We start from the raw sequence: 57,671 nt of genomic DNA, 5'->3' as shown, positions 1-57,671 counted from the left end.
TACGTATACGATCAAGGCAGTTGATGCAGCAGGAAATATTTCCGAAGAGAGCGCACCTCTTGCTGCAAGCACAAAGGAGAAAAAGCCTGAAGTACCGGGTGAAATCGCTGAATGGGATTCCTCTGCTGTGTATGTACAGGGCGACCGCGTCTTGTATGATGGACTGGAATTCGTAGCAAAATGGTGGGTAACTGGTGAACAGCCAGACCGTTCCGATGCGTGGAAGCTGGTAAGCGATGTCGCACTGTCGTGGGATTCCGGCAAAGCGTATGATGGCGGAGCGCAAGTGAACTACGAAGACAAGGTTTATGAGGCAAAATGGTGGACCAAGGGCGAAGAGCCAGGGAAAGCCGATGTATGGAAGCTTGTTGAATAATGGAGCAAAGCCCGGGTGATCTGCCTGGGCTTTTGTTCGTCAAAGTGCAGCCAGTATTTTGCTGATTCCTGCTTGTTTTGCTATACTTATAATTTGAAAGATAAGCCCATCTTATAAGTTAGAAGGAAATGAAAAATGAATGAAACCTATTCGCTAAAAGAAAAATGGCGACAGTTTTTGGCTGTTTTGCTTCCGATCTTGATCTCACAACTTGCGCTGTTTTCGATGACGTTCGCCGATACCATCATGTCTGGACATGCAAGTCCGACAGATTTGGCAGGGGTAGCGATTGGGGCTAGTTTATGGACACCTGTTCAAGCAGGCTTGACGGGGATTCTGATGGCTGTCATGCCGATGGTTGCACAGATGGTTGGGGCAGGGAAACAAGATCAGGTGTCTTACACGGTTATGCAAGCTTTGTATTTGAGTGTAGGGATTGCGGTCGGTGTCATCATCGTCGGTGGTTTGGTGCTTGATCCGATCCTGAACTGGATGCAATTGGAGCCTGAGGTGCGTACGATTGCTCGCGGCTTCCTGCATGCAATCGCTATTGGAATTATTCCGATGTTTCTTTATACGGTGCTCCGTTGCTTTATCGACGCATTAGGACAGACACGGGTAACAATGTTCATTACCCTGCTTTCGTTGCCGATTAATGTCTTGTTGAACTACGCTCTTATCTTTGGTAACTTTGGTTTGCCTCGACTGGGTGGAATCGGTGCCGGGCTTGCATCTGGCATCACATACTGGTGTATTTTGCTGATTACTCTGTTTGTCGTGAATCGCGTGCACCCATTCATTGAGTTCGGTTTGTTCTCCAAATTTCATCGGATCTCGATGAAGGCATGGAAAGAGCTGCTGAAACTGGGGCTTCCTATCGGATTTTCGATCTTTTGCGAGGTTAGCATTTTTGCGGCCGTCACTTTGTTCATGAGTGAATACAGCACGATTACGATTGCTGCGCATCAGGCAGCGATGAACTTCGCATCATTCCTGTACATGGTTCCATTGAGCATATCCATGGCGTTGACGATTGTCGTCGGCTTTGAGGTGGGAGCCAAAAGGTTCCGGGACGCGAAGCAGTACAGTTATTTGGGTATAGGTATCGCTCTTGGTATTGCCCTTTTGTTCGGAATCAGCTTGCTGATGTTTAGCAAGCAGGTGGCTGGTTTTTACACGACCGACATCGAGGTGTTGGAGCTTGCCCAGCATTTCTTGATGTACTCGATCCTCTTCCTGATCTCTGATGCCGTCGCAGCACCTATACAAGGGGTACTGCGCGGGTACAAGGATGTGACCGTTACCTTTATCGTTGCGCTGATATCTTATTGGGTGATTGGCTTGCCTTTGGGATACATTCTGGCGAAATTCACTTCGCTTGCCGCATTCGGATATTGGATTGGTCTGATTACGGGATTGGCTGCCGGTGCCATCTTCCTTTTTGGACGTCTGCTGTCGTTACAGAAACGCATGATTCGCAGCCATTCATAAGGAAACAGATAAGCGGAAAATCCCTGATGTGGGGGTTTTCCGCTTTTTGCATGAAGAATGAAAGCCTCGTTTACACTAGGTGAAAGACCAGATATACTTCTTATCATAGATGATGGAAGATAACCTGACATCAAAGCAGAGGGGGGGAGAGACTCATGTCACTCTCGGTATTCACAACGTATGATTTTTTGCTAAAACTAGGAGTTGCACTATTTCTAGGCTTGATGATTGGTATGGATCGGCAGCTCAAGCACAAGCCGCTGGGTGTAAAAACCAGCATGGTTATTTCGGTTGCGAGTTGTCTCATTACGATTGTCTCGATTGAATCCGTGCATCGGTTCTCCTTGCCCGGACACACGAATATGGACCCGCTGCGCTTGGCTGCTCAAATTGTGAGCGGTGTAGGTTTCCTTGGGGCTGGTGTTATTCTACGCCGGAGTAATGATGTCATATCAGGTTTGACCACAGCATCGATGGTCTGGGCGGCTTCTGGACTTGGGATTGCAGTAGGTGCAGGATTTTATTTTGAGGCAGTGACCGCGACGATCCTCATTATTTTGGCGATTAATTTGTTCCCAGTCATTCTTCGCTTGGTTGGTCCAGAATCACTCAGACAAAGAGATTTGTCGATCAAGATTGTGGTCGAAGGTGGGGGCGATTTGGATTTGGTGTTCAAGCAGATTAAGCACCTCGAACTGCAAGTGAAGCGGGTGAAGGTCAAAGACTTGGACAATAATCTGCAAAAGCTGGAAATGATGATTACAGCGTCGGAAAATACGTATACGACGGATATTTACAGCTTGTTGAAGGCTGTCGATCATGTCATGTCGGTAGAAGTAGAAAGCAGATAAAAAGGAATACTAGAAGACGGAGGCTATCGAGATTTGGCTTTCGTCTTTTTTAGTTGCTGTCGTGAAGGAAGAAGCGCATTTCCAGTCTACGCTTCGGCCTCCGCCATTTTTTCCAACGCTAGGTCGGGCTCCAGAGGCGCTTGGATTGGAAATGCGCTTCTTCTACGTAGCTTTTGTTTCCACTCTTGAGAGTGAACTCATAAAGTCTTCCTGAAATACTTACCAAACGTTGTAAAAGCTCCTACTACACATAAGCTGTACGAAAGCACTGTCACATGTCTGGAAGGAGACCGCCCGAACGAAGAGAGGATATAGGCGACTGGAAGACATGTGGCAGGGCTTCCCCCGACCCCAACCGTTTGAGGACAGCAATATTTTTAGTTTTCCCCCAAAAAGCACTTCATCCCTTGCTAACAAGAATGAAAATCATTATCATTTTAGTGAAGAAGAACTGCCTTATCCTTTTTTACATAAGGAAACGCTTGATAACGAGGAGGATGCGAGATGGAATTCAGAATTGAAAAGGACACGATTGGAGAAATCAAGGTTCCGGCGGATAAGCTGTGGGGGGCCCAAACACAACGCAGCTTCCAAAACTTTGAAATCGGCGAAGAAAAAATGCCACTTCCACTGATTCGCATGTTTGCCATCCTGAAAAAAAGCGCTGCGCTGGCAAATCAAAAGCTGGGCAAGCTCGACAATGAAAAGGCAGAAGCGATTGTGGCGGCAGCAGATGAAGTGATCCAAGGAAAATGGGATGAGCATTTTCCTCTCGTTGTCTGGCAAACTGGCAGCGGCACGCAATCCAACATGAACGTCAACGAAGTCATTGCTCATCGCGCGAACCAATTGCTCGAAGCGAAAGGCAGCTCGGCTCGCATCCATGCCAACGATGATGTGAATAAATCGCAAAGCTCTAATGATACGTTCCCGACAGCGATGCACATGGCTGGACTGGTCGCTATCGAGGAGCAAGTACTGCCTGCACTCCAGCTGTTAAAGGCAACGTTGAAAGAAAAAAGCGAAGCCTATATGGATATCATCAAAATCGGTCGCACGCATTTGCAGGACGCGACTCCACTGACACTGGGCCAAGAATTCAGCGGTTGGGTACGCATGCTGGAAAAATCCGAAAAAATGATCAAGGAGAGCAACGAGTACCTGCGTGAGCTGGCGATTGGCGGTACGGCGGTAGGAACAGGAATCAATGCTCATCCTCGTTTTGGTGAAATGGTCGCTGCAGAAATCAGCGCGGAAACCAAGCACCAATTCGTGACCGCAGAAAACAAGTTCCACGCGCTGACCAGCCATGACGAGCTCGTTCATGTACATGGTGCCCTCAAAGCACTGGCAGCGGATCTGATGAAAATCGCCAATGACGTAAGATGGCTGGCGAGCGGCCCGCGTTGCGGAATCGGTGAACTTATCATTCCGGCGAACGAACCAGGCAGCTCGATCATGCCAGGCAAGGTGAATCCGACCCAAAGCGAAGCGATGACGATGGTCGTATGCCAAGTGATGGGCAACGATGCTGCGATTGGCTTTGCTGCAAGTCAGGGGAACTTCGAGCTGAACGTGTTTAAGCCAGTCATCATCTACAATTTCCTGCAATCCGCAAGATTGTTGGCAGACGTGATGAAGTCCTTCAACGACAATTGCGCAGTAGGTATCGAGCCTGATCTGACAGTGATCAAAGAAAATCTGAACAACTCGCTGATGCTGGTGACGGCGCTGAACCCGCATATCGGCTATGAAAATGCAGCAGCCGTAGCGAAGCTGGCTCACAAAGAAGGCATTACACTCAAGGAAGCGGCGATCAAGAGCAATCTGCTGACCGAAGAGCAATTCGATCAAGTTGTGCGCCCTGAACAAATGATTCATCCAAAAGAATAAGGGGCTTCATAAACAAAACCGATGGTTCCGTGTAGTGGCCATCGGTTATTTTTTTGAAGACAATTACAGATGCGATCCGCCACTTGCATCAATCAATTGCCCGGTTACCCAACGGCTGTCCGAGGAAGCCAGAAAAGCGGCAATATCCGCTACATCATCAGGCTCTCCCCATCTGTTGAAGGTAGAAAGTCCGGCGGCATACTTCTGCCCATCCGGATTATTTTGCAACGTACCAGCATTCATCTCGGTGTTAATAATGCCAGGAAGGATCGCGTTTACCGTAATCTGACGGCTCCCCAGTTGCTTTGCCAAGGCTAGCGTCAGTGTGTTTACAGCCCCTTTCGATATACTGTAAGTGAACACACTTGGGGAAGCTGCACGAGTCACAAAGGATGAGAGATTGATGATACGGCCTTCCTCTCTTAGACGGGGCAAAGCTTGTTGGATCATAAAAAATGGTGCTTTGACATTGATGTTCATGACCTCGTCAAACGATTCTTCGGTAGCTTCTTCCAACGTTAAGATTTGTCCGATCCCAGCGTTATTGACGAGAATGTCAAAACGATGATCTCCTGTACGCTTCTGCAGTGCTTCGTCCAATGTCGCATAAAAATTACGAATGCCGTCAAGGGTACGCAAGTCTGTGCCGATTGCGAATGCCTGGCCTCCAGCGCGTTCAATCTCACGTACGACTGCTTCTGCTTCTTCTTGTCTTCTTCCATAGTGTACGACGACGAATGCTCCGTCCTGTGCCAGACGTAATGCGATGCCACGACCAATCCCGCGGCTTGCTCCGGTTACCAACGCAATTTTTCCTTTCAAATTACTCATGGTTTCATCTCCCTTGATTCAAATTCAAGTTAGTTATAACACAAGGGGAGGTTTGAAATATTGCTCTCTCATTCGGCGGTTAGTCTTACTTGCTTTACCTTTTCTTTAACAATTCTTGTTATAGTGATGCTATCTATATCTACTACGCATGAGTTCGGAGGTGTTTGTCCGTGAGAATTTTGATTGTAGATGACGACAAAGAGATTGTAGAACTGATGGCGATATATTTGAGCAATGAAGGGTATGAGATCGAAAAGGCTTTTGACGGTTTGGAAGCGATGGAGAAGCTGGAGCAGAAGCCCATCGATCTCGTCATTCTGGATGTCATGATGCCCAATCTGGATGGGCTGGAAGTTACCAAGCGCATACGAAAAAACTCGACTATCCCCATCCTGATGGCGAGTGCCAAAACGAATGATATGGACAAAATCCTGGGCTTGATGACGGGTGCAGACGATTACGTGGCGAAGCCTTTTAATCCGCTGGAAGTAATTGCGCGGGTCAAGTCTCTCCTGCGACGGTCGAACTACACGCAGGCAAGCAAACAGGATCATGTGATTGAGGCGGGGCCATTGATTATCGACAAGCAAAGCCACTTCGTTCAGACAAAAGAAGGCACCCCGATCAAGCTGACGGCATTGGAATTTTCTGTCCTGCATCTTCTGGCAAGTCATCCAAATCGGGTATTCAGCTCGGAAGAAATTTTTGACCGCTGCTGGAAAATGGAGAATTTCGTTTCCTACAAAACGGTAATGGTTCACATCAGCAACTTGCGGGAAAAACTGGAGAAGGCGACCAATGGCGAGAAGGTGATACAGACGGTCTGGGGGGTCGGCTATAAAATTGAAGCTTAGAGCCAAGGATTTTATTCGCATCCTTTTCGATTTGCTGCTCGGCCTCATGATCATCTACGCTGTTTTTCAAATGGCCGATTTTTTTGCCAACAACTATTTATACACCATCCCGGAAATCAGAGAGTTCATCTGGAAGATGCGGGTCAATTTCGATATCAACTCTTTTAAAATCCCCATTATTTTGTTGGCAACCGGTATGTTTGCAGCGTGGTCGGTCGTTCGTATCCGCAAGTACCTAGAACAAAAGCAGATGGAACAAATCATAAGCGAGCTGCATTTCATTGCAAAAGGCAACTATCATCACCAGATTTCTATTCGTCCAAACGGCAGCTTGGGCCAAGTCGTAGATAGCATCCATGCTCTGGTCAAAAGCGCCTTGGATGCGATGGAGGAGGAGCGGCGGCTGGAACAATCGAAGGATGAGCTGATCACCAACGTTTCTCACGATTTGCGAACGCCGTTGACCTCCATCATTGGCTACCTTGGGCTGATTGAACAGAACAAACAAAAGGACGAGGAGAAGCTCAAGCACTACGCTCATATCGCCTACGAAAAGGCCAAACAGATGAACGTGCTCGTCAATGATTTGTTTGAGTACACGAAGGTCCGCAATCGCGGAGCGTATTTGAAGCGAACGCAGTTTGACTTGGTAGAGCTGGTTGAGCAAGTATCAGTCGGCTTTCGGCTCGTGGCGAATGAGGCGGGGCTTCGTTTAATCGTAGATACGCCCGATCAAAAAATTGAAATGGCGGGAGATACTGACAAGCTCGTTCGCGTTTTGGAAAACCTCATTTCAAACGCAGTGAAATACGGACACGATGGTACAGAAATTATCATTCGCGTTTTTCAGCAAGAAGAAGGTGTCGCGATTTCCGTTGCCAATAACGGAGCGCCGATCCCGGCTGAATATGTATCGAGCTTGTTTGAACGCTTTTTTCGAGTGGAGGGCTCACGTTCGAAAGAGACAGGGGGCTCGGGTCTTGGTCTTGCTATCGCCAAAAGCATCATCGATCTGCACCAAGGCACCATTTCCGTTGAAAGCACAAATGAATGGACGACCTTTACCGTTTGGCTACCACGTACAATCTCAAGCATTTGAGAAAGCTTTACTTTTTCTTTACCTTTCGTTTCCGTTAATTTTAAACGAAAAGTCTATCCTGACTGCATGAGGTTATGACAAGCGGCTCATTTCCGTCGTGACGGGCGCAAAAGAAGATGTCAATCGTTTTACAGTGACAAAAAAACTGATGGGGAGAGAGGGTTTGACAATGGATAACGTGCAAAAAGTGGAGAGACCGACAGAACTGCTTGTAATTGCAGGTTATGCAGTGTTTGCCCTTTACTTGTTTCTCGTCGTGAAGGTACTGCTGTTTAAATTCGGCAGTTTGGACAGCAGCTTGCTAGTGGATCAGTGTAAAATCATTTGGAAAGATCCCTCTGTGATTGTGGAGCGCTTACGCTATCAGAGTAATTTGGTGCCCTTTCACGAAATCGAGAACTATATCAAATTGATACGAAATAACCAAAGCTGGCACAGTGCAGTGAACTTCGTAGGCAACGTGATCGCCTTCATGCCATTTGGCTTCCTTCTGCCACTCTTGTTCCCGAAAAAAGCCGGCTCCCTATTCAGAGTCATCCAGCTATCTCTGATGCTAAGCCTCGGTGTGGAACTGACACAACTCGTAATGAACGTCGGAACGTTCGATGTCGATGATTTGCTCCTAAATACAGCGGGCGGGATAATCGGGTATATCGTGTACTTGTTCATTTGGCTTCTACAGAAAAAACGATTCATCTTGTCCGTCTCTTCCTAGGCTACTTATTAGGCACCCCTGTGGTGCTTATTTCTTTATTATTAAAAAAGGTGTGGGTGAGCAAAGAAAGCTGGCGAGAAGAAAAAGCACAGGGCTCGCAGACCTTGACAACGCCTACCCAGTCGGAACTTCAAAAAGGGGACCACGCTTGTCGAACACTTCTTCCCTGAGAAACGTCCGCCCGTAGGGTGGCTTTGGATCGACGGTCCCCTTTTTGAAGTGGAGACGACCAGTCAATCCCCCATGCTGGCGTGTCAGAGTCGAAGAGAACTGTGCTTTTTCTTCCCCTCCACCATGTTGACCCAAACGCAGCAGTCCCCCCTTGTTTTGTCCCAATCCCTATGTTTACACTAGTAGAAACCCATTGAAAATCCGTCGAAAGAGAAGGTGATTCTCTTTGTTAAATAAAGCGCAAGAGATTCTACGAAAGTACTTTGGCTACGAATCATTCCGAGAAGGCCAGAAGAAAATCATCACGAGCCTGTTGGCCGGACATGACACAGTAGGCATCATGCCAACAGGCGGCGGGAAATCCATCTGCTATCAAGTCCCCGCGATGCTCCAAGAAGGAGTAACCATCGTGATCTCCCCACTCATCTCGCTGATGAAGGATCAGGTCGACGTACTGGTCAGCATGGGCATTCCCGCCACCCAAATTAACAGCTCACTGGATTATAGCGAGGTTCGCGATCGACTCCGTATGGCGGCGCGGGGAGAGTACAAGCTGTTGTATATCGCCCCAGAGCGTTTGGAATCCGAAACGTTCCAAAATCTGATTCAGGATGTTCCGATCTCGTTTGTGGCAGTAGACGAAGCGCATTGCGTCTCGCAGTGGGGCCATGATTTCCGTCCGAGCTATTTGGCAATTGCCCGTTTTCTTCAATCCTTGCCACAGCGTCCGCTCGTCGCAGCCTTGACGGCAACAGCGACACCGGAGGTAACCGAGGACATCAAGCGACAGCTAGAATTACAGGACGAGCGCCTTTTTATCACAGGGTTTGGCAGAGACAATCTCATCTTGTCTGTACGCAAAGGGGAGAACCGTCGAGAATTCATCCAGGCGTACTTGCGGGCGAATAAGCAGCAGGCGGGTATTATTTATGCGGCAACGAGAAAAGACGTGGACGCTTTGCATGCAGATTTGGACAAGCGTGGCTTTGCTGTGACCAAATACCATGCAGGACTGACGGAAGAGGAACGTGCGGCCAACCAGGAAGCATTCCTGTTCGATGATGTCCGGACGATGATCGCAACCAACGCTTTTGGCATGGGCATCGACAAGTCCAATGTGCGCTACGTTATTCATTACAACATGCCGAAAAACCTGGAGGCGTATTACCAGGAAGCGGGCCGTGCTGGACGCGATGGGGAACCAAGTGAGTGTATTCTGTTGTTTCAGCCGCAGGATATCCAGACCCAAACGTTTTTCATCGAGCAAAATCAACTGCTGGACGAGCGCAAGGAGCTGGAGTACAAAAAGCTGTACGCGATGATCGACTATTGCCGGACGCCGCGCTGCTTGCAGCAAAACATCGTGCAATACTTCGGTGAAACTGATGCTGCCGCGTGCGGACGTTGCGGGAACTGCACCGATGAGACCGAGCTGTCCGATATCACGCTCGAAGCACAGAAGATTTTCTCCTGCGTCAAACGTATGAGAGAGCGCTTCGGTGCCGCACTCGTCGCGCAGGTACTGAAAGGCTCCAAGAATAAAAAGGTCACCCAGTTTTCCTTCGACCAGTTGCCTACGTACGGATTGATGAAGGAATACAAGGAAAAAGAAATCGCAGATTTGATCCAGCTCCTCATTGCTGAAGGCTATTTACAAGTCACGGAGAGCCAATATCCAATCGTAAAGCTAGGGGAGCGGGCATTGCCTGTTCTGCGGGGTGAAGAGCGCGTTGTGCAAAAAATCTCGATTCGCCCTGTGCAGCTGACAGAGGATGACGAGTTGTTCGAGCACCTGCGAGCATTGCGCAAGGAAATCTCGACGCGACAAAAAGTACCGCCGTACGTGATTTTCCCAGACAGTACCTTGAAAGAAATGAGCAGTGTTTGCCCGACTGACAAACAAGCCATGCTCCAGATCAAAGGAGTTGGCGAGGCGAAATTTGAGAAGTACGGAGAACTCTTTCTGGAGTGTTTGCAGAACTATGCAGCGATCAAGTCGTGACATGTACGTCACGGCTTTTTTGCTATTTTTCCTTTCATATGCCTGCTATAGTTAAATAGCAACCCAGAATTTTCATACAAAATAGAACAGGAGGACAATTAGAGCAACACCATCGAGGGCATTGACAGATTAAGAGAGACAGAGGGGAAAACATGAAAAAACTAGCGAAGGGCTTATTCAGTGTAGCACTTACATCCATGGTGCTGGGCAGTGCGATGATGGGGATCGCCGCACCGGTAAAGGCCGCAGAAACACCTACCAAAATTACGTTGCTGGGTACATCTGACATTCACGGACGATTCATGCCGTGGGATTATGCGCTGGATGGCCCGAATCCAAATGGCAGTATGACGCAATTGTTCACGATGATTAAAGAGATTCGCAAAGAAAATCCAAACACCGTGTTGCTGGATGCAGGCGATTCGATCCAAGACAACTCGGCAGAGCTTTTCAACGACCAACCGCAATCTCCTGTCATGGTCGCGATGAACGAAATGAACTATGACGCATGGGCTTTCGGCAATCATGAATTTAATTTTGGACTCGATGTATTGGACAAGGTAAGCAGCCAATACAAAGGCTCTGTGTTGGCAGGGAACATTTACAAGGAAAATGGCGAGCGTTTCTTGCCTGCGTACACGATCATTGAGCGTGGCGGTGTAAAAATCGGCGTCATTGGGATGAACACCCCGATGATTACTGATTTCGAAAAAGGAACCGATCATCTGGATGGCCTCGTGATCAAAAATCCGGTAGAAGAAACCAAGAAAGCTGTAAAAGAGCTGGAAGGCAAAGTAGACGTCATGATCGGTCTCATGCACATGGGCATCGAGAATGAAAACGGAATTCCGGGTACGGGCGTAGCAGATATCGCGAACGCTGTTCCAGAACTGACTGCGATTTTTGCAGGTCATATGCACAAGCTCGTGAAAAAGGAAGAGATCAACGGCGTCCTGATTACAGAGCCGGACAAATACGGTACGCATCTCTCTCGCATTGACCTGACTTTCGAGAAGAAAGACGGCAAGCTCGTGCTGACTGACAAGGAAGCGACTGCGGTCCCTGTAAAAGGCGCAGATGGCACACCAGCAGTATCCGATGCAGCGCTGGAAACCAAGCTCAAGCCTTTCCATGAGTTCGCGCGTGCAGATGCCAACATCGTCGTAGCAGAGCTCAAAGGCATGAACCTTGTAGCGAAAAACGAGATAGAGGGCATCCCGACGGTCCAAATTCAGGAGACGCCACTATCCGACTTTTTCCACGAAGTGATGCTCTACTATAGCAAAGCAGACGTGGTTGCTCACCAGATCGACAACGACAAAGCCAAGCTGGATATCGGTCCGATCAAGAAAAAGGATATCGCCTACAACTACCAATACGCGGGTGGCGAAATTACTGTATACAAAGTAACCGGAAAAGACTTGAAGGACTATATGGAATGGGCTGTGGGCTACTTCAATTCCACGCGTCCTGGTGACGTGACCGTAAGCTTTGATCCAAAACGCCGCGCTTCCAAATACAGCACCAACGATTTCTTCGGTGGCGTGAAATACGAGATCGACCTGACCAAGCCATACGGCAGCCGCATCACGAACCTGCGCAAGCTCGATGAGACACCGATCAAGGCTACAGATACCTTGAAGCTCGGGATGAACTCATACCGGATGGAAGCTTTGCAGGCAAAAGGTGGCGCGTTGGAAGGACGCAAGTTCGAACAACTGTGGTCTTCCAAAGACAATACTGCGTTCGGTGAAACAGGTGGTACGATCCGCAACCGTGCTATTGCGTACCTAAAAGAAGTGAAAAAAGGCGTTTACGAGCCAAAAGTACAAAACAACTGGAAGATTACAGGCGTGGACACCGCTGCACCTGAACGCAAGGATGTAGTAGAGCTAATCAATGCAGGCATTCTGAGCGTTCCGAAAACGGCAGATGGCAAATACACCAATATCGCTTCCATCAACATCAAGGACGCGATAACCAAAGAAGAAATCACCGAGCTGACTGCAAAAGCAAAAATCAATGCAGCGAAGTTCGCGACAGTCAAAACAAAAGGTGAATTTTATCATCAACTGAACGAAGCGAGAAAGGCTGCGGAGAAATCGGGTACACCGACAACCAATACGCAGCAAAAGAAATAGCATAGATAGACGCAAAAAAGCCGTGACGCTAGTAGTCACGGCTTTTTCTTTTTCGACGATGCCAATCTTTCAACGCAAGATACGTCGGCGGTACTTCACCAGGTACAACAGGAACCCAAGCAACAGCAGCCCTTGACCAACAATCGCACCGGAGATGGAGATACCGATATAGGTGATCAGGTAGTAAATGCCGGAGCCTACGGCCATCAGCAGATTCTCGATGAAATTCTGAATCGCAATCGTTTTCCCGGAACCGACCATCCGTTTGCCTTCATCCTGCAAAACGGTATTCATCGGGATAATGAACACGCCGCCCATAAACCCGACGAGAAGCAATAGACTGATGGCAACAAAGGTGATATTCGTCCAGGGAAATAGCACGATGATGAGAAACATTCCGAATCCGTATGTCAGCGATCGAGTGAAATGAGTCAAAGGAATGAGTTTGGGAGCGAGAAAAGCTCCCGCGATAATTCCGATGGATGTCGTTGCGAGAATCAGTGACACAGAGAAGCTCTCCGGGTTAATCCCAAGCGCGAGGGGAATCCAAGCCAGAACGGCCACGCGCAGGACAGCGGAGGACATCCAGAATGCTCCGGTTCCAATCAGGGCAAAGCTCGTTTCCGGACGATTCATCAGGTGCTGGAAGTCGATGAAAAAGCGTCGTGCTTCTGCCCCATAGCGAATGGATGCATTCCCTCTCATGCGTGGAACGAAGAAAGTCATACCGAGCGACAGCAGATAGATCAGCAGACAAATTCCAGACGAGATAAGCGGTGCCGTCATGTTTGCGATGGCTCCACCACCACCGATTCCTGTCAAAATCGCAAAGATCGTATAGGCTTCGATACGTGCATTCGCATGAAACAGTTCATCTTCATTTCGAGTCAGCTCCGGCAAAATGCCGTACTTGGCTGGAGAATACACGACCGCTCCGACTCCTACTGTGAAGTAACACAACATCAGCATGATGATGCTCGACTGGTCAATGAAAAACAGCAAGACGACACCAAGTGCTTTAATCAGGTTGCCGATCACCAGCACGATAGACTTGGCGTGCTTGTCGGCAAAAGGCCCAACCAGTGGAGCGAGAAAAACGTAAGGGAGAAAGAATGAAATCGATACGAGTGCAAGCATCGCGGGAGAAAAACCGTTCTCCCGCAGCAGATTCGCGATGACAAACAAAATCATGTTGTCGGCAAAGGCCGATAGAAATTGAGTGAAGTACAGGGCTTGTAGTGGTTTTAATCGTATGTTCACATCATTTTCCTCCCGTTTCGGCCAGTTGTTTCAGGCTGACGTAATCCGTTTTTCCACTACCGAGAAGTGGTAGAGCCTTGATGACTTGCATCGTACCTGGAATGAGCAGTGGCGAGAATTGCTTTTCCGTCAAATACGCGCGCAATTGACTCAGTTGAACCGTTTCATCTGTGGTAAATAGCAGGACACGCTCACCTTTTCGCGCATCATTCACTGTGATCGCAGCAAAACCGGAGTGTCCAAAGCATTGCATAGCCAGTTCTTCAACCAGATTGAGCGAAACCATCTCGCCACCGATTTTGGCGAAGCGCTTTAAGCGGGATTGGATGCTGAGAAAGCCGTCCTTGTCAGCAGTAACCAAATCACCTGTGTGATACCATTCCTCAGCGGGAACAAAGCCTTTTCCGTGAATCATATAACCTTTCATGACGTTCGGACCCTTCACCAAAAGCTCTCCGCCAGCACCGATTCCTTCTACTGGTTCCAGCTTGGCGGACATCCCTGGCATCAAGCGCCCGACGGTTCCCGGTTTGTTAGCCAGCGGGGTGTTGAGCGCCAGGATCGGAGCTGTTTCCGTTGCCCCATAGCCTTCAAAAATCCGCACACCGAACTTTTCCATCCACAGCTTGCGCACATCATCCTTTAGCTTTTCCGCTCCTGCAAATACGTAGCGCAAGGTGTAGAAGTTGTAAGGATGGGCCATACGTCCGTAACCAGCCATAAAGGTCGAGGTTCCAAAGAGAATCGTTGCGTTTTGGTCGTAGACTAATTCGGAAATCGCTTTGTAATGCAACGGACTTGGATACAGATAGACCGGGATGCCTTTCACTACCGGTAAGAGTGTTCCCGCAGTAAGGCCGAAGCTGTGGAACATAGGCAGGGCATTGAAAAACTTGTCGCGACTCGTAATGTCAATCACACTGGTCACTTGTTGAATATTCGCGTATAGATTCGTATGCGTCAGGATGACACCTTTTGGCTTGCTCTCGCTGCCGGAGGTAAAGAGGATCAGCTCGTTGCTAGCCGCAGAAGCCTTTTTCTTCCGAAAATAAGAGAAGAGTGCAGACACTTTATCAAAAGCAGTCGCGGATGCTTTCAAATCCTCGAGATAAATAATTTTCATGCTCGGTGAAAGACCTGCGATGATGTGCTCCAGCTTTCCTTTTTCAATGAATACACGCGATGTCAGGATCGTATCGATATGAGCAGTCTCGCAGCAATCCAGCAGGGAACGAATCCCGAGTGAAAAGTTCAGGATGGCTGGAGTGGCGCCGATGCGGAACAACGAGAGTAACGTTACGAGATGACCCACTGAATTGGGAAGGAAAACACCGACAACCGGTTTTCCCAAGAGCATCGGCTGCAATTTGTTGCCGAGTAAGTAGCTGCCGATTAACAAGGTCTTGTAGTTGATCGCGGACGTCAGGTCCTTGGCGATTTCCATTTTTGCACCATTCAGGCGAGCTGCTTCGAGAACTTCATCAAACAGATTCACGTTTTGCTTCATTCTGCTTTCGAACAAGCCTTCTTGGAGAGTACGCAGGATGCGATCATTGGCCGTGGCTTTTTGTTGGCGCATCGACAGGTTTGGATCGCGCTCGATGGTGAACGGAGTGCCTACTGTCATGGTCACATCAGGGAACCAGGAGAGCTTCAGCTTTCCTTTCAAATATGAGAAGATCGAACGTTCCAGGCCATTAATAATGATTGGGTAAACCGTTACACCAGTTCGGAGCGCGAGATAGCCGACACCGCTGTAGATTTTCATGATGCCGCCCGTCGTCGTAATCCGACCTTCTGGAAAAATCACCAGCGTCTGCCCGTTTCGAAGGACGCGGAGCATGTGGCGGATGGAGTACGGGTTGAGCGGATCGATTGCGATATGCTTGCGGAAGCGGAGGAAAAACGCAAACCGCTTGGCAATCTCCGTGTTGACGACAAAGGTCGCTTCTTTTGGTAAGCAAAAGGATAGGAGTACCGCATCTAGCAAGGAGACGTGATTGGGAGTGATAAGAGATGGTTTCGACAAGTCGATTTTGGAGAGTCCAAGCACACGAGGACGAAACCACAGCATCAGGATCGTTTTTAAGAAAGAATAAATAAGGGCCATGTGGACCACACCTTTACAAGGGATAATTGAGAGTTGCTCTATAGCTTTCATTGTAAAGAGTGGAGCATGTAAAAAAAGTACCAACATTCATTGGTACCTGGTAATAAGACCTAGAATAGCTTTTTTTGGCTGGCTTTTGCGGCCGCTTCCTTGCTTGTTTTGACGCCCATTTTTTTAAGGATTCGGTTGATGTGATTTTTGATCGTACGCTTCGTGATGTGGAGAGATTGTTCGATCTGCGTCTGCGTATGACCTTGGTGGATGAGTTGTAGGATGTCTCTTTCTGCGGGAGATAACAGCTTTTGGTTTTCATCGTTTTTCAAACGCAAAAATTCGTTGCGCAGTGCCGCAGCCGCCGTAGGGTGAATGGCAGATTGGCTGTTGTGAGCAGCACGGATGGCGTCGGGAATTTCCTTGAAGCTCGATTTGCTGATGTAGTTGACGGCACCTGCGGAAAATGATTCCACGATCACTGCCTCGTCTGTCAGAGAGGTGAGCATGATGATTTTGCTGTCAGCTTGAAGTGCCATGAATTCGATTGCCGTCTCGATCCCGTCCAAATTGTTCTCGGTCAAGTTAATGTCCATTAAGACGACATCCGCTTTGGCAGGCAAAAAGCGCTCGATTGCTTCTGCTTTGAACCCTGCTTCCCCTACTACAGTGAGATCCGGTTCTTTGTTCAGGAAGTCAATGAGGCCTTTGCGCCAGACGGGATCGTCCTCTACTAAAAATACCCTGATTGGATTCATGTGTGTTTGCGTCCTTTCGCTATTCAGAGTCGGTTGTGATGACGCGCTTTTTCGGGAAGAACAGGAAAACGGTGGTTCCTTTGCCTTGCTCACTGTAGATTTCCAGTTGGCCCTGATGCTTTTGCATGACATTGTAGCAGTAGGAGAGCCCGAGACCAAAGTTTTGCCCTGTCCTTTTTGTCGAGAAAAAAGGATCGAGTACATGAGGCAGGTTCTCTTTTGTGATGCCTGTGCCTGTGTCTGCGACAGTGATGATGAGATGCTTGTGGGACAAAAATAGCTGAAGATGAAGCTTGCCGCCCGACTTCATGGCTTCCAGCGCATTCATGCACAAGTTGGTGATGACTTCGCGCAGTTGTACGCCATCACCATACAAGCGAAGGGCTTCGTCCAATTCACTAACGACTTCTACCTGTTGTTTCAGGATATAGGGCGTCAGATTTTGTGTGACTTGCCCGATGATTTGGCCAGGGTCACATGGTTCTTCTCGCAACTCGACGTCTCGCAGTTGGTTTTGAATCCGATTCATCATGTCCAGCATATGCTGCGAGGATTGCATCAGGACAAGCGCATCTTCTTTTAGCGACGGTTGGTTGGTTTCATCCGCATATGTCTCGATACGGTCGGCATACAGCGAGATTTTGCCTGCTTCATTTTTGATCGTATGGTTAATGATTTGCGCACCGGAAGTCAAGGCACGCAAGGTACTGTCCAGACGTCTTTTCTCCACGCGGAGACGGACGCCCAGAAAGCCGTATTTCAAACTGATGGCAACGATCAGGATAAACTGGATCGTGACCACGCCAATGTTGTAGCGCCAAGCTTCGTAATCGTTCTGAGTGCGCATGATATAGATGAAAATAAAGACGAAAAACAACGGAACGATGATGAGTACGTTCGTGAAAAAGCTGTTCTTTTTCACGAGTGGATCTTTTTCTCGCATGTACTGTACGACAAGCAACGTACAGGAGAACAGAAAAAACGGAATCACCCATGCCACCATAATCCAGTAGTTAAAAAGCAGTTCGGGATAAACGGGTGTAATCCAAAGCATCCCAAGCGGCAGGATGAGAGCAGCATATTGTATCGTCAGCTTTATTCTGCGAGACAAGAATTCAGTTGAGTGCACGGAAAACATGAGAAACGTATAGGGCAAGCCCGCTTGGCAAACAAAAGAAGAGATGCGGCTTACTAATATCAGGGTGTTCGTGGTCCCGGGCTTTGCGGCCAGGTAATCTGCAAAATAGGGCATGATCGTCTCGTCAATCGCGCCTGAGATAAAGCCCCCAGCCCCAACAAAGGCAGTTGCACAAGCCCAGCGGATCGACGTTCGTTTCGGGTCTGTGAACAGCACAAACAGACCTAATGCCCATATGGTAAACACGATGAAAACCATCATGGATTTGCTATCTCCTGTCAATCATTATTTATCTATTATATCGTACACCAGGGAAAGGAGACGGAAAAATAAATCATCGGGACAAAAACGGGGGAAGGGGGAAAAGCAGCAAGCAGGTTTTTCCAAATATTCGTGGAAATGAAAAGGATTGGTTGTGCATTTCGTGACTTTCTATCTATTCAACGGCGGGTGATAGAGTGAAACGAGTAGATGTAATATTCCAGACGTTAGTAGACGCTGGTCCCGATAAAAAAGTAAGCGCTTCAGATTTGGCTGAGAGGCTTGGTTTGAGTCGAGCGAATGTGAGCAGCGATTTGAACCGTTTGTGGAAGGAAGGTCGAATCGGGAAGGAAGAAGGGCGTCCGACGCTGTTTTTTGCCAAGCAAGGAAACGATTCGCTCTATTTGGCGGAGACGTCGCTGGACAGGCTGGCGAAGACCAACAAGAGCCTGATCACGCGTATTGAGCAGGCAAAGGCGGCCGTTTTGTATCCGCCGCGAGGGATGCATTGCTTGATTTTGGGGGAAACAGGTGTAGGAAAATCGTGGTTTGCTGGGATGATTCACGAGTTTGCCGTGGATATTGGACGCCTGGATAAGCATGCTCCTTTCGTGATTTTTAACTGTGCCGATTATGCCAACAACCCGCAGCTCTTAATCAGTCAATTGTTCGGAGTCAAAAAAGGGGCGTACACCGGAGCGGAGATGGACCGCAAAGGACTCGTGGAAAAGGCAGACGGCGGCATTCTCTTTCTCGATGAGGTGCATCGGCTGCCGGCGGAAGGACAGGAAATCTTTTTTACCTTTATGGATAAGGGTATATACCGCCGCGTAGGGGAAACAGAGATGGAGCGGACGGCTCACGTCCAGATTGTCATGGCCACGACAGAAAATCCGGAGTCGAGTCTCTTAAAAACGTTCATGAGGCGCATTCCCATGGTCATCAAGCTGCCATCTTTGGTTGAGCGTGGCTTGGAAGAGCGCTTCAGTATTACGATGGAAATTTTTCAAGAAGAGGCCTTTCGGTTGGGGAGAGAGATTCAGATATCGGCCAATGCTGTGCAGGCATTCTTGTGCTATCACTGCCCGAATAACATTGGACAGTTAAAAACGGATATTCAACTCACCTGCGCCAGCGCCTATGCCGAATTCATTTCGTTAAAAAAGAATCAGCTACACGTGTCGGTTCAGGACCTGCCGCATCATGTCAAGCAAGGGCTGCTTTTGGTGAAGGATTACAAGCAGGAGCTCGATGAAATCATTGGGACGGAGCACAATTGCTTTGTCGTGCAGCCATCAAAAGAGGGCATCTGGATCGGACGAGAAACAGAGGATACAACGGACAGTGTCTATGAAAAAATCGAGCAAAAAATATATGAGCTGCAAAACCTCGGTGTGAGTGAAGAAGAATTGGAGTTTGACATCGAGAATTATTTTACGACCTTTATCAAAGGCGTCCATCAACGCGTAAATAAGGGCGACATGGCCCGAATTATCGACCCGTTCATCATTCACCTCGTGGAAGAGATCGTTCGCTTCGCAGAGGCCAAGCTGGAGAAGATTTTGAGCCAGAAGGTAATCTTTGGTCTCGCGCTGCATATTCAGACATCGAAGGAGCGGCTCGCGCAAGGCAAGCAAATCGTGAATCCGCAAATCAACCATGTGCGAATCAAATACAAGAAAGAGTTTGCAGTGGCGCTAGAGTGCGTTCGCATGATAGAAGAAGCGATACTCATGGATCTGCCGATTGGTGAGGCTGGATATTTGACCATGTTTTTCGTGCTCGACGATGTCAGCATGGAGGAAGAACGGGAAACAATCGGAGTGCTTGTGATTACGCACGGAAGCGGCGGTGCGACAGCGATGGTCGATGTGACGAACCGATTGCTAGTCACACAATATGCGAGAGCCATTGACCTGCCGCTTGAAGAAGATTCCATGAGTGTTTTGGAAAAAGCAATGAAAGTAGCCAGAGAGATCGGGAGCAAGGCTGGACTGCTGTTGCTCGTGGATATGGGATCGCTGCTCGGCTTTGGCGAAATTATCGAGCGGGAGATCGGCATTCCGGTCAAGGTCATTCCGATGGTCAGTACGCCGCATGTGATTGAAGCCACTCGAAAGGCCATGCTCGGTCATTCGCTGGAGGATGTTTACCGAGATGTCGTGGGCATGTCGCTCTACCAACGGGAGGAGCAGCCGAAAGAACAGGTGCAAAAGCATGTTCCAGCGCTAACGATTGTCGCTGCCTGCCTGTCTGGGGAAGGCAGTGCCTTGTTTTTGAAAAAGCTGCTGGAATCGAGGCTCAGGTACGATGATAGCCTTCTGGAATTTGTGCCGCTGCAACTGATCGATAAGGCACAGGCACGCAGTCAGCTTCGAAAAATCAAGGAAGAGAGAAAAATTCTGTTCGTGGTGAGCAATTACATTCTCGACCGCGAATTGCGCCACCATAGCATGGACGATGTTTTGAACGGAGAAGCGATGTCTGATATCCAGCAAGTGATCGATCTGGAAGAGGCCTACCTGAAGATGCAAGAGTCGCTGGGGGAGCATCTGCAAATGGTAGACGGTCAAGATATTCTCGCAGACGTGAGGATGTGTGTCGGCCGTATGGAGGAGCGATTGAACAATTATTTGGTTTTTGACACGCGAATTGGGGCCTACTTGCATATCTGCTGCTTGGTAGATCGTCTGAAAGCAGGTGCGCAATCCGTGGCGTATATTCAAAAAGAAAGTTTTTTGCAGGAGAATCGCAAGCTGTACAGCTTAATCCGCCATGAATTATTGCCGCTGGAAGACAAATATGAGGTAGTGATCAGCGAAGACGACGTTTGTTTTATCATGAATTTCTTCATACACAATAAAACACTGGCCTAACCAGTGTTTTATTTTTTGACTATTCCTTATTCAAAATCAAACACTACAGCGCTTACATAAAAACACTAATGGGGATGGCAGGCGATGAGGTCGCGAAATATGACTAACCATGCGGTTTTCTCAGTAAGCGCATACATTTTTTGGTGTTTTGGCACGCAACTTGCTGTTACAGTAAGGCATCACTCGTTGAGAGGAGGGGGTACAATGAATATTTTATTGTGTTGCGCAGCGGGTATGTCGACAAGCTTGCTGGTTCAAAAAATGGAGGAGGCTGCCAGAGAAAAAGGGTTGGACGCTAAAATATGGGCAGTTTCTGCAGATGAAGTGAAGAATCATATCGATCAAGCAGCAGTACTCTTGTTGGGGCCACAAGTTCGTTACAAGCTGACAGAGATGAAAAAAGAAGGGGCATCCAGAGGAATTCCTGTAGACGTAATCAGCACGGTCGATTACGGAACGTTGAACGGGAAAAACGTGCTTGAGTTTGCACTTCGTCTAAAACAGTAGGAGGGGGATGCGTGTGGGCGGATTTGTTTCATTTATGGAAAACCGCATGATGCCGATCGCAGGAAAAATGGCGGAACAAAAGCATCTGCAGGCCATTCGTGACGGAATTATCCTTACTTTGCCTTTGTTGATCATTGGTTCACTGTTCCTCATCATTGGCTTCATACCGATACCTGGTTATGACGAATTCATGGGCGGTATTTTCGGCGAAAAATGGCGGACGAAGCTACTGTATCCAGTAGGCGCTACTTTTGACATCATGGGGTTAATTGTGAGTTTTGGCGTCGCCTACCGACTAGCAGAGAAATACAAGGTCGATCCGCTGTCGGCTGGAGCGATCTCTGTTGCTTCCTTCTTGCTCGCTACTCCGTATAAAGTAATGTTCACCCCTGAGGGAGTGAGTGCAGCCCAAGAGGTAGGCGGAGTCATTCCCGTTACGCTGATGGGTAGTCAGGGATTGTTTGTAGCCATGATATTGGCGATTTTAGGAACCGAGATTTATCGCAAAATCATCCAAATGAAAATCGTCATCTCCATGCCACCCGGCGTTCCCCCTGCTGTTTCCCGCTCTTTTGTGGCATTGATCCCTGCGGGTGCTGTGCTTATCGTTGTCTGGCTGATTCGGATTCTGCTAGAAAACACCTCTTTTGAGAGTATTCATAATATTGTAAAAGATCTTCTTGTCGGACCATTGAGTGTGGTCGGCAGCAGCTTGATTGGCGCCATCATCTGTGTGTTGCTCATTCATATTCTCTGGGCTGTTGGTTTGCATGGTGCGGCGATAGTCGGTGGCATTATGAGTCCCATCTGGCTAACACTGATGGACCAGAACAGAGCGGCGTTTCAGGCAAATCCGAACGGTGAATTGCCGAACGTGGTCACCACGCAATTTTTTGACATGTGGATCTATGCAGGGGGATCAGGTGCTACTTTGGCTCTCGTTGTCCTGATGGTATTTATGGCGCGAAGCAAGCAGATGAAAAACATCGGCAGACTCTCGATTGGGCCTGGTTTGTTTAACATCAATGAACCGGTCATCTTCGGGATGCCGATTGTCATGAACCCGCTCTTGATTATTCCATTTGTGATTACCCCTGTCATATTGGTCATTATCAGCTATTTTGCGATGTCGCTGGGATGGGTAGCAAAGCCAAGCGGGGTATCTGTTCCGTGGACGACACCATTATTTGTCAGCGGATATTTGGCTACAGGCGGAAAAGTATCGGGGATGGTTCTTCAAGCGGTGAACTTCCTCATCTCGCTCGCGATCTACTATCCGTTCTTCCGTTTGTGGGATAAACAAAAGGTAGTTGAAGAAAAAGCTGGTACTGCTTCCGATACAGCTGTGACTATGTAATCGCTAGAGGAGAGGCTATCTATGAAATTGATTGTGAATGCAGACGATTTTGGGTATTCCAAAGGCGTCAATCTGGGCATCGTCGAAGCGCATCGGGATGGAGTCGTTACTTCTGCGACCTTGATGGTCAATATGGAGGGGTTCGAGCACGCTGTAGGGCTGGCCAAAGAACATCCAACGCTCGGAGTAGGCATTCATCTGGTGCTCACATGCGGATCGCCAGTCAGTCAGGATGTACCATCGCTAACGGATGGAGAGGGGCGTTTTCGACGCGGGCAAGATCATTTGATTTCTGCTGCACCGGATGAGATCGAGCGGGAGCTGCGGACTCAATTGGAGAGGTTCATGGCGTCGGGGCTCAAGCTGACCCATATCGACAGCCACCACCATGTACATGCACATCCAGCCGTTTTGCCGATTGTTCTGAAGCTGGCAGAGGAATATCGAGTGCCAGTTCGCTATCCGTGGATGTCCGGGTCACAGGAGCAGCGAGACCAGTCGGGTGTTTTGACGACAGAAGGCTTTTCTCATCATTTTTATGGAGACGACCTAACCGTACAAACCTTTGTCAAGATCATAGAGGATATGTCAGATTATCCTGTAGTGGAGATCATGACGCACCCTGCTTATTTGGACGAAGCGGTACTGACAGGCAGTTCATACGCAAAGCAACGAACCACAGAATTAAAAATCTTAACAGCAGCAGAGTTAAAGCAATACATTCGTGATCAAAAAATACAGCTCGTGACTTTTAGCGAACTTGGATAGGTGGAGATAGGATGGACCATACAGACGTTATTTTTCAACTAATACTTCACGGAGGAAATGCGCGGAGTCTGGCAATGGAAGCGATCGCTCTGGCTAAAAATAGAGACTTGTCAGGTGCGGAGGACGCATTGAAGCGTGCAGGAGAAGAGCTCGGGCGTGCACACCAAAATCAAACGGCACTTATCCAGAAGGAGATAGCGGGCGAAAAGACTGAGATTAGCATGCTCTTGATTCACGCCCAGGATCATTTGATGAACGCAATTACAGTCAAAGATTTGGCGACGGAGTTTGTCGAGCTGTACAGCCAAATCCATGCAGGCAAGGAGGCAGGAGTATGAGCGGAATCAAAATTGTGACGATCGGTGGAGGGTCTAGCTATACACCTGAGCTGGTGGAAGGCTTCATCAAGCGCTACGATGAGTTGCCTGTCCGAGAGCTGTGGCTGGTGGATATTCCAGAGGGCGAGAAAAAGCTGCAAACAGTAGGCGCCCTGGCAAAAAGGATGGTAGAGAAGGCAGGGGTGCCTATCGAGATCCATTTGACGATGGATCGGCGAAAAGCACTCGCGGGTGCAGATTTTGTTACGACGCAAATGCGCGTGGGTCTCTTGGATGCGCGAATCAAGGATGAGCGGATTCCTTTGAAATACGGGGTGATCGGTCAGGAAACGAATGGACCTGGCGGCTTGTTCAAAGGCCTGCGTACCATTCCGGTCATTATGGACATTTGTCGTGACATGGAAGAGCTATGTCCAGATGCTTGGCTGATTAACTTCACGAATCCGGCTGGTATGGTCACAGAGGCAGTGCTGCGGTATACCAACCGCAAAAAGGTCATTGGACTGTGTAATGTTCCCATCGGGATGAAAATGGGTGTTGCCACTGTTTTAGGCGTCGAGCAATCACGGGTTCATATTGATTTTGCCGGTTTGAACCATATGATCTTCGGACTGGGTGTGTACTTGGATGGGGAAAACGTCATTTCCCAGGTAATCGATAAAATCACGGGCGACCAATCGGGTATTACAATGCAAAATATTTTGGACCTTGGTTGGGATAAGGATTTCATCAAAGCACTGGGGATTCTCCCGTGCCCGTATCATCGTTACTACTACCAGACGCGCACGATGCTTGAGCATGAGTTGGAAGAAGCGGAGCAGAAGGGGACGCGGGCTGAAGTGGTCAAGCAGGTGGAAGCGGAGCTGTTTGCGCTCTACGAAGATCCAGACTTGGATATCAAGCCTCCGCAGTTGGAGAAACGCGGCGGGGCCTATTACAGCGAGGCAGCTTGCAATCTGATTTACTCCATTTACAACGACAAGCGCGATATCCAGACGGTAAATGTTCGCAACAATGGAGCGATTGCCAGCATTCCGGATGATTCGGCAGTCGAGGTGAACTGCGTCATTACAAGAGAAGGACCGATTCCTTTGGCGGTAGGTGATTTGCCTGTTCCCGTGCGTGGACTCGTACAGCAAATCAAATCGTTTGAGCGAGTGGCAGCTGAGGCAGCTGTAACGGGTGATTACCATAAGGCGCTATTGGCGATGAATATTAACCCGCTGGTGCCGTCTGATGTGATCGCCAAAAAAATACTCGATGAGATGCTGGAGGCGCACAAGGAGCACCTGCCCCAGTTTTTCAAGCCCGTCACATAAGGATGGGACTCGCGTGAAATACAAACTCCTCGCCCTGGATGTGGACGGAACGATTTTGATGTCGAACCACAGCTTATCCAAAGTAACAGAGCGGGCCATTACCCAGTTAGTGAAGCAAGGCGTCTACGTCACACTGGCAACCGGCAGGGCATACCCATCGGCAAAATCGTTGGCGGAGCAGTTCCAGATCAGCGCACCACTTGTTTCTCATGATGGCGCATACGTCGCAGATCCCAAGACAGATCAGGTGCTGTATGTACAGCGCATTCCGTATGAGATGGCGGCGAGGATTACAGAAATACTCGTATCGCACGGCTTGGATGTCATGTTGCTGCACGAGGCTTATGCTGTCACGAATCGCACGTGGAAGTGGACGGACTTGTTTCCGCTGTTAAATGCCTGGACACTGCGCCAGCTGTGGAAAAATCAATACCCGCTCAAAATCCAGGCTTCGCGGTTGATAGCCGGATACGTTCGAAAACATGAAGTGTGTGCTCCGAAAATATTCGTCACGGGCGACGAGAAGCGTCTGTTGGCAGCAAGACAAGAGCTGGAGAAAGCCGAGCTTTCGGGGGTTCGCGTGACGGCATCGGGTGCCAATAATTTAGAAATATTGCCTGTGGGCATCTCCAAGGCAAGTGGTCTTGCGGTAGTGAGTGAGAGGCTTGCGATTCAGCCTGACGAGATCGTTGCTGTAGGCGACAATTACAATGATGCAGAGATGCTCCAATTCGCCGGAATGGGTGTGGCGATGGGCAATGCTCCTGATGATCTGAAACAGCTGGCTCGGCATGTCACGGAAACGAACGATCAGGATGGGGTGGCAGAAGTCATCAGGAAGTTTTTTCTGTGAGCATTCAGACAGGAAGGGAGGCGTGAAATTGATCCGAATGAATCTGGAAGTAGCCGTGAGTGGAGGTCTCCATGCTCGCCCTGCTTCTGTCTTGGTGAACCTGCTCAATCAATACAGCTCGTCGGTCAAGATGATCTACAATGACAAGCAGGCAAATGGCAAAAGCATCCTCAGCGTAATGGCTCTGGGGGTAAAGACCGGAGATGAAATTATGTTTGAGGTGGAGGGGGCCGATGAGCAAGAAGTGGCTGCCAGTATTGAGTCCCTATTTGAAAGGAACTTTGCCATCTAACAGGGAGAAAACCACGTAATAAAGCCAGTGCCTGACGATCGGGCACTGGCTTTTCTATTGAATCTTTACGCGTGCTTGCGGAATACGACCGTGACTTTGAAGTAATCGCCATCAATATCGATAGACAGCCTGCCGCCTTGCAACTCTACGATACTTTTTGCGATAGCTAAGCCGAGACCAGAGCCTTCGGTATGACGGGATTGATCAGCGCGCTTGAACCGTTCAAACAGTTCCTGTGCGTCAAAGTCGATTTCGTAGGCGGAGACATTTTTGAACGTCAGGATAACCTCGTCCTGTGTCTCTGCCAAATGGATCAGGACACGTGTATTCGGCATGGAATACTTCAGGGCGTTGCCGATCAGATTCTCGAATACACGCCATGTTTTCTTGCCATCCAGAGGTGCGATGATCTTCGGCTGTTCCGTCGTTACGCGGAAAGTGAGCGTCGATTGCTCGATTTTATCACTGAATTCTGCGATGGATTGGTTGAGCAGGGAGGCTACATTCACTGGCTCGATATTCAGTTCCACCGCACCGCTGGACATTTTAGCTGCGTCAAACAGGTCATCGATGAGGACGCGCAGTCGATCTGCTTTGCGATCCAAGATATCGACGTAGCTCTTGCGTTCCTCAGGTGTCAAATCTTCCTGCTTGAGCAGGGTAACGTAGTTGATAATTGACGTCAGCGGTGTTTTTAAATCATGAGAAACATTGGTGATCAATTCGGATTTCATGCGCTCGCTCTTCATCTGCTCTTCCATCGCGTGCTTGAGTCCCTTTGTGATGTTGTTGAGAGAGTGCGCGAGATCAGATAACTTCCCTTTCTTTACCTTCTGGATCGTAGTGTTCAGATTGCCTCCAGCCATTTCGGAGGCACCTTGCATGATGCGGTTCATCAGTCCCAAGCGTCTAAGCGAGTATGGGAAAACCACGATCATGTAAAACATGCCATACAAAAAGCTGAAAAACAGTAAGCCACCAGACCTTTCGATTAGGGCGACGAATCCGAAACCGATACTCATTCCAAACATAACAGTCAGGATGAACAACGTGGATACTTTGAAGAACATGCCACGATTGGCGTAGCTTTCTTTCAGAAGGACACGTTGTCTGGCGAAGATACTCTTTTGCCACTGTTGCAAGAATCTCTCAGGTTCTTTGTACATAAGCCGCGCCTCCAGCAATTGTAAAAGCAGGTAAGCGGTGAACAAGGATACGAACGCAAGGGTAAAGATATGCTCACCATCAATCGGCAAGAAGAAAAAGCGCAGGTTCACCAACATAATGAAGTACGCAATTCCAAGTACGAACAACATACCCATCCGAATATCCAGCGGGATAAGGCGGAACAGAGCCATGCTTTTTGTGACAATCGGCACTTCCGCCGGTTTGCCTGTTCGCAAGTATAAAAAGCTAAAAGCAATGATAAGGAGAGTAACCGTAAGCAAGACAAACTCGCCAATAAGCCGCTCCCGAATGGAATCATAGTAAAGGGCATCTGCGTGGACCTGACTATATCCGTCTGGTTCTTTTGGGACATAAAAGATACCGCTTAGTTGACTCAATTGATAAGTGCGATTGATGCTTTCCAAATCCCCGTTCGTATTAGGGAGGTTGATTGTATAGCGCGCATATCGGGCCAGTTCCCAATCTGTAGGTTCTTGCGCGAGATTGGTGTAAACTTTGTTGTTCTTTTTATCGGTGACGTAGTATTTGAAGGAGCCGCTTCGCAAGGTGAGGCTGTTTTTTTGTTCCTCGTACTCGGTATCTCTTTCGGCGATTCTGTTGTTCACCTGCTCCTGATAATACGACGTTGCTTTTGCAATGTCTTCTTGCAAGCGTTGTGAATATTCTTCGGTTAATTGGGCGACTCTCTCGTTGTCACCCTCACTTTTTGCCTGTTTTATCGAATCTAAGAGATGGTTATCTTCCTTAATCGACCGGAGGGTTTCCTCATGCTCTTTTTTGAGCTGATTCGCTGTCTTCTCGTCCAGCTTTCCTGGCGTGAAGTCTGCATAATCTACATGAACCTTTTTCACCAGCTCGGCAAATGTCTCTAATTCACGATTGAAGCCTGAGCTTTGAAAGTAATTATCCTCTTGGAGATTCTCGCGTTATGATACAGGTCGGCCATCGTCAGGAGCGCGAGCGAAATACTCACGATCAAAACAAGTAGCACGGGTACCGCAAAGCGTTTATTTTTCGATTTTGTATCCAATTCCCCATACCACCTTCAAATATTTAGGTTCCTTCGGGTTGATCTCTATTTTTTCCCGAATGCGTCTCACGTGGACAGCCACTGTGTTTTCCGCGTTCATATAAGGCTCTCTCCAGACCCGTTCATAAATTTCTTCGATTGAAAACACCCGGCCTTTGTTTTCCATTAACAGCTCCAAGATTTTGTACTCAGTAGCAGTCAGCCGGACCTCGTTGCCATCAATGGCTACATTTTTTGTGCTTTTGTTCAAGGTCAAGCCGCGTACCTGAATCTCATCCTCTGTCATTTGAGCGCTTCCCAGATTGGTAAAACGTCTTAACTGAGATTTGACCCTGGCGATGAGCTCCAAGGGATTAAAAGGCTTCGTCACATAGTCATCGGCACCGATGTTGAGCCCGAGAATTTTATCGGTATCCTCTGACTTGGCAGACAGCATGATGATCGGGATGTTTTTTTTCTGGCGAATTTGAAAGGTGGCGGTCATTCCGTCCATTTTTGGCATCATGATGTCCATCAGGATGAGTTGGATTTCTTCATTCTCCAGTATTTCCAACGCTTCCAGTCCATTGCTAGCCTTGAATACGGTCATGGATTCATTTTTGAGATAGATTTCGATTGCGTCGCGGATTTCAGCCTCGTCGTCGACTACGAGGACTTGATATTTGGTCATGATTCGTCCCACCTTATGAATGCATTCATGGTATTATCTTAACGCCCAGCTCTAACAAAACAGTAATGAAATGTCTTACAAATTTCTTAATAAACAGCGTTCAGGAAATGCTAGCTAATAGGATCAAGCCGATAAATAAGGTAAGATGTGAGGAAGAATACGAGAAAATTGGTGATTGCTTTGCTGGAATGGACAGGGGAGAGAATCATCCCCAAGCTGTTAAAACCTACGAATGGCATGCTGCTGGAGCATATAGCCAGATATTATTTTGCCGCGCCTTATGTTAAAGGTCGAGTGCTGGATATCGCTTGCGGTACCGGCTACGGATGTCATATGATCGCAAAGGATCGAAAACGAGAGCTGACAGAACTGATCGCTGTCGACAATGATGAGGCGACGATATTTTATGCCAATCGGGAATACAACCATCAAAAGATTACGTATCAGCAGGGTGACGCTCTTGATCCGGCTCTTCCCGAGCAATTAGGGTTGTTTGATACGATTTTGAGCTTTGAGACCATTGAGCATGTCGCAGACGATTTGCTGTTTATGGATAACTTGTATCGGATGCTGAAACCAGGTGGCACGCTCGTGCTGTCCAGTCCATTTGGCAGAGGGCGGGGCAAAGAGACGAGTGAGCCCTTTCATGTTCATCAGTTGACGCCGGAAGAGTTCGCCGAGCTGTTTGTACACTATTCTGACGTGGATATGTACTATCAGAGAGGCGTTACGTTTGAAAAAACACCCCGCGATGGCGTACGGTACTTTATCGGCATGGCAGTATGTACGAAATAATAACGGATTGATTTATGAATGGAGATGGCGAAACTGGCTGATTTTTGGAGATTAGGAATACATAAGGAACTGATAGATGCTCTGCAAGCAAACGGGATTACTGAGCCTACATCGATTCAGGAAAAAGCAATTCCTGTTGTGCTGGAAGGAAAAGATGTAATCGCGCAAGCACAGACGGGAACGGGAAAGACGCTTGCCTTTATTTTGCCGATCTTGGAAAAGGTTGATCCGGAAGCAACGCATGTACAGGCATTGATTTTGACGCCTACGCGGGAGCTTGCTCTGCAAATCACGGCAGAGGTGAAGAAGCTCGTAGCGATGCTGGATGATATCCATGTGCTTGCTGTGTATGGTGGACAAGATGTCAATCAACAGCTGAGAAAGCTGGCAGGAAAAATACAAGTGGTCATCGCTACGCCAGGGCGTTTACTGGATCATCTGCGGAGAGGGACAATCGATTTATCACAGGTGTCGATGTTTGTCCTGGATGAGGCGGATCAAATGCTCCACATGGGCTTTTTGCCAGAGGTAGAAGATATTATGGCGAAGACGCCTTTCGATAAGCAGACGATGCTGTTTTCAGCAACGATGTCGGAACAGGTGCAATCTCTTGCGAAGCGCTTGATGAAAAAGCCGGAAAATATCCAGGTGCAGGGCAAGCGTATTACGTTGGAGGATATTCGTCAAATTGTAGTAGAAACGACAGACCGTGCGAAGCAAGATACTCTGTGCAGACTGTTAGATGAACAACGACCGTTTCTGGCGGTGATCTTTTGTCGAACGAAGCGTAGAGCGAGTAAGTTGAATGCTGCGCTGCAAGGTCTCGATTATATGTCTGATGAGTTGCACGGCGACTTGTCACAGGCGAAGCGCGAAGATGTCATGAAGCGATTCCGCGAGGCCAGGATTCAGTACTTGGTTGCAACGGATGTGGCAGCGCGAGGGCTGGATGTAGAGGGTGTCACACATGTTTTCAATTATGACATTCCGGAAGATGTTGACAGCTATATCCACCGGATTGGCAGAACGGGGCGAGCCAAGGAAAAGGGGACCGCTTTTACCTTGGTAGCGGCGAAGGATTGGGGGCAGCTCAGGGAGATTGAAGAAGGGATCAATCTGTCTCTGGAGCGGCGTGAAATGGATCGCGGGGAATCGGGTGATCAAAAGAAACAGACACGACAGCAAAGGCCTGAGTCTGATCGATCCGGGAAGGAAGAGCGTCGCGGGGACAAGCAAGGTAGAGGCAAAGACAAAGGGAAGCCAGCTGAGCGAAGACAGCAAGGCTCTGGGGAACGCCGAAGAGATGGGGAAGGGCGTCAACAAAAGAGCGGCGGTTTTGATCGCAAGCCGAAGGAACGTGACCGTGCGGCAGGCGGTTTTGATCGTAAGCCAAAGGAACGTGACCGTGCAGCAGGCGGTTCTGATCGCAAGCCGAAGGACGGTAACCGTGCAGCAGGAGGATTCGAGCGCAAACCGAAGGACGGTAACCGAGCAGCAGGTGGTACTGGACGTAAGCCGAAGGAAGGAAACCGTGCAACAAGTGGATTTGATCGCAAGTCTAGCGGCTCTGGCAAGAAGCCAGTATCTGCACAACGCAGTTCCGCCCGTCCAAATGCAAAACCAGGCAAAAGGACAAGCGCTGCTCCTGCAAATCGTACTTCTCGCAAAAAATCCAGATAGCAATCCAAGCAAAAAAAGACCGTTCCCGCCGTATAAAGGCAGGAGCGGTCTTCCTTTTATTCCGGTTCCGTGTCTGGAAATACCCGTGATCGAGTGAGGAAGCGTACTCCCTCCGGCCCTTCCAGCGAAAACATTCCGCCACGCCCATTCACGACGTCAATGATGAGCTGCGTGTGCTTCCAATACTCATACTGCGCTTTGCCCATGTAGAACGGGCAGCCACCGATCTCGCCTAACAGGATGTCCTGCTCACCCACGAGAAATTCTCCGAGCGGATAACACATGGGAGAGCTGCCATCGCAGCAGCCCCCTGATTGGTGAAACATCAGGTCACCGTGTTTGGTGCGAAGCCGTTCAATCAATGCCAGTGCAGCATCTGTCGCGAGCACTTTTTCTGGCTGGCTCATTGATCAAAAGAAGCCCAGAGCTTGATCGCTGTAGCTGACAAGCAGGTTTTTCGTTTGTTGGTAGTGAGACAGCATCATTTTGTGTGTCTCGCGGCCGATACCGGACATTTTGTAGCCGCCAAACGCTGCGTGAGCCGGGTAAGCGTGGTAGCAGTTGGTCCAAACGCGACCAGCCTGAATTTCGCGGCCCATGCGGTAGGCTGTGTTCGTGTCGCGTGTCCATACACCAGCACCCAAGCCATACAGCGTATCATTTGCCATGGCGAGCGCTTCTTCTGTATCCTTGAAGGTCGTTACGGAGACGACCGGACCGAAGATTTCTTCCTGGAAGATACGCATCTTGTTGTGGCCTTTAAAGACAGTTGGCTGGATGTAGTAGCCGCCCTCGAGTTCACCTGCAAGCTGTGCACGAGATCCTCCAATCAGGCATTCGGCTCCTTCTTGTTTGCCGATATCCAGGTAGGAGAGGATTTTTTCTACCTGCTCCAAAGAAGCTTGCGCGCCGATCATCGTATCTGTATCGAGCGGATTTCCTTGCTTGATATTGGCTACGCGTTGCAGGGCACGCTCCATAAATTGGTCGTAGATGCTTTCGTGGATGAGCGCGCGGGATGGGCATGTGCAAACCTCGCCCTGGTTGAGCGCAAACAGTACGAATCCTTCAATGGCTTTGTTAAAGAAGGCATCGTCTTTTGCAGCCACATCCGGGAAGAAGATGTTTGGCGATTTTCCGCCCAGCTCCAGCGTCACCGGAATAATATTTTGGGAAGCGTATTGCATGATCAAGCGACCTGTCGTCGTTTCACCCGTAAAGGCGATTTTTGCGATGCGATTGCTTGAAGCGAGAGGTTTACCCGCTTCCAGACCGAAGCCGTTCACGACGTTGACGACACCAGGAGGGAGCAGGTCGCCGACCAGCTCCATCAGCACCAAGATGGAAGCAGGTGTTTGCTCCGCTGGCTTGAGGACGACGCAGTTGCCCGCTGCCAAGGCTGGAGCCAGCTTCCAAGTAGCCATGAGGAGCGGGAAATTCCAAGGAATAATTTGACCAACGACACCGAGTGGCTCATGGAAATGATAAGCGACCGTATCGTTATCGATTTCGGCGAGTGTACTTTCTTGAGCGCGGATTGCTCCGGCGAAGTAACGGAAATGGTCAATCGCCAGCGGGATGTCGGCCGCGAGTGTTTCACGAACGGGCTTGCCGTTTTCCCACGTCTCTGCGTTTGCCAGCATCTCCAGATTTGCTTCCATCCGATCCGCGATTTTTAACAAAATATTCGCGCGTTGTGCAACAGAGGTACGGCCCCACGCGTCTTTTGCTTCATGGGCAGCGTCCAGTGCCAGCTCAATATCTTCGGCTGTCGAGCGGGCTACCTCGCAAAAAACCTTGCCTGTTACAGGTGATACGTTTTCGAAATACTCACCTTTTACTGGCGGAACCCAATTACCCCCGATGTAGTTTTCATAACGATTTTTGAAAGTCACCTTGGAGCCGGCTTGGCCGGGCTGAGCATAGATCATTGCGAGCGCCTCCTCATTTATCACATATTTCTTTACAGTCCTCTCTAAAAGCAAGTCTCGTACCAACGTGAAAAAGCTCGAAATGACAGCGTTTTCTTGAGTAGATGAGGATAGAAATTGTTCCATAATGGATCATGTTGTGTTCCGTATTGGGACAAAGGAGTGGATATCTGTCGGAAAATGACCGATGACGGCTAGGGGTGTAAAACATGTTTGACATGTCTCGTTGTCTTGCTCTATAGTTTGGGTGTAAAAGGTTTTTTACACCCACCTGTAAATGGAAGGTGAACAACTCCGTGAAAAATCGAATAAAGGAATTTCGAGAAAAAGGGAACATCTCGCAAGGCAGGCTGGCTGAGCTGTGCAAGGTTAGCAGACAGACGATCAATGCGATCGAGAACAACAAATACGACCCGAGCCTGCAATTGGCTTTTGATTTGGCGGGCAATTTAGGGGTAACCATTGACGAGCTGTTTCAACCATACAGTGAGGAGTGAGAGAAGCTATGAAAAAGTTCAACGTGATTGTTTCATCCATCCTATTGTTGGCGATTGCAGGGCACGGAGGCTATCGGTGGGTTCGTTATGAGATGCTGGATGTAAGCACAATCATTTTCGGTTGCATTGCACTGTCGTACTTGTTGAACTCGATCACCTGGGGAGACTACGAGGGCGGGAAATACAGTGAAAGTGACGAATTGGACAAGCATATCAAGACGCAAAGTGCGAGAATCGGATACTATGCGCTTATGGTGCTGTCTGCTGCGGTCCTGTTCCTGTCGGAAGGGGTTACTGCACTTAATGACATTCAAAATATTCCTTTGGCAGTCGTCGTCGGTTTGACGTTCATTGTGGCGCCAATTACGGAATTTTTCTATTCGCGGAAGTTCAGATAAATAGCAGCCAGTCGGACAAATGTGCTCGTGGTTCGACTGGTTTTTTCTACAGCAAAGACTCTCATGTTATACTGAGGGGGAATGATTTTTGGGGGAGGGAATCGTGTTGTCGACGATTGTTCAGCAATCTTGGAAGCGCTGTCAGGAATCGAACCTCAAGGTTACGGAGAAGGCCAATGATCAAATCATTTCTGCCCGACGAATCAAAGAAATCATTCAAGATAATCACCCTCTGATTCGTGAAAGTCTCCCGCTTTTTAACAAGCTCGCTCCCTTTTTGTTATCGACAGAGCACATCGCACTCCTGTCTGACCGGGAAGGAAATATTATTCAAACGATCGGGGACCCGGTCTTCGCCAATCAGGCACAAAAAGTACAGCTGCAAATCGGAGCGAACTGGACAGAAGACTACAAAGGAACCAACGCGATTGGGACAGCACTGATCGCGCAACAGCCGATTCAGATACAGGGAGAGCAGCATTACTTTTTGGAAAATCGCTTTCTTGCATGCTCAGCGGCACCTATTTTTTCACCTGCAGGTGAGCTATTGGGCATCATTGACATTAGTACGCGTAAAGAATATTCCCACCCGTTTGCCCTAACTATTGCTTGCATGATCGCAGAGGCTCTGCAAAACCGCTTTTTGTTAGCAGATGCGGAGCACGTGATTGCCTTACCAACGTCATCAAGCTCAGGAGATGGTCGAGGGAAGCTGGCACTCGTCGGCTTGGATCGGGACGAGCGTATCGTGGGCTTAAATGGGGCCGCGCAGCAGCAGCTCGGAAAGGAAGCCTTGGGAACTGGGGTAAGTGCCGAGCAAGAGCGTGCTGGCCGTCATGTAAAAGATCATCGCCCGCGTTTTTGGTCTGCGGCACCCAAAGTCCAGCTAAAGCCGTTTCCGCGTCTAGCTGGTTCATGCCCGCTCTTCTTGCAGGCAAAGATGCTCGGACAAAAGGCGGCTCAGGTAGATTTTCCTGTGATCATTTTAGGGGAAAGCGGTACGGGAAAAGAGCTGTTCGCTAAAATGGTCCATGAGACAGGGCCGCGTGCGCTTGAGCCTTTTATCGCAGTGAACTGCAGTTCAATTCCAGAAAATTTGGTCGAGAGTGAATTGTTTGGATATGAAAGCGGGTCATTCACAGGGGCACATCGAGAAGGAAGAATCGGAAAGTTTGAAGCGGCGAAAAAAGGCACGATCTTTTTGGATGAGATCGGGGATATGTCTTTGCGTGCGCAAGCGGCACTGCTGCGCGTTTTGCAGGAAAAGGTCGTCACTCCGGTGGGGAGCAATCAATCCCGCCCGATTTATGCGCGGATCATTGCCGCTACGCATCGAAACCTGTCAGAGGAGATCAAGGCGGGACGTTTTCGGGCTGATTTGTACTACCGGCTCAAAGGGGTCACCATTCATTTGCCGTCACTGAAAAAGCGCAGTGATATCATCCAGGTGGCGGAGCATCTATTGCAGCAGATCGACACAGAACAAGCGTACATACTGACCACGGAGGCAAAGGACAAGCTGTGTGCTTATTCGTGGCCGGGCAATATCCGGGAACTGCAAGGCGTGCTGATTCAAGCGGTGTTTTTGGCAGAGGGGAACACCATTGATTGCGATCACATCCAGTTGGAGGGATTGATGGAAGCCGATACGTCTGAGTCTGCGGATCATGACATTCCTTCGTTGCGAGAAACAGAGAGAAAAGCGATCAAAAAGGCGCTCGAGAAAAGTGGCGGTAATGTAAGCAAAGCGGCCAAAATGCTGCAAATCGGACGCAATACCTTGTATCGCAAAATAGAAGAATACCAGATTGGGGCACCGATTAATCAGGAATAGTCATAAGGGATGAAACGGTATAGCTTGGCGTGAACAGATGTTGCAATGCGTGTTGCAACATTTTGTTGCGCTCGTTTTGCAATGTCACCAGACGAGTGATGCATGGAGAGGAACGGATGATAGACTTTTATCCGCTCAGGGGTATGATACGGAGCTTGGCATTAATCATGCAAGGAGATAGCGTTGTATAAAGTCGAAAAATTTAGATTTTTAGGAGGGAGACCGTTGCTACACTATTCCATTGCAGTAATTCCAGGAGACGGAATCGGTCCCGAAGTCATGGAAGAAGGCCTGAAGGTGTTGGGAGCTATAGAAGAAAGTCACGGTGGCATTCGGTTTGCTCGTGATGTCATGGATTGGAACTGTAGCTACTATCTCCAACACGGCAAAATGATGCCGGAGAATGGACTCCATCTTTTAAAAGACTATGATTTGATTCTGCTTGGTGCAATAGGTGCCCCCGAGGTTCCTGATCACGTCTCTGTGTGGGAGCTGATCTTGCCGATTCGCCGGGCATTCCAGCAGTATGTGAACCTTCGCCCGGTCAAGCTGCTCAAAGGTCTGGAAAGCCCCCTTCGCTATAAGGGGCATGCCGATCTCGATTTCGTCGTGGTGCGGGAGAACACAGAGGGTGAGTACTCCAATATGGGCGGGCGGATGCATCAGGGTACACCGTACGAAATGGCGGTGCAAAACAACGTATTTACCCGGTATGGCACAGAGCGCATCCTCAAGTACGCTTACGCACTGGCGGAGAAACGTTCGAAAAAGAGCGTGACTGCGGCAACGAAGTCCAATGGGATCAACCATTCCATGCCGTTTTGGGATGAGATCGTCAAGGAAGTCAGTCAGGAATACCCAGGCATCCAGACCAATCTGTATCATATCGACGCACTCGCTGCCTATTTCATCACGCGACCAGAAACGTTTGACGTCGTAGTCGCGAGCAACTTGTTTGGTGACATTTTGACTGATCTCGGGGCGGCAATCGTTGGAGGTTTGGGCTTGGCTCCTTCTGCGAACATCAATCCGGAGCGTAAATATCCATCCATGTTTGAGCCCATTCACGGCTCTGCGCCAGATATCGCGGGGAGAGGAATCGCCAATCCGATCGCACAAGTATGGAGCCTCGCTATGATGATGGATCATCTCGATCTGCCAGAGCTCAGTGCTGTCATCATGAACGCTATCGAAGACGTGTTGCAAGATGGCAAAGTGCTCACTCCTGATCTTGGGGGGACGGCGACCACAAAAGAATTGGGAGACGAAATCGTTCGCCACATCTATCAAACAACAAGATAAATAAAAGGGAGGAAGAGGACATGGAAGCGAGATCGTATGATTTGTACATCGGTGGAGAATGGGTGAAAACCGAGAGCTACATTCCCGTCCTTCACAAATACACGGGCGAGTGCATCGCGCGTATTGCCAAGGCTTGTCGGCAGCATGTAACAGAAGCGGTGGAAGCGGCGTGGGAGACGTTTAAGACGGACAAATTGACTCCTTTTCAACGATACAAAATCTTGCTGAAAGCCTCTGAGCTCATGGAGGAACGCCGGGACGAGATGGAGCGATCCTTGATTCGCGAAGTGGGCAAAACACGCAAGGACGCGATGAATGAGCTGGATCGGACGATCAATACACTGCGCTTGTCAGCAGAGGAAGCCAAGAAGATTCACGGGGAAATGATTCCGCTGCAAGCAACGGAAGGCTCGGAAAACCGGCTGGGCTTTACCATTCGGGTGCCAAAGGGAGTAATCGGTGCTATTACGCCGTTTAACTATCCCTTGCTGCTCAGCACGCACAAGATCGCGCCAGCGCTAGCCGCAGGAAATACGCTGGTCGTTAAGCCAGCTACAGTCACGCCTATCGCAACCTTTTTGTTGGTGGAGATCCTGGAGGAAGCGGGCCTGCCAAAAGGCTATGTGAATATCGTGACAGGGGCAGGCAGTCAGGTAGGGGAATGGCTGCTGGATGAAGAGCGCATCGCCATGTACACCTTTACCGGGTCAGGAGAAGTCGGTCGCCGCATCAAGGAGCGAAGTGGCATGCGTCCCGTTGCGCTGGAGCTCGGCAACAACTCTCCCAATATCGTGCACCTCGATGCAGATTTGGAGCTGGCAGCCCGTCAAACAGCCGCCCGCAGCTTTCACAATGCTGGCCAGGCGTGCATTGCTGTTCAGCGCATTTACGTGCATGAATCGGTTATGCAGGCGTTCAGCGACTTGTATATCTCGCATGTTCATCAGTTGAAGGTAGGGAACCCGGAAGACCCGGAGACGGATGTCGGACCGATGATCAGTGAAAAAGAGGCGAGCCGTACAGAGGAATGGGTACAGGAAGCGATTAGCCAAGGGGCCAGATCGCTCTTGCCTGTCAAACGGGAGGGAGCTCTCTTCTATCCGGCTGTGTTGGTGGATACAAGGCCAGAGATGAAGGTGGTTTGCCGGGAAGTGTTCGCGCCCGTCGTCACGATCATTCCGTACAGTGATCTTGAAGATGCTTTTACACAAGCCAACGATTCGGAGTACGGCTTGCAGGCGGGGATTTTTACCCGTGATTTGAACGTCGCGATGAAAGCGGCACGCGTGCTGGAGTACGGTGGCGTGGTGATCAACGACGTATCGACCTACCGCAATGACGTCATGCCGTACGGCGGAGTCAAAAACAGCGGACTGGGCAAAGAAGGTCCGCGTTACGCAGTCGAAGAGATGACGGAAGAGCGGATGGTGGTGATCAACCTATGAGCGGTCACCTTTTGCAGGGAAAAACGGCGATTGTAACAGGGGCCGCGTCAGGAATGGGCAAGGCCATTGCGATGCTTTTTGCGGCCGAGGGAGCTAACGTCATCCTGGCTGATTTGAACAAAGAAGCGGCAATAGCAGTCGCTCAAGAGCTGCCACAAGGGAAAGGTCATGCGGTGCAAACGGATGTGGCAGACGATACGAGTGTCGTTGCTCTCGTGAAGGAAACGCTCGAAGTGTACGGCTCGATTGATGTCCTGGTCAACTGCGCGGGTGTCCCCCAAGCGTTTACCCCCATTGAGGAGCTGACCTTGGAACAGTGGGATCGCATCATGTCTGTGAACACCAAGTCGATCTTTTTGACGACAAGACATGCAGTTCCTCACATGAAGGAGAAGGGGAAAGGCAGCATCATCAACATCGCTTCGATTGCCGGAATTCGCGCCCGTCCGGGACTGAATGCGTACTGCGCGTCCAAGGGGGCCGCTATCATGTTGAGCAAGGCACTGGCGATTGAGCTTGCTCCTTTTCAAATCCGGGTCAATGTCATCAATCCAGGGCCGGCAGAGACGCCAATGCTGGGTAAGTTTATCAATGGAGATGAAGCGGAAGTAGAAGCCGGGAAAAAAGATATTTTCATCAGCAGTGTTCCGTTAGGCATGTTGATTCAGCCGGAGGATATCGCGCAGGCGGCTCTCTATTTGGCTTCTGATCTATCCAAAATTGTCACGGGCGAGGTCATGAATGTAGACGGTGGAAGAGGGATCTAAACAAAAGAATTAACAGGGGGTACTATCGCATGTTTCGGAAGAAGGGGAGCTTCGTGCTAGCGAGCATCATGTCTGTGTCTTTATTTCTGGCGGCGTGTGGAGGAGGCGGCGGTCAACAGACTGCTCCACCTGCGGGACAAGCCGGGGGGACAGAAGCACCGAAAAGTGACGGCCAAAGCTATGTATTCAAAGCAGGGCATTCACTTACGGAGGATCATCCATACCATTTGGCATTGAAAAAAATGGCCGAGGATGTCGACAAGCGCTCGAACGGAAAAGTGAAAATCGAGGTGTATCCGCTGAGCCAGCTAGGAGCGGAGCGTGAATTGACAGAGGCGCTGACCTTTGGAACGGCGGATATGTCGATTACCTCGACTGCGCCTGTGATGAACTTCCATCCAAAGCTGGGCGTACTGGATCTTCCGTTCTTGTTTGAGAGCCGTGAGCAGGCTTACAAGGTACTCGACGGACAAGTCGGACAAGACCTGCTCAAGGATTTGGAAAACGCCAATCTGGTCGGGCTGGCATGGGCTGAAAACGGCTTCCGCCATATTACTAACGGCTCGAAGGTGATCAAGAAGCCGGAGGACGTGGCAGGGTTGAAGATACGCACGCAGGAAAACCCGATTCATCTGGCTGCATTCGAAGCATTGGGAGCGAAGCCGACTCCGATGGCTTGGACAGAGGCGCTGACAGCGCTGCAACAAGGAGTCGTCGATGCCCAGGAAAATCCGGCGATTGTCGCGCAGACCTACAAGTTGTATGAATCCAAGCAAACGCAAATGGCCTTGACCGGGCATGTTTACTCAGCGGCAATGATCTTGTTCAGCAAGCCTGTATGGGATAAGCTCCCGGCAGATGTCCAGCAACTTCTTGCCGAGGAAGCCAAAAAAGCGGGACAGTACGAGCGTGAGTTGATGATCAAGATGGAAGAAGAGGCCATTTCCACTATTAAAGGAAAAGGTGTAGTCATTACCGAGGATGTGGATAAGCAAGCTTTCCGCGATGCAATGAAGCCTGTCTATGACAAGTTTTCCGGGCAGTTCGGCAAAGAGCTGGTGGATCAAATTGTAAATACAAAATAAACGGCAGAAGGGAGACGAGCCACTCTGGCTTTTCTCCCCTTTTTCCTGCGAAAGGAGATTGTGTGTGGGCAACCTTGTTTTCAAAATAAACAGCATCCTTCGTTTTTTCATTATTGCCCTGCTGGCTATTATGGTGATCGCTGTCTTTCTGCAGGTGCTTTTCCGTTTTTTGCTCGACCAGCCCTTGGCCTGGACGGAGGAATTGGCTCGGTATTTGCTGATTTGGATCACGTTTCTGGGATCAGCGTACGCGATGTCGATCAAAGCACACATCGGTACGGAATACATTCAAAAGTACTTGTCGCCTCGGATGAACAAGGTGGTGCTGGTTATTGCCGCTTTGTGTAGTCTGGTCTTCTTTCTTGTCACGGTTCAGCAAGGCTACTTGTTATCTGCGAGAAGCATGACACAAACCTCACCCACTCTGCTCGTTCCCATGGGCTATGTATACATGGTGATTCCGATCAGCGGTGCCTTACTCATCATGAACGTGATCCATGTGACATGGAAAGACATTACCGGGAAGGAGTGACCAGATTGTGGGTACGATTTTGTTTGTAACACTGTTGGTGCTCCTGATCCTGAATGTACCAATTGGGGTGGCACTGGGGTTATCTGTCGTTGTGGTGTTTATGCTGGAGGGGAACATTCCTCTTCTGGTTGTCATTCAAAAAATGTTCAACGGGACAGATTCCTTCCCATTGATGGCGATTCCGTTCTTTCTCTTGGCAGGAAAGCTGATGGAAACAGGCGGAATCTCGGCAAGGCTGATCCGTTTTGCGAATACGATTGTCGGGAACCTGCCTGGAGGATTGGCAATCGTGGCGGTGATGGGGTGTACTTTTTTTGCAGCGATATCGGGTTCTTCTGCCGCAACAACGGCAGCCGTAGGGGGAATTTTGATCCCGCACATGGTCAAAAAAGGGTATAATATCCGGTTTTCTGCGGCCTTGCATGCAACAGGGGGAACAATCGGTGTCATGATTCCTCCGAGCGTGCCGATGGTTTTATACGGGGTAGCAGCGAGTGCCTCGATTAGCGACTTATTTATTGCAGGGATCGGGCCAGGTATTCTCGTAGCGATCTCACTAATTCTGTACTCGTATTGGATCAGTAAGAAAAATGGCTGGGGTGGCGGAGAGAAGCATACACCCAAAGAGATATGGGAGGCATTCAAGGACGCCATTTTGGCGATTCTCATGCCGATTATTATTCTTGGTGGTATATACGGAGCCATTTTTACTCCGACAGAAGCGGCAGTGGTAGCCGTGATATACGGTCTGGTTGTCGGGCTTTTCGTCTACCGGGAGATCAAGTGGAGGGACTTGGGGGAAATATTCGCGGGCTCTGCCAGCATGACAGCGGTCATCATGCTTATTATCGCGACCGCCAATGCGTTTGGCTATCTGATGACGAGGGAAAACATCCCGCAGGAAATTGCGCAATTCATGCTGGGGATTACCGACAGCACGATCATTACGTTGCTCATAATTAACATCTTGCTGCTCATTTTGGGGACGTTTATGGAAACGGCGGTTACGATCATTCTCCTGACCCCGATCCTTTTGCCGATCACGAATTCTTTGGGCATTGATCCGGTGCTATTTGGGGTGATCATGGTCGTCAACTCCGCCATCGGTATGCTGACGCCGCCGGTTGGGATCAATTTGTTGGTAGCAGGAAATATTGCGAAACTCCAGAATACGGAGATTGAGCGAGCGGTGATCCCGTTTTTGGTCATCATGATCGTCGATTTGATGCTCATCACCTATATTCCTGAAATTAGCTTATTCCTTGTTAACTTGAGCAAGTAACGGAGGGGGAACCAACGTGGATTACAAGCAAGCGTTAGTGGGATTACTGGGGGAAGAACGAGTATCGACCAACCCCACTGTACTGGAGCACCACAGCCATGATGAATCGTATCATACCCCGCATCTTCCGGATGTAGTCGTGTTTCCGCAGACGGCCGAGGAAGTCAGTCAAATCATGAAGCTGGCCAATGAAAAGCGCATTGCGGTAACGCCGTTTGGCATGGGGAGCAGTCTGGAAGGCCACGCGATTCCATATGCGGGCGGAATCAGCATGGATTTTTCCTTGATGAACCAAGTGCGGGAGGTGCGACCGAAGGATTTTCTCGTGAGAGTCCAGCCCGGTGTCACGCGCACTCAGCTCAATAAAGAATTGAAAAAGCACGGATTGTTTTTCTCCGTCGATCCTGGCGCAGACGCGACTTTGGGTGGGATGGCTGCCACAAACGCCAGTGGAACAACCTCTGTTCGCTATGGTGTGATGCGTGATCAGGTGCGCGATCTGGAAGTGGTGACGGCGGACGGACGTATCATCCGTACAGGGAGCATGACAGCCAAATCCTCCTCAGGCTACCATCTTACGGGGCTGTTTGTCGGGTCGGAGGGAACGCTTGGTGTATTCACAGAGCTGACCTTGCGTGTTTACGGCATCCCTGAGGCGACAACGGCAGCGCGTGCCAGCTTCCCTTCTGTTCAGGATGCTGTCGATACCGTCGTAGATATTCTCGGTGCGGGTATTCAAGTGGCGCGAATCGAGTTGGTTGATGAACGTTCCATCCAACAAGTGAATCTGTACAAGGAAACGAGCTACCCGGAAGCACCGACGCTGTTTATCGAGTTCCATGGCAGTGAACAAGGGCTCGCGTATGATATCGACTTTGCGAAGAGCATCGCCGATGGACATGGCTGCACGCAGTTTCTTTTTGAAACAGATTCGAAGGCGCGGACGCAGCTCTGGGACGCTCGTCATAACCTGGCGTATGCCTTCCTGCACAAATCCCCCGGGAAAAAGCTGATGGTAACAGATGTTTGCTTGCCGATTTCCGAGCTGGCAGGAGCTGTTGTGGACGCCCGGCAAGCCATTGATCGCGCTGGGCTGGATGGAGCGATTGCAGGGCATGTCGGGGATGGGAACTATCACGCTATCCTGATGATCGACCTGAATGACCCCGAAGAAGTGGCGCGTGCCGAGGAAGTAAATGCCCATCTGGTGGAGTACGCATTGAGTCGGGGAGGAACCTGCACAGGCGAACATGGTGTGGGTGTGGGGAAAATCAAATACCAGCGCAAGGAACACGGAGAAGCACTCGACGTCATGCAAGCCATGAAGCAAGTGCTGGACCCAAACGGTATTTTGAATCCGGGGAAAATTTTCGGGAAATAACAGAGGGCCTGCATTCTGAACGTTTGTCGGAATGTGGGCTTTTTCTTTTGCGTAATGTGTCGAAGAGGAGAGGAGAAAGGATGATTATGCAGAATGTAGAAGATTGGTAACTGGTGCATTACATTCTGGTGTGGCAGGGAGGCAAAAATGAAGTCTATTGTTGAAATTGCCAAGATTGCAGGTATCGAAGAACAGTATTTGGAGCTATACGGAAAATATAAAGCCAAATTATCAGATGAGCTATGGGAGCAAGTGAAGGATCGCCCTGATGGCAAACTGATTCTTGTTACAGCGATGAACCCTAACCCGGCGGGAGCAGGTAAGACACTCACGACGATTGGTTTGTCACAAGCATTAAATTATCTCGGGAAGAAAACAATGGCAGCGCTTCGCGAGCCGTCCTTGGGTCCTTGCATGGGGATCAAAGGAGGCGCAACCGGAAGCGGCCAAGCACAAATTCTCCCGGCTGACGAAATTAACCTGCATTTTACAGGGGACATTCATGCGATTACAGCTGCACATAACTTGTTGGCAGCGATGATCGACAATCATATTTTCCACGGCAATCCGCGTGGGCTCAATCCAAAGAAAATCGTCTGGAAACGAGCCATGGACATGAACGACCGTGCACTGCGTAACATCGTGGTTGGTCTGGGTGACGGCAACGGGATGACGCGTGAAGATGGCTTCATGATTACAACCGCTTCGGAAATCATGGCGATCTTATGCCTGAGTGAGAATCTGGCGGACTTGCGCGAGCGATTGAACCAGATCATTATTGGCTACGATTTCGATGATCAGCCTGTACGGGCAGAGGAAATCAACGCGGTCGATGCGATGTGTGTTCTCTTGAAGGAAGCCATCAAGCCCAATCTCGTACAGACAATCGAAGGAACTCCGGTCATCATTCACGGAGGACCTTTTGCCAATATCGCGCATGGGTGCAGCAGCGTGATCGGAACCAAGATGGCTTTGAAGCTGGCAGATTACGTCGTAACAGAGGCTGGCTTTGGTGCCGACCTGGGGGCCGAAAAGTTTTTTGACATCAAGTGCAGAAAAGCAGGTCTGACTCCATCGGCTGCTGTCGTGGTCATTACAGTTCGCTCGTTGAAATACAACGGCGGGGTAAAAGTACCTGATCTGGCAGAGGAGAACTTGTCTGCTCTGGAGAAAGGCTTCGAAAACGTCAAGCGCCATCTGGAAAACCTGCAAAAGTTCGGTGTGCCAGCAGTGGTGGCGATCAATCATTTTGCGACAGATACCCAGGCAGAGGTGGATGCAGTCATTGCGCTGTGCCAAGCGGCCGGAGCCGAAGCGGCGCTGTCCAAAGTATGGGCAGAAGGCGGAGCAGGTGGTGTCGAGCTTGCTGAAAAAGTGACTCGTGCAGCAGAGCGGCCTTCATCCTTCCGATTCTTGTATGAAGATAACCTCAGCATAAAAGACAAGATTGAGACAGTCGTAAAAGAAGTATACGGTGGATCAGGGGTTGTCTTTTCGCCGCTGGCATTAAAAACGATCCAAAAGGTAGAAGAAATGGGCATGTCCCATCTGCCTGTGTGCATGGCGAAAACACCTTACTCCTTTACGGACCGCGCTGATCTGTTGGGAGCACCTGTTGACTTCACGATCCAAGTGAGTGAAGTGCGCATATCAGCAGGAGCTGGTTTTATTGTGGCACTGACCGGTAGCTTGGTTACCATGCCAGGCCTCCCGAAAAAGCCGGCTGCTGAATCGTTATATGTAGACGAGGATGGCCAAGTGATCGGATTAAGCTAGTCAAAAAGTTTGACAAAAAGCTGACAACTGTAAAAGGTTGTCAGCTTTTTTTGTATTTTTGAGGTTTATTATCGGAAAGTTATGGGAAAAGAAAGGTGAGATTGAAAAATGTGAACTTAATTGAAAAACAACAAGGAATGACAAAGGCAAACTTGCTGAAAGGCAGGGACGCAAAGCCACGGGTCTAAGGTCGAGAGTCAAGTGACTTTCGCAGCTAGGACAGCCGGGTTGCCATACCGTAGTCATGATGGGCTGTCGGTGGGCAGTCTTTTTTTTGTTGAAAAAAGAGAAGGGAGAAGGGATTCGGTATGAAAAATAGTTTGAAGAATAAGCTAATTATCGTTTTGTGCCTGCTGTTGTTGATAAGTTTGGGTACGGTTTGCGGTGCAAGCTATTGGAGTGCTTCCAATCTTTTGGCAGACAGTCTGGACAAAGAAGCTGAGTTGTCAGCTAACAATCTCTCGATTCGTATCGATGGTTTCTTTAAAGAAAAAATTGAAATTGTAAGAGCAGTGGGAGGGTTGATGTCGGCTGATCAAAATGCCGAGTATGACCTGAAACTCATTCAAGAGGCCCAAAAGAAAAACCCCGAGTTTGAGACGTTCTTCTTTTCGCATGATTTAAGCGGAAAGAATGTGATCAATTTCAAGGGTGAAGTGACTGATATCTCGGATCGTCCGCACATTAAGGAAGCCAGCAAAGGGGAAGGAAAGGTTGTTGTCTCAGAGCCAGTTGTTTCGAAGCGCACAGGGAATAACATCGTGACCCTTGTCGTTCCATTGATGAAGGACAATCGTCAATACGGTTATATCGGTTCTACGATTCCTATCAATGAGATCCAAAAAAAGGTGTCCGAAGAGAAATTTGGTCAATCAGGCTACGCCTTTTTAGTAAGCAAAACAGGAACATTTATTTATCATCCGAACAGCGAGTTCATTCTGAAGGAATCGATTCTCAATATGGGTATTCTTGAACTTCAGACTGGCTTTGAAGACATCAAGCAAGGGAAGCATGGAATTGCCCAATATAATTACGAGAATACAGAGCGATTTGCTTCGTATGCTCCTACCAATTTGAACTGGGGTATATACATCACTGCACCTGTAGCAGAGCTGCATGCCCCTGTCGATCAACTGTCAGTTCGATTGATGGTTATTTCCCTCATCGTATTGGCAATTGGGGTTGTCCTCGTTTATTTCTTGGCTGTACGCATGGTGAAACCAATTGAGCGTCTGAATCACGCCGTAAATGTAGTGGCGCAGGGCAACTTGAAAGAGACCGTAACGGTTGACGGAAAAGACGAGATTGCGGTTCTGTCCCGTGACTTTAACCAGACGGTATCGCACTTGAAAAATTTGATTGAAGACGTATCACTGTCGTCTGATCAAGTACAGCGTTTTAGTCAGGAAGTATCTGAAGGTATTAAGCAGGCGACAGAAAACATCAACCAAATCGGCTTGTCTATCGCACAGATTTCTGAGGGAGCAGAGGCGCAGGCAGCCAGCTCGCAGGAAGTCGCATTGTCGATGACTGACATGGCAGCAGGCATAGTGAAAATCGCGGAGACGTCTGCACATGTTTCTGAGGCTGCCCAGATAGCAACAGAGCAGGCAGAACAAGGAACTGCTGTGGTAGAGCAGGCAGTTCTCCAGATGGGAAGCATTGGCGAGGGAACATCGAAGGCGACAGTAGCCATTGAACAGCTCAACAATCGCTCCAAAGAAATCGAAGGCATTCTTGATACGATCAGTCAATTGACCTCACAAATTAATTTGCTTGCCTTGAACGCTTCGATTGAGGCGGCACGTGCAGGCGAGCATGGACGTGGATTTGCTGTAGTTGCCGGTGAAGTAAAAAAACTGGCGAACCAATCCGAGGAATCCGCATCCAAAATCGCGATGCTGATCGGGGAAATCCAACAGGATACTCGTCACGCAGTAGAGGTCATGACAGCGGGCAACCAAAACGCACAGCAAGGTATCCAATTGGTCGAAGAGGTTCGCGAAATCTTTGGGCATATTTTGGAATCTTCCCGGAACGTTGCTGCGCACATTTTGGAAGTATCCGCCGCATCTGAACAAATGTCAGCAGGCTCCCAACAGGTGAGTGCTTCTGTAGATGAAATGCATAACATTGCAAAACATGCTTCACTCGACGCGCAAACAGTGGCAAAGGCAACCGAAGAGCAGCTTCAAGCCATCCAGGAAATTGGCCAGTCTGTCGAGCATTTGAATGCAGTGGCAGAAGAATTACAACAAGGAATCGGCAGGTTTACTGTATAAGAAGCAGCTCTACAGGTTGTAAGTCCTCTTCTTTGAAAGGGGGGATGCCATTAGGGGATGATGGAGTTTGTTTCTACTAACTAAATTCATTACCGTTTAACAGGAGGAGAACCCAGATGAAAAAATTCACAAAAACAATCTTGGCGAGCACACTCGCTGCAACTATGCTCATGACATCAGGAACAGGTGCTTTTGCCGCAACAGCGGTTAAGCCTGTCCAAACCGTAGCTGCTGAAGCTGCTAAAAAACCGCAAGCGAAAAAGTTTGAGTCTCGTTTGGACGAAATCATTGCGAGAGGCTATATCCTCGTAGGTACTCCAGGTGACTACAAACCGTTTACATATTTGAATCCGAAAACAAACCAATTCGAAGGTTACGATATCGATGCGATGAAAGAATTCGCAAAAAGCCTGGGAGTAGAGGCGCGTTTTGTTCAAACATCCTGGCCGACACTGATGGACGATCTGTTGGCAAATAAATTCGATATTGCTGTCGGAGGCGTTACCCGCAACACAGACCGCCAGAAAAAAGCACACATGAGCGATCCTTATATTATGTTCGGTAAAGCTCCGCTCATCCGTGCAGAAGACAAGGACAAGTACAAGAGTGTAGCAGACATCAATAAACCAGAGGTGCGCATTGGTGTGAATCCAGGAGGCACCAACGAAAAATTCGTTCGTGAGCACCTGACAAAAGCAACTGTGACTGTTGAACAAAACAACCTCGACATTCCTGGTCTGGTAGCAAGCGGTAAGTACGATGTGATGATCACAGATACGCTGGAAGCGCTTGTATATTCCAAAGCAGACTCCCGCCTGTATGCCGCTCTGACTGACAACCCATTCACCAAGAGTGAAAAAGCGTACATGATTCACCGCGGAGACACAATCTTCGCTAACTACTTGGATCTTTGGATGGACGAAATGAAACTGCAAGGGAAGTTTGATGAGCTTTACAACAAATGGGTAAAATAATTCGATAACAGACGAGCAGCCTGATTCTGGGCTGCTTTGTTATTTTTACAAGATTCATTACCAAAAAATCAAACAATTTGGGTCTATAAGCTGTTTGCTTTTTCAGTCATTGCATGGTACGATTACAGCTATGTTCTTTAGGGCGCTACGTACAATCGGGATAAAAGGGCATGTTCCGGATCGTAAGGAATAGTGCCCTTTTTTTTGAGAATTTTATAGATGAAGGTATTGATAAAGGAGACTGACATTCATTGGCGACTTTTAATGATTTTGGCTTACACCACTCCATTGTTAGAGCGTTGAGCAACATGGGCTTCGAAGAGGCTACAGCTATTCAGGATCAAACGGTTCCTGTAGCACTGCAAGGTCGTGACCTGATTGGTCAAGCACAAACTGGTACAGGTAAAACGGCTGCATTTGGTATTCCGCTGATTGAACGCATGGATGAAACAAGCGGAAATATTCAAGGGGTTGTATTGACCCCAACTCGTGAGCTGGCTGTTCAGGTTGCAGAAGAGATTAATAAAATTGCCCAATTTAAAAACATCTCTGCCCTGCCAATCTACGGTGGTCAAGACATCACGCGTCAAATCAAGGCGTTGAAAAAACGCCCGCAAATCATCGTAGCAACACCTGGTCGTTTCATGGACCACATGAGAAGAAGAACGATTCGTCTGGATGCCATCGAGGTAGTTGTTTTGGACGAAGCGGATGAAATGCTGAACATGGGTTTCATCGACGACATTAAGGAAATCTTGAAAGAGGTTCCAGAAAGTCGACAAACCCTGCTGTTCTCCGCAACGATGCCGAGAGCGATTCAGGAAATCGCCCAGCAGTTCATGAACGAACCAACCATCATTCAAGTGAAAGCAAAAGAAGTAACCGTACCAAACATCGAACAGCAATATATGGAAATGGCAGAAAGACAAAAGTTCGATGTTCTGTGCCGTTTGCTGGATATTCATTCGCCTGAGCTGGCTATCGTATTCGGTAGAACCAAGCGCAGAGTAGATGAGCTGTCCGAAGCTCTGACCAAGCGCGGTTATGGAGCAGAAGGTATCCACGGAGACCTGAACCAAGCAAAACGCGACAGCGTACTGCGCAAGTTCAAGGAAGGTACAATCGAGGTATTGGTGGCGACCGACGTAGCAGCCCGCGGTCTGGATATCAGCGGTGTTACACACGTCTTCAACTTTGACATTCCACAAGACTCCGAAAGCTACGTTCACCGTATCGGTAGAACGGGACGTGCTGGTAAAACGGGTCTCGCGATCACATTTGTTACTTCCCGTGAAATCGACCATTTGCGTCTGATTGAGCGTACAACCAAGCGTCGCATGGAGCGTCGTGCTGTTCCTTCGATGGCAGAAGCTCTGGAAGGTCAACAAAAAATGACAGTAGACAAAATCTTGGAAGCGTCTGGAAGAGATGATCTGTCTGCTTACAAAACATTGGCAGAACAATTGCTGGAGGATGTTGATTCTGTAACGCTGGTATCTGCAGCACTCAAGCTGTTGACCAAAGAGCCGGATACAACACCTGTTCGCCTGACAGAAGAAGCTCCTCTTCGCGTAGGGAAGAAAAAGCTGCCTCCAAAAGGAAAAGGTGGCTTCGGTTCGGGTTCCGGTTTTGGTGGAAAGCGTCCATCTCGCCCACGCAATGGCGAATATCGTCCTCGCGGCGGCGAATCTCGTCCACGCAGTGGCGACTCCCGTCCACGCAGCGGTGACTCCCGTCCACGTGGCGAATCTCGTCCACCACGCAGCTAGGAATCGAACGGTATTGCAAGCAAAGACTGGTGTGCACATACATGTGCGCATCGGTCTTTTTTCGTGTTGACTGCCCGCGAATATTTAGGAGAATCCGTGACAAACTAGGGGTGTTTTGGCACGAATTTTCGCGCAGGGATTGGGAGGCGGATATGGGTACATGCAGGTGTAAGGAAAAGGCTTCTGCAGCAGGGCAGAGGTCTTTTTCCTGTGGGCAATTAAGTTTTGGCAACAATGAGTCAGACAAATTTGCGCTTTGATTTTGTTGTTAGCCCTTATGAAAACGCTTTATATTTGAGGTGTACACATTACCTTTTTAATCATGTCAATATCTCATAAATAGGGGTAAAGGAGGGTGCAGTATGGAGAGCGTGGAAACCAAAAACGCTTCGGGTGGAATCCGAGTCTCGGTACAAAAGTTTGGACGATTTTTGAGTGCGATGGTTATGCCAAATATCGGTGCTTTCATCGCTTGGGGATTGATTACCGCTTTATTTATCCCGACAGGTTGGTTGCCTAACGAAAATTTGGCCAAACTGGTTGGACCGATGATTACGTATTTACTGCCACTGCTGATCGGTTATACCGGCGGGAAAATGGTCCATGATGTTCGAGGAGGGGTCGTAGGTGCCGTCGCTACGATGGGGGTTGTCGTAGGTGCAGACATCCCGATGTTCCTGGGAGCTATGATCATGGGTCCTTTGGGCGGCTGGGTCATGAAAAAAGTGGACCAGTTGTTCGAAGGAAAAATTCGTTCCGGCTTTGAAATGCTAGTAAACAACTTTTCCGCTGGTATTGTTGGCGGGTTACTGACACTTTTGGCATTCCAGGCAATTGGGCCTGTCGTTGTGGGCTTGAGCAAGGCGCTTGCAGCGGGTGTGGAAGTCATTGTAGGTGCAGGATTGCTGCCGCTTGCCAGCATTTTCATCGAGCCAGCGAAGATCCTGTTCCTGAATAATGCGATTAACCACGGTATTTTGAGCCCGATCGGTTTGGATGAAGCCGCGAAGCTGGGTCAATCGGTTTTCTTTCTGCTTGAATCCAATCCGGGGCCAGGTTTGGGAATTTTGTTGGCGTACTGGCTTGCTGGCAGGGGCAGTGCAAAGCAATCGGCTCCGGGTGCTGTCATCATTCACTTCTTTGGGGGTATCCACGAAATTTACTTCCCGTATGTGCTGATGAATCCGCGTTTGATTCTGGCTGCCATTGGCGGCGGGATGGCTGGTGTGTTTACCTTCACGCTGCTTGGCGCAGGATTGGTGGCGCCACCATCTCCGGGTAGTATTTTCGCCTTGATTGCAATGGCACCGCGTGGTGGGCTACTACCGGTACTGGCTGGTGTGTTGGCAGCGACTGTCGTGTCCTTCCTCATCGCGTCTGCTCTCTTGAAAATGAGCGCGAAGACAGACGAAGATGAACTGGAAAAAGCGACAGAAAAAATGCAGGAGATGAAAGGCAAAAAAGCACAGGAACAAGAAGCGGTTGAAGCTCGAGTGAAGCATGAGGTAGCTGCTGCTGACGTGAAAAAAGTTGTCTTCTCTTGCGATGCGGGTATGGGCTCCAGTGCGATGGGCGCGGCGTCCTTGCGCAAAAAGTTCAAGGATGCGGGCCTGACCGAGATTACGGTCATCAATACAGCGATCAACGACATTCCAAGTGACGCTGATATCGTCATTACACACAAGTCTTTAACAGAGAGAGCGCAAGTCAAAGCTCCTTCTGCGGAGCATATCTCCATTGACAATTTCTTGAATAGTCCCGAGTATGACAAGTTGGTCAAACGCCTGGGGTAAAGGGAATCAACGCTAGTGAGAGCTAGCGTCTTCCCTCTTTGGCGTTAAGGAGGGAACGAAGACATGCTTGTATCCTCTCGACAGCGATCCATTATCGAGATTTTATTGAGGGAACAAAAAGGAGTTACCGTTGGTTCGATTGCCGAACAGATCGGTGTAAGCGGACGTACCGTTCACAGGGAATTGGATGCGCTGGATTCCTTGTTCGATGAATTTGAACTGGAGTTAGTCAGAAAAACTGGATCAGGGCTTGAAGTGGTGGGGACCGACGACCAAAAGCTTGCACTCAGAATGTCTGTCCTGCATCACATGACGAAGGAATACACCGCGCAGGAACGTAAGGCCATCATCCTGTGCGCGCTCCTGGAGGCATCGGAGCCAGTCAAGCTGATTTCGCTGGCGATCGATTTGAAAGTGACGACAGCGACCATCAGTCATGATTTGGATGATTTAGAGACCATGCTTGCTCGTTACGATCTGTCACTCTTGCGAAAAAGAGGGTACGGCGTAGAGCTGCAAGGTACAGAATCGTCCAAGCGGCGGGCTATAAGCAGACTGATTGCCGAGCATCTGGACGATCACGAGCTAATTGGGATTATCAAAGAAAATATTCAAAACAAGGCACTCCGAGACATCGACTCGATATCGGAACGGCTGCTTGGTTTGATTGACCGGGAAAAGCTGATCAAGGTCGAGAATGCACTGAGCCATCTGGACGAGGAGCTTCCCTATCCTTTGGCAGACAGCGCTTATCTCGGATTAGTCACACATCTGGCATTGGCCATGGAACGGATTGAAAAAGGGGAAGGCATTCATTTTGACGAGAAAACCCTCAGTGAATTGCTTGGAACACCCGAGTACGAAATAGCCAGCAACATCATGGAGCGCCTGAAGCAAATCTTCCAAATGGAAATCCCAGCGGATGAGATCGGCTATATTACGATGCACTTGCGGGGTGCCAAGCTGCGGCATTCTCCGGATGACCAGGTATGGACGGAAAATACGGAGCTCATGGTCATTACGAAACGCTTCATTCAAGCCTGCGAAGAACGCCTGAACATTCCGCTTGGCAATGACGCCTCGCTGTTCCATGGTCTGTTGACGCATTTGGAGCCAGCCTTATACCGATTGCAGCGGAAGATGGAGATTCGCAATCCGATTCTCGAGCAGATCAAGCAAAACTATCCAGAGCTGTTTACCGTAACAAGTGAAGCGGTTCATACAGTTTTACCAGAGCTGCAGGTTCCAGATGAAGAGATCGGGTACCTGGTGATGCATCTTGGTGCGGCATTAGAGAGAACGCGCCAGGAGCAGCAGTGGTACCGGGCATTGGTAGTATGCTCCAGCGGGATCGGCTCCTCCAAGATTTTGGCTACGCGCATCAAAAAAGAAATACCGGAGATCGTCAGCTTGAAAAATCTGTCGATGTTTGATCTGGAAGAGGTTCCGGCAGCGGATTATGACTTGATTATTTCCACCCTTCCATTGCCGCTCGATCCAGGGGAATATGTCGTGGTCAGCCCGTTGCTTCCGCCAGACGACATCCAAAAAATTAAATATCAATTGCATACGACGAGTCAGAAGCAATCTCTTCAGGAGAAAAGTCAGCTGGTTCCCGCAGGACAGCAATCCATCGAACAACTAAGGGCCATGCAATACTACACTGCGTATGCCAATGAGCTATACGATGGGCTATGGGGAATGAGATGGGATAACCGTGATCAGGACATCGCCCAGCTTTTGAGCCAAATCAGCAAGGGGCTGAAAGAGCGTGGAACGATTGAAGAGGTCGATCCGGTCGTCAAGCAGTTGATCGAGCGGGAAAAGCTCGGCGGTTTGGGGATTCCGGGAACTTCCCTGGCCCTTTTTCACGGAAGAAATGAAGCGGTGAACAAGGCGTCTTTTACGTTTCACCAATTACGAGAGCCTGTGCTTCTTCGCTCGATGGATGAAGAAGTCATCTCCATTGACATGCTTCTGCTACTTTTGGGGCCGAAAGAAGTACCGAAGGAAGGGCTGGAAGTACTCAGCGAGATCAGCTCCCTTTTGATTGAAGAAGAAATGCAAGCGGTTTTGAAAACAGGAGAAACACAGCAAATTGCTGATTATATAGCGGGCAAAATGTATGCGTTTTGCCTCAAAAAGATAGGATTGGAGAGAACGAAATGAAAAACATACTGACAGCAGAAAAAATCATGTTGAGTGCAAAGGTAGCCAATAAAGAAGAAGCGATCAGACTGGCAGGACAATTGCTTGTGCGTGCAGGCCACGTAACGGAGGCGTATATAGAGAAAATGCAAGAGCGCGAGCAGTTGGCGACAACATACATCGGAAGCGGCGTAGCCATCCCGCATGGAACGAACGAATCCAAGGCAGAGATTCAATCCACCGGGATCTCCATCATTCAGGTTCCCGAGGGCGTCGATTTTGGAGAAGGCAATACAGCTTATTTGCTGGTGGGCATTGCTGCTGTTGGAGATGAGCATCTGGAGGTGCTCTCGAACATCGCCATTCTTTGCTCCGAGGAGGAAAACGTCAAGCGGATTGTAAACGCGGCTTCGGCGGAAGAGATTATCACGATGTTCTCCGAGGAGGTGTAATCCACTATGCTAGCTGTACATTTTGGAGCGGGAAATATTGGGCGAGGCTTTATCGGACAACTGTTGCAAAAGGCTGGCTATGAAATTGTGTTTGTGGATGTCAATGCCGCTTTGGTCGATGAGTTGAATGAGCGAAAAATGTATCGCGTGCAACTAGCAACAACAGGAAAACCAGAGTCGGTCGTGGAAGGAGTTCGAGCGATAAATGGTCAGGATGTAGCGGCGGTAGCTGAAGCGATCGCCACTGCCGATTTGGTTACGACGGCAGTTGGTCCGAACATTCTTCCGCACATTGCAGGGGCCATCGCAGCCGGCATTACCCGGAGACTTTCTGTTCATGCCAAGCCACTCAATGTGATTGCATGTGAAAACATGATTGGTGGCAGCGAGAAGCTGAAGGAGCATGTGTATGAGCATCTGACGGAATCGGTTCAAGCCGGGGCAGCACAATGGATCGGATTCCCCAATGCAGCCGTAGATCGGATTGTTCCTTTGCAGCAGCATGATGACAAGCTCCTGGTTATGGTTGAACCGTTTTTCGAATGGGTGGTAGATTCGTCCCAGATGGTTGGAGAAGTCCCGTCCATTGAGGGCGTTACCTATGTGGAGGATCTGGCGCCATACATCGAAAGAAAGCTGTTTACCGTCAACACAGGTCATGCGGTCATTGCATACCTGGGGTATCAGTTGGGGATGAAAACGATTGATGAAGCGATGCGAGACGACCGGATTGTTCAGGCGACACGCGGGGCTCTTCAGGAGACAGGTGCACTGCTTGCTGCCAAGTACGGATTTGACCCGCAGGTTCATGGGCAGTACGTGGAAAAAATCCTCGGTAGATACACCAATCCACTGCTGTCTGACGATATTGTCAGGGTGGCGCGTTCGCCGATCCGCAAGCTGTCGCAGCATGATCGTTTGGTCGGCCCGGCGCTGCAATGCATGGAAAAAGGAATGAATCCAGAGTATTTGAGTCTGGCAATTGCAGCGGCACTGGCATTCGACTATCCCGAGGACGCAGAGTCCGCACGGATACAAGTAAGCCTGAAAGAGTTTGGATGGGAAAATACATTACACAATTGTACCGGCATTCCGGCAGGTCATCCGCTTGAGGAGATCGTGCGCGAACAGGCACGCAGATTGAAGGAATGGTCAGGTAGCCATTGAGAAAGGCTGATGTTACGATGTCCCAAAAGATCACAGGTGTAAAAGCTTCAGCAGGTATAGCCTTTGGCAAGGCGTTTTTACTGACAACGCCCGATTTACAGATCAATACCGTAGCGATTGAAGATCCGGCGAGTGAAATCCACCGCTTTCAAGAGGCGTTGGCTCGAGCGAAAAATGATTTGGAGGGCATCGTTCTGCGCGTGGAGCAGGAGATGGGGACGGATCATGCAGATATTTTCAAAGCTCACCTGTTCGTCTTGGAAGACCCGGAACTGGTCGATACCGTCAAAGATAAAATCTCAAACGAAAAGACAAACGCCGAAAGCGCCTTGAATGATGTCGCACAAGCATTCATTGGACTTTTCGAGCAAATGGACAACGAATACATGCGGGAGAGAGCGGCAGATATTCGAGACGTGACCAAACGTGTCCTTTCTTACTTGCTGGGGGTACCGTTTGCAGGACTTGGTGAGCTGACAGAAGAAGTGATTATTGTAGCAGATGATTTGACGCCTTCCGATACAGCCCAATTAGACCGTCGCTATGTCAAAGGCTTTGTTACGGACATTGGTGGACGAACCTCGCATTCTGCGATTATGGCACGTTCTCTGGAGATCCCTGCTGTTGTCGGAACACAAGGGATTACTCGTGCGGTTCAGCCCGCGACGCTCATCATTCTCGACGGGCATGAAGGAATCGCGATTATCGACCCGAGTGAAGAAGAGATCGCTGTCTACAAACGCAAGCAGGCTGATTACGAAGCGCAAAAAGCCGAACTGGCGAAGCTTGTGAACAATAAAACGGTCACGGTGGACAATCATCATGTCGAGCTTGCCGCCAATATCGGAAGCCCCGAAGATGTCGTTGGGGCGATCGCCAATGGAGCGGAAGGTGTCGGGCTGTTCCGCACGGAGTTTCTGTACATGGGACGCAATGATTTCCCGACGGAAGAGGAGCAATACCTCGCGTACAAGCATGTGCTGGAGCATATGGGCGACCGCCCGGTAGTTATTCGCACATTGGACATTGGCGGGGACAAGCATCTCTCTTACTTGGCTTTACCGGAAGAAATGAACCCGTTTCTTGGGCATCGCGCCATCCGGCTGTGTCTCGACAACCAAGAACTGTTTCGTACGCAACTGCGTGCTCTTTTGCGCGCAAGTGTACACGGCAATCTGAAAATCATGTTTCCGATGATTGCGACACTGGAGGAGTTTCGCCAGGCGAAAGCGATTTTGGAG

The 57,671-nt window shown here is 49.2% G+C and carries 48 protein-coding genes and 1 riboswitch (2 of these 49 running past the window's edge); of the genes, 38 read left to right on the top strand and 10 right to left on the bottom strand.

What is annotated here, in order from left to right; all coding sequences use genetic code 11:
• The 4 genes from HP567_RS01295 to fumC all read left to right on the top strand — a co-directional run.
• Positions 1-376, top strand: the 3' portion of a protein-coding gene (locus HP567_RS01295) for a lytic polysaccharide monooxygenase (RefSeq protein WP_173610289.1). Its footprint begins 1,109 nt before the window's first position; the window shows 376 of its 1,485 coding nt (coding positions 1,110-1,485); its start codon lies beyond the left edge, outside the window; the stop codon is at positions 374-376.
• Between the two features lie 135 nt (positions 377-511).
• Entirely contained in the window at positions 512-1,867 is a 1,356-nt protein-coding gene (locus tag HP567_RS01290; protein ID WP_173610290.1) for an MATE family efflux transporter, read from the top strand.
• A 155-nt stretch (positions 1,868-2,022) separates the two neighbouring features.
• Positions 2,023-2,718, top strand: coding sequence for an MgtC/SapB family protein (locus HP567_RS01285; protein ID WP_173610291.1), 696 nt, complete (start codon positions 2,023-2,025; stop codon positions 2,716-2,718).
• A 504-nt stretch (positions 2,719-3,222) separates the two neighbouring features.
• Positions 3,223-4,611, top strand: coding sequence for a class II fumarate hydratase (fumC, locus tag HP567_RS01280; protein ID WP_173610292.1), 1,389 nt, complete (start codon positions 3,223-3,225; stop codon positions 4,609-4,611).
• Between the two features lie 63 nt (positions 4,612-4,674).
• On the opposite strand, the gene HP567_RS01275 is transcribed toward fumC, so the two are convergent.
• Positions 4,675-5,442: an SDR family oxidoreductase gene (locus tag HP567_RS01275; protein WP_173610293.1), complete on the bottom strand. Its 768-nt coding sequence runs from the start codon at positions 5,440-5,442 to the stop codon at positions 4,675-4,677.
• 164 nt (positions 5,443-5,606) lie between these two features.
• Between HP567_RS01275 and HP567_RS01270 the strand changes: the two genes are divergently transcribed.
• The 3 genes from HP567_RS01270 to HP567_RS01260 all read left to right on the top strand — a co-directional run bounded on the left by HP567_RS01270 (position 5,607) and on the right by HP567_RS01260 (position 8,110).
• Positions 5,607-6,296: a response regulator transcription factor gene (locus HP567_RS01270; RefSeq protein WP_016739586.1), complete on the top strand. Its 690-nt coding sequence runs from the start codon at positions 5,607-5,609 to the stop codon at positions 6,294-6,296.
• Positions 6,286-7,395: a sensor histidine kinase gene (locus HP567_RS01265; RefSeq protein ID WP_173610294.1), complete on the top strand. Its 1,110-nt coding sequence runs from the start codon at positions 6,286-6,288 to the stop codon at positions 7,393-7,395. Before HP567_RS01270 ends, HP567_RS01265 begins: the two co-directional genes overlap by 11 nt.
• A 169-nt stretch (positions 7,396-7,564) precedes the next feature.
• Positions 7,565-8,110, top strand: coding sequence for a VanZ family protein (locus HP567_RS01260; RefSeq protein ID WP_173610295.1), 546 nt, complete (start codon positions 7,565-7,567; stop codon positions 8,108-8,110).
• Positions 8,111-8,224: 114 nt separating this feature from the next.
• On the opposite strand, the gene HP567_RS01255 is transcribed toward HP567_RS01260, so the two are convergent.
• Positions 8,225-8,416, bottom strand: a complete 192-nt coding sequence (locus tag HP567_RS01255) for a hypothetical protein (RefSeq protein ID WP_173610296.1) — start codon at positions 8,414-8,416, stop codon at positions 8,225-8,227.
• A gap of 91 nt (positions 8,417-8,507) precedes the next feature.
• On the opposite strand from HP567_RS01255, the gene recQ reads away from it, so the two are divergent.
• Positions 8,508-10,283: a DNA helicase RecQ gene (recQ, locus tag HP567_RS01250; protein ID WP_173610297.1), complete on the top strand. Its 1,776-nt coding sequence runs from the start codon at positions 8,508-8,510 to the stop codon at positions 10,281-10,283.
• Between the two features lie 152 nt (positions 10,284-10,435).
• Positions 10,436-12,424 (top strand): bifunctional metallophosphatase/5'-nucleotidase, encoded by a 1,989-nt coding sequence (locus HP567_RS01245; RefSeq protein WP_173610298.1) that lies wholly within the window; start codon positions 10,436-10,438, stop codon positions 12,422-12,424.
• Between the two features lie 69 nt (positions 12,425-12,493).
• Here HP567_RS01245 and lplT read toward each other — a convergent pair whose 3' ends face one another.
• The 4 genes from lplT to HP567_RS01225 form a co-directional block, all read right to left on the bottom strand.
• A complete protein-coding gene (gene lplT, locus HP567_RS01240; protein ID WP_173610299.1) occupies positions 12,494-13,684 on the bottom strand; it encodes a lysophospholipid transporter LplT in 1,191 nt (396 codons plus the stop codon).
• A 1-nt stretch (position 13,685) separates the two neighbouring features.
• Entirely contained in the window at positions 13,686-15,794 is a 2,109-nt protein-coding gene (locus tag HP567_RS01235) for an AMP-binding protein (RefSeq protein ID WP_173610300.1), read from the bottom strand.
• A gap of 110 nt (positions 15,795-15,904) precedes the next feature.
• The gene (locus HP567_RS01230; protein WP_007724579.1) at positions 15,905-16,543 is read right to left on the bottom strand and encodes a response regulator; all 639 of its coding nucleotides are present in this window, start codon (positions 16,541-16,543) and stop codon (positions 15,905-15,907) included.
• Positions 16,544-16,562: 19 nt separating this feature from the next.
• Positions 16,563-17,942: a HAMP domain-containing sensor histidine kinase gene (locus tag HP567_RS01225; RefSeq protein WP_173610301.1), complete on the bottom strand. Its 1,380-nt coding sequence runs from the start codon at positions 17,940-17,942 to the stop codon at positions 16,563-16,565.
• A gap of 197 nt (positions 17,943-18,139) precedes the next feature.
• On the opposite strand from HP567_RS01225, the gene HP567_RS01220 reads away from it, so the two are divergent.
• The 8 genes from HP567_RS01220 (at position 18,140) to HP567_RS01185 (ending at position 26,252) form a co-directional block, all read left to right on the top strand.
• Positions 18,140-20,818, top strand: coding sequence for a sigma-54-dependent transcriptional regulator (locus HP567_RS01220; protein ID WP_173610302.1), 2,679 nt, complete (start codon positions 18,140-18,142; stop codon positions 20,816-20,818).
• Between the two features lie 204 nt (positions 20,819-21,022).
• On the top strand, positions 21,023-21,325 hold the full coding sequence (locus HP567_RS01215; RefSeq protein ID WP_015893830.1) for a PTS sugar transporter subunit IIB: 303 nt from the start codon (positions 21,023-21,025) through the stop codon (positions 21,323-21,325).
• 7 nt (positions 21,326-21,332) lie between these two features.
• Positions 21,333-22,682, top strand: coding sequence for a PTS cellobiose transporter subunit IIC (gene celB, locus HP567_RS01210; RefSeq protein WP_173610303.1), 1,350 nt, complete (start codon positions 21,333-21,335; stop codon positions 22,680-22,682).
• Between the two features lie 21 nt (positions 22,683-22,703).
• Positions 22,704-23,450: a chitin disaccharide deacetylase gene (gene chbG, locus HP567_RS01205; protein ID WP_173610304.1), complete on the top strand. Its 747-nt coding sequence runs from the start codon at positions 22,704-22,706 to the stop codon at positions 23,448-23,450.
• A gap of 11 nt (positions 23,451-23,461) precedes the next feature.
• On the top strand, positions 23,462-23,788 hold the full coding sequence (locus HP567_RS01200) for a PTS lactose/cellobiose transporter subunit IIA (protein ID WP_088909910.1): 327 nt from the start codon (positions 23,462-23,464) through the stop codon (positions 23,786-23,788).
• Complete coding sequence (locus HP567_RS01195; protein ID WP_106654938.1) at positions 23,785-25,107, top strand: 6-phospho-beta-glucosidase; 1,323 nt, start codon at positions 23,785-23,787, stop codon at positions 25,105-25,107. The genes HP567_RS01200 and HP567_RS01195 overlap by 4 nt, the downstream gene beginning before the upstream one ends.
• A 13-nt stretch (positions 25,108-25,120) precedes the next feature.
• The gene (locus HP567_RS01190; RefSeq protein ID WP_173610305.1) at positions 25,121-25,960 is read left to right on the top strand and encodes a Cof-type HAD-IIB family hydrolase; all 840 of its coding nucleotides are present in this window, start codon (positions 25,121-25,123) and stop codon (positions 25,958-25,960) included.
• Positions 25,961-25,988: 28 nt separating this feature from the next.
• A complete protein-coding gene (locus HP567_RS01185) occupies positions 25,989-26,252 on the top strand; it encodes an HPr family phosphocarrier protein (RefSeq protein ID WP_048035997.1) in 264 nt (87 codons plus the stop codon).
• A 65-nt stretch (positions 26,253-26,317) separates the two neighbouring features.
• Here HP567_RS01185 and HP567_RS01180 read toward each other — a convergent pair whose 3' ends face one another.
• On the bottom strand, positions 26,318-28,291 hold the full coding sequence (locus tag HP567_RS01180; RefSeq protein WP_229087835.1) for a sensor histidine kinase: 1,974 nt from the start codon (positions 28,289-28,291) through the stop codon (positions 26,318-26,320).
• Between the two features lie 156 nt (positions 28,292-28,447).
• Positions 28,448-29,140: a response regulator transcription factor gene (locus tag HP567_RS01175; RefSeq protein WP_173610306.1), complete on the bottom strand. Its 693-nt coding sequence runs from the start codon at positions 29,138-29,140 to the stop codon at positions 28,448-28,450.
• A 168-nt stretch (positions 29,141-29,308) separates the two neighbouring features.
• On the opposite strand from HP567_RS01175, the gene HP567_RS01170 reads away from it, so the two are divergent.
• Together HP567_RS01170 and HP567_RS01165 are read left to right on the top strand one after the other, a co-directional pair.
• On the top strand, positions 29,309-29,935 hold the full coding sequence (locus HP567_RS01170) for a class I SAM-dependent methyltransferase (RefSeq protein WP_229087827.1): 627 nt from the start codon (positions 29,309-29,311) through the stop codon (positions 29,933-29,935).
• A gap of 18 nt (positions 29,936-29,953) precedes the next feature.
• Positions 29,954-31,615: a DEAD/DEAH box helicase gene (locus HP567_RS01165; RefSeq protein WP_173610307.1), complete on the top strand. Its 1,662-nt coding sequence runs from the start codon at positions 29,954-29,956 to the stop codon at positions 31,613-31,615.
• 56 nt (positions 31,616-31,671) lie between these two features.
• Here HP567_RS01165 and HP567_RS01160 read toward each other — a convergent pair whose 3' ends face one another.
• Together HP567_RS01160 and adh are read right to left on the bottom strand one after the other, a co-directional pair.
• On the bottom strand, positions 31,672-32,022 hold the full coding sequence (locus tag HP567_RS01160; protein ID WP_173610308.1) for a DUF779 domain-containing protein: 351 nt from the start codon (positions 32,020-32,022) through the stop codon (positions 31,672-31,674).
• Between the two features lie 3 nt (positions 32,023-32,025).
• Positions 32,026-33,546: an aldehyde dehydrogenase gene (gene adh, locus HP567_RS01155; protein WP_106779198.1), complete on the bottom strand. Its 1,521-nt coding sequence runs from the start codon at positions 33,544-33,546 to the stop codon at positions 32,026-32,028.
• A gap of 296 nt (positions 33,547-33,842) precedes the next feature.
• Here adh and HP567_RS01150 point away from each other — a divergent pair, with 296 nt between their 5' ends.
• From HP567_RS01150 to ptsP, 19 genes are all read left to right on the top strand, one after another.
• Positions 33,843-34,043, top strand: a complete 201-nt coding sequence (locus HP567_RS01150) for a helix-turn-helix transcriptional regulator (RefSeq protein ID WP_173610309.1) — start codon at positions 33,843-33,845, stop codon at positions 34,041-34,043.
• Between the two features lie 8 nt (positions 34,044-34,051).
• Positions 34,052-34,441 (top strand): hypothetical protein, encoded by a 390-nt coding sequence (locus tag HP567_RS01145; protein WP_106779201.1) that lies wholly within the window; start codon positions 34,052-34,054, stop codon positions 34,439-34,441.
• A 106-nt stretch (positions 34,442-34,547) separates the two neighbouring features.
• Positions 34,548-36,275, top strand: coding sequence for a sigma-54-dependent Fis family transcriptional regulator (locus HP567_RS01140; protein WP_173610497.1), 1,728 nt, complete (start codon positions 34,548-34,550; stop codon positions 36,273-36,275).
• 225 nt (positions 36,276-36,500) lie between these two features.
• Entirely contained in the window at positions 36,501-37,577 is a 1,077-nt protein-coding gene (locus HP567_RS01135; protein ID WP_173610310.1) for a tartrate dehydrogenase, read from the top strand.
• A 20-nt stretch (positions 37,578-37,597) separates the two neighbouring features.
• Positions 37,598-39,022: an aldehyde dehydrogenase family protein gene (locus HP567_RS01130; protein ID WP_173610311.1), complete on the top strand. Its 1,425-nt coding sequence runs from the start codon at positions 37,598-37,600 to the stop codon at positions 39,020-39,022.
• On the top strand, positions 39,019-39,789 hold the full coding sequence (locus HP567_RS01125) for an SDR family oxidoreductase (protein ID WP_173610312.1): 771 nt from the start codon (positions 39,019-39,021) through the stop codon (positions 39,787-39,789). The genes HP567_RS01130 and HP567_RS01125 overlap by 4 nt, the downstream gene beginning before the upstream one ends.
• A gap of 29 nt (positions 39,790-39,818) precedes the next feature.
• Entirely contained in the window at positions 39,819-40,874 is a 1,056-nt protein-coding gene (locus HP567_RS01120) for a TRAP transporter substrate-binding protein (RefSeq protein WP_173610313.1), read from the top strand.
• Positions 40,875-40,938: 64 nt separating this feature from the next.
• Positions 40,939-41,406, top strand: coding sequence for a TRAP transporter small permease (locus tag HP567_RS01115; protein WP_173610314.1), 468 nt, complete (start codon positions 40,939-40,941; stop codon positions 41,404-41,406).
• A gap of 7 nt (positions 41,407-41,413) precedes the next feature.
• On the top strand, positions 41,414-42,688 hold the full coding sequence (locus HP567_RS01110) for a TRAP transporter large permease (protein ID WP_173610315.1): 1,275 nt from the start codon (positions 41,414-41,416) through the stop codon (positions 42,686-42,688).
• Between the two features lie 16 nt (positions 42,689-42,704).
• On the top strand, positions 42,705-44,069 hold the full coding sequence (locus tag HP567_RS01105) for an FAD-binding oxidoreductase (protein ID WP_173610316.1): 1,365 nt from the start codon (positions 42,705-42,707) through the stop codon (positions 44,067-44,069).
• A 147-nt stretch (positions 44,070-44,216) separates the two neighbouring features.
• On the top strand, positions 44,217-45,845 hold the full coding sequence (locus HP567_RS01100; RefSeq protein WP_173610317.1) for a formate--tetrahydrofolate ligase: 1,629 nt from the start codon (positions 44,217-44,219) through the stop codon (positions 45,843-45,845).
• 135 nt (positions 45,846-45,980) lie between these two features.
• A riboswitch (cyclic di-GMP riboswitch) is annotated at positions 45,981-46,081 on the top strand.
• 72 nt (positions 46,082-46,153) lie between these two features.
• On the top strand, positions 46,154-48,127 hold the full coding sequence (locus HP567_RS01095; protein WP_173610318.1) for a methyl-accepting chemotaxis protein: 1,974 nt from the start codon (positions 46,154-46,156) through the stop codon (positions 48,125-48,127).
• 116 nt (positions 48,128-48,243) lie between these two features.
• On the top strand, positions 48,244-49,101 hold the full coding sequence (locus tag HP567_RS01090) for a transporter substrate-binding domain-containing protein (protein WP_173610319.1): 858 nt from the start codon (positions 48,244-48,246) through the stop codon (positions 49,099-49,101).
• A gap of 251 nt (positions 49,102-49,352) precedes the next feature.
• Complete coding sequence (locus HP567_RS01085; RefSeq protein ID WP_173610320.1) at positions 49,353-50,870, top strand: DEAD/DEAH box helicase; 1,518 nt, start codon at positions 49,353-49,355, stop codon at positions 50,868-50,870.
• 362 nt (positions 50,871-51,232) lie between these two features.
• Entirely contained in the window at positions 51,233-52,663 is a 1,431-nt protein-coding gene (locus HP567_RS01080; protein WP_173610321.1) for a PTS mannitol transporter subunit IICB, read from the top strand.
• Positions 52,664-52,726: 63 nt separating this feature from the next.
• Positions 52,727-54,832 carry a BglG family transcription antiterminator gene (locus HP567_RS01075; RefSeq protein WP_173610322.1) on the top strand — a complete coding sequence of 702 codons (2,106 nt, stop codon included), beginning with the start codon at positions 52,727-52,729 and terminating at the stop codon, positions 54,830-54,832.
• A complete protein-coding gene (locus HP567_RS01070; protein WP_173610323.1) occupies positions 54,829-55,263 on the top strand; it encodes a PTS sugar transporter subunit IIA in 435 nt (144 codons plus the stop codon). The genes HP567_RS01075 and HP567_RS01070 overlap by 4 nt, the downstream gene beginning before the upstream one ends.
• Positions 55,264-55,269: 6 nt before the next feature.
• The gene (locus HP567_RS01065; protein ID WP_173610324.1) at positions 55,270-56,430 is read left to right on the top strand and encodes a mannitol-1-phosphate 5-dehydrogenase; all 1,161 of its coding nucleotides are present in this window, start codon (positions 55,270-55,272) and stop codon (positions 56,428-56,430) included.
• Positions 56,431-56,447: 17 nt separating this feature from the next.
• Positions 56,448-57,671: the 5' portion of a phosphoenolpyruvate--protein phosphotransferase gene (gene ptsP, locus HP567_RS01060; protein WP_173610325.1), read on the top strand. Its footprint extends 498 nt past the window's final position; the window shows 1,224 of its 1,722 coding nt (coding positions 1-1,224); its start codon is at positions 56,448-56,450; the stop codon falls past the right edge of the window.

It is taken from the genome of Brevibacillus sp. M2.1A, assembly GCF_013284355.2.
Taxonomy (GTDB): domain Bacteria; phylum Bacillota; class Bacilli; order Brevibacillales; family Brevibacillaceae; genus Brevibacillus.
The sequence above is the reverse complement of the archived record's forward strand: the minus strand, read 5'-3'. Positions and strand labels throughout refer to the sequence as shown.

Bases quoted from the DNA above. Each gene is read 5' to 3' on its own strand.
- HP567_RS01290 (WP_173610290.1), top strand. From the start codon at position 512: ATGAATGAAACCTATTCGCTAAAAGAAAAATGGCGACAGTTTTTGGCT.
- HP567_RS01095 (WP_173610318.1), top strand. From the start codon at position 46,154: ATGAAAAATAGTTTGAAGAATAAGCTAATTATCGTTTTGTGCCTGCTG.
- HP567_RS01130 (WP_173610311.1), top strand. From the start codon at position 37,598: ATGGAAGCGAGATCGTATGATTTGTACATCGGTGGAGAATGGGTGAAA.
- HP567_RS01275 (WP_173610293.1), bottom strand. From the start codon at position 5,442: ATGAGTAATTTGAAAGGAAAAATTGCGTTGGTAACCGGAGCAAGCCGC.
- HP567_RS01175 (WP_173610306.1), bottom strand. From the start codon at position 29,140: ATGACCAAATATCAAGTCCTCGTAGTCGACGACGAGGCTGAAATCCGC.
- HP567_RS01125 (WP_173610312.1), top strand. From the start codon at position 39,019: ATGAGCGGTCACCTTTTGCAGGGAAAAACGGCGATTGTAACAGGGGCC.
- fumC (WP_173610292.1), top strand. From the start codon at position 3,223: ATGGAATTCAGAATTGAAAAGGACACGATTGGAGAAATCAAGGTTCCG.
- HP567_RS01120 (WP_173610313.1), top strand. From the start codon at position 39,819: ATGTTTCGGAAGAAGGGGAGCTTCGTGCTAGCGAGCATCATGTCTGTG.
- HP567_RS01145 (WP_106779201.1), top strand. From the start codon at position 34,052: ATGAAAAAGTTCAACGTGATTGTTTCATCCATCCTATTGTTGGCGATT.
- HP567_RS01230 (WP_007724579.1), bottom strand. From the start codon at position 16,543: ATGAATCCAATCAGGGTATTTTTAGTAGAGGACGATCCCGTCTGGCGC.
- HP567_RS01215 (WP_015893830.1), top strand. From the start codon at position 21,023: ATGAATATTTTATTGTGTTGCGCAGCGGGTATGTCGACAAGCTTGCTG.
- HP567_RS01165 (WP_173610307.1), top strand. From the start codon at position 29,954: ATGGAGATGGCGAAACTGGCTGATTTTTGGAGATTAGGAATACATAAG.
- HP567_RS01200 (WP_088909910.1), top strand. From the start codon at position 23,462: ATGGACCATACAGACGTTATTTTTCAACTAATACTTCACGGAGGAAAT.
- HP567_RS01065 (WP_173610324.1), top strand. From the start codon at position 55,270: ATGCTAGCTGTACATTTTGGAGCGGGAAATATTGGGCGAGGCTTTATC.
- HP567_RS01075 (WP_173610322.1), top strand. From the start codon at position 52,727: ATGCTTGTATCCTCTCGACAGCGATCCATTATCGAGATTTTATTGAGG.
- adh (WP_106779198.1), bottom strand. From the start codon at position 33,546: ATGATCTATGCTCAGCCCGGCCAAGCCGGCTCCAAGGTGACTTTCAAA.
- HP567_RS01070 (WP_173610323.1), top strand. From the start codon at position 54,829: ATGAAAAACATACTGACAGCAGAAAAAATCATGTTGAGTGCAAAGGTA.
- celB (WP_173610303.1), top strand. From the start codon at position 21,333: ATGCGTGTGGGCGGATTTGTTTCATTTATGGAAAACCGCATGATGCCG.
- HP567_RS01285 (WP_173610291.1), top strand. From the start codon at position 2,023: ATGTCACTCTCGGTATTCACAACGTATGATTTTTTGCTAAAACTAGGA.
- HP567_RS01235 (WP_173610300.1), bottom strand. From the start codon at position 15,794: ATGGCCCTTATTTATTCTTTCTTAAAAACGATCCTGATGCTGTGGTTT.
- HP567_RS01080 (WP_173610321.1), top strand. From the start codon at position 51,233: ATGGAGAGCGTGGAAACCAAAAACGCTTCGGGTGGAATCCGAGTCTCG.
- HP567_RS01260 (WP_173610295.1), top strand. From the start codon at position 7,565: ATGGATAACGTGCAAAAAGTGGAGAGACCGACAGAACTGCTTGTAATT.
- HP567_RS01090 (WP_173610319.1), top strand. From the start codon at position 48,244: ATGAAAAAATTCACAAAAACAATCTTGGCGAGCACACTCGCTGCAACT.
- HP567_RS01160 (WP_173610308.1), bottom strand. From the start codon at position 32,022: ATGAGCCAGCCAGAAAAAGTGCTCGCGACAGATGCTGCACTGGCATTG.
- HP567_RS01195 (WP_106654938.1), top strand. From the start codon at position 23,785: ATGAGCGGAATCAAAATTGTGACGATCGGTGGAGGGTCTAGCTATACA.
- HP567_RS01225 (WP_173610301.1), bottom strand. From the start codon at position 17,942: ATGATGGTTTTCATCGTGTTTACCATATGGGCATTAGGTCTGTTTGTG.
- HP567_RS01100 (WP_173610317.1), top strand. From the start codon at position 44,217: ATGAAGTCTATTGTTGAAATTGCCAAGATTGCAGGTATCGAAGAACAG.
- HP567_RS01245 (WP_173610298.1), top strand. From the start codon at position 10,436: ATGAAAAAACTAGCGAAGGGCTTATTCAGTGTAGCACTTACATCCATG.
- chbG (WP_173610304.1), top strand. From the start codon at position 22,704: ATGAAATTGATTGTGAATGCAGACGATTTTGGGTATTCCAAAGGCGTC.